The organism is uncultured Ferrimonas sp. (assembly GCF_947489035.1).
Classification (GTDB): domain Bacteria; phylum Pseudomonadota; class Gammaproteobacteria; order Enterobacterales; family Shewanellaceae; genus Ferrimonas.
The window spans coordinates 1-57,671 of record NZ_CANLCI010000015.1 but is presented as its reverse complement, the minus strand read 5'-3'; the positions used below and the strand labels follow the sequence as shown (position 1 = coordinate 57,671).

At 53.5% G+C, this 57,671-nt stretch carries 42 protein-coding genes, 1 tRNA gene, 1 pseudogene and 1 riboswitch (1 of these 45 running past the window's edge); of the genes and pseudogenes, 20 read left to right on the top strand and 24 right to left on the bottom strand.

Annotated elements, in window-relative coordinates:
• Positions 1 to 606, bottom strand: partial view of a tail fiber protein gene (locus tag Q0796_RS10695; protein WP_298442925.1) — the 5' portion only. The gene continues 18 nt to the left of window position 1, outside the view; only the first 606 of its 624 coding nucleotides appear in the window; it begins with the start codon at positions 604 to 606; its stop codon lies off the left edge, out of view.
• A gap of 301 nt (positions 607 to 907) precedes the next feature.
• On the opposite strand from Q0796_RS10695, the gene Q0796_RS10690 reads away from it, so the two are divergent.
• From Q0796_RS10690 to Q0796_RS10680, 4 genes and pseudogenes are all read left to right on the top strand, one after another.
• A complete protein-coding gene (locus Q0796_RS10690) occupies positions 908 to 2,182 on the top strand; it encodes a hypothetical protein (RefSeq protein WP_298442809.1) in 1,275 nt (424 codons plus the stop codon).
• Positions 2,182 to 3,153: a formyltransferase family protein gene (locus Q0796_RS10685; protein ID WP_298442807.1), complete on the top strand. Its 972-nt coding sequence runs from the start codon at positions 2,182 to 2,184 to the stop codon at positions 3,151 to 3,153. Before Q0796_RS10690 ends, Q0796_RS10685 begins: the two co-directional genes overlap by 1 nt.
• 30 nt (positions 3,154 to 3,183) lie before the next feature.
• Positions 3,184 to 3,738, top strand: a pseudogene (locus Q0796_RS18310) (LamG domain-containing protein); the annotation flags it as partial.
• Between the two features lie 483 nt (positions 3,739 to 4,221).
• Positions 4,222 to 10,617, top strand: a complete 6,396-nt coding sequence (locus Q0796_RS10680) for an Ig-like domain-containing protein (protein WP_298442805.1) — start codon at positions 4,222 to 4,224, stop codon at positions 10,615 to 10,617.
• Positions 10,618 to 10,760: 143 nt separating this feature from the next.
• Here Q0796_RS10680 and Q0796_RS10675 read toward each other — a convergent pair whose 3' ends face one another.
• Entirely contained in the window at positions 10,761 to 11,060 is a 300-nt protein-coding gene (locus tag Q0796_RS10675; RefSeq protein ID WP_298442803.1) for a hypothetical protein, read from the bottom strand.
• A 297-nt stretch (positions 11,061 to 11,357) separates the two neighbouring features.
• Positions 11,358 to 11,528: riboswitch (cobalamin riboswitch) on the top strand.
• A gap of 157 nt (positions 11,529 to 11,685) precedes the next feature.
• Here Q0796_RS10675 and Q0796_RS10670 point away from each other — a divergent pair.
• The 7 genes from Q0796_RS10670 (at position 11,686) to Q0796_RS10640 (ending at position 20,114) form a co-directional block, all read left to right on the top strand.
• Complete coding sequence (locus Q0796_RS10670) at positions 11,686 to 13,491, top strand: TonB-dependent receptor (protein ID WP_298442800.1); 1,806 nt, start codon at positions 11,686 to 11,688, stop codon at positions 13,489 to 13,491.
• Positions 13,492 to 13,500: 9 nt separating this feature from the next.
• Positions 13,501 to 14,340 carry an ABC transporter ATP-binding protein gene (locus Q0796_RS10665; RefSeq protein WP_298442798.1) on the top strand — a complete coding sequence of 280 codons (840 nt, stop codon included), beginning with the start codon at positions 13,501 to 13,503 and terminating at the stop codon, positions 14,338 to 14,340.
• Positions 14,337 to 15,329: an iron ABC transporter permease gene (locus Q0796_RS10660; protein WP_298442795.1), complete on the top strand. Its 993-nt coding sequence runs from the start codon at positions 14,337 to 14,339 to the stop codon at positions 15,327 to 15,329. Before Q0796_RS10665 ends, Q0796_RS10660 begins: the two co-directional genes overlap by 4 nt.
• Positions 15,330 to 15,360: 31 nt before the next feature.
• Positions 15,361 to 16,251 (top strand): cobalamin-binding protein, encoded by an 891-nt coding sequence (locus Q0796_RS10655; RefSeq protein ID WP_298442793.1) that lies wholly within the window; start codon positions 15,361 to 15,363, stop codon positions 16,249 to 16,251.
• A 17-nt stretch (positions 16,252 to 16,268) separates the two neighbouring features.
• On the top strand, positions 16,269 to 17,750 hold the full coding sequence (locus tag Q0796_RS10650) for a cobyric acid synthase (protein WP_298442791.1): 1,482 nt from the start codon (positions 16,269 to 16,271) through the stop codon (positions 17,748 to 17,750).
• Positions 17,751 to 17,856: 106 nt separating this feature from the next.
• Positions 17,857 to 18,129 carry a hypothetical protein gene (locus Q0796_RS10645; RefSeq protein ID WP_298442788.1) on the top strand — a complete coding sequence of 91 codons (273 nt, stop codon included), beginning with the start codon at positions 17,857 to 17,859 and terminating at the stop codon, positions 18,127 to 18,129.
• Positions 18,130 to 18,326: 197 nt separating this feature from the next.
• Complete coding sequence (locus tag Q0796_RS10640; protein ID WP_298442785.1) at positions 18,327 to 20,114, top strand: ABC transporter ATP-binding protein/permease; 1,788 nt, start codon at positions 18,327 to 18,329, stop codon at positions 20,112 to 20,114.
• Here the strand turns inward: Q0796_RS10640 and Q0796_RS10635 are convergent.
• Together Q0796_RS10635 and Q0796_RS10630 are read right to left on the bottom strand one after the other, a co-directional pair.
• Positions 20,097 to 20,987 carry a DNA replication terminus site-binding protein gene (locus Q0796_RS10635; RefSeq protein ID WP_298442783.1) on the bottom strand — a complete coding sequence of 297 codons (891 nt, stop codon included), beginning with the start codon at positions 20,985 to 20,987 and terminating at the stop codon, positions 20,097 to 20,099. The two genes, Q0796_RS10640 and Q0796_RS10635, sit on opposite strands and share 18 nt — an antisense overlap.
• A 147-nt stretch (positions 20,988 to 21,134) precedes the next feature.
• On the bottom strand, positions 21,135 to 22,040 hold the full coding sequence (locus tag Q0796_RS10630; RefSeq protein ID WP_298442782.1) for a manganese-dependent inorganic pyrophosphatase: 906 nt from the start codon (positions 22,038 to 22,040) through the stop codon (positions 21,135 to 21,137).
• Between the two features lie 258 nt (positions 22,041 to 22,298).
• Here Q0796_RS10630 and Q0796_RS10625 point away from each other — a divergent pair, with 258 nt between their 5' ends.
• The 5 genes from Q0796_RS10625 to Q0796_RS10605 all read left to right on the top strand — a co-directional run bounded on the left by Q0796_RS10625 (position 22,299) and on the right by Q0796_RS10605 (position 27,122).
• Entirely contained in the window at positions 22,299 to 22,838 is a 540-nt protein-coding gene (locus Q0796_RS10625) for an ECF-type sigma factor (protein WP_298442781.1), read from the top strand.
• Between the two features lie 23 nt (positions 22,839 to 22,861).
• The gene (locus Q0796_RS10620) at positions 22,862 to 25,513 is read left to right on the top strand and encodes a serine/threonine-protein kinase (RefSeq protein WP_298442778.1); all 2,652 of its coding nucleotides are present in this window, start codon (positions 22,862 to 22,864) and stop codon (positions 25,511 to 25,513) included.
• A 14-nt stretch (positions 25,514 to 25,527) separates the two neighbouring features.
• Complete coding sequence (locus tag Q0796_RS10615) at positions 25,528 to 26,046, top strand: hypothetical protein (RefSeq protein WP_298442775.1); 519 nt, start codon at positions 25,528 to 25,530, stop codon at positions 26,044 to 26,046.
• 150 nt (positions 26,047 to 26,196) lie between these two features.
• Positions 26,197 to 26,931, top strand: a complete 735-nt coding sequence (locus Q0796_RS10610; RefSeq protein ID WP_298442772.1) for a winged helix-turn-helix domain-containing protein — start codon at positions 26,197 to 26,199, stop codon at positions 26,929 to 26,931.
• Between the two features lie 100 nt (positions 26,932 to 27,031).
• Positions 27,032 to 27,122: transfer RNA gene (locus Q0796_RS10605), tRNA-Ser, on the top strand.
• Between the two features lie 258 nt (positions 27,123 to 27,380).
• On the opposite strand, the gene Q0796_RS10600 is transcribed toward Q0796_RS10605, so the two are convergent.
• Positions 27,381 to 28,331 carry a DUF1835 domain-containing protein gene (locus tag Q0796_RS10600; protein WP_298442768.1) on the bottom strand — a complete coding sequence of 317 codons (951 nt, stop codon included), beginning with the start codon at positions 28,329 to 28,331 and terminating at the stop codon, positions 27,381 to 27,383.
• A gap of 82 nt (positions 28,332 to 28,413) precedes the next feature.
• Complete coding sequence (locus tag Q0796_RS10595) at positions 28,414 to 28,767, bottom strand: DUF2750 domain-containing protein (protein ID WP_298442766.1); 354 nt, start codon at positions 28,765 to 28,767, stop codon at positions 28,414 to 28,416.
• Positions 28,768 to 28,914: 147 nt separating this feature from the next.
• Here Q0796_RS10595 and Q0796_RS10590 point away from each other — a divergent pair, with 147 nt between their 5' ends.
• Positions 28,915 to 30,189, top strand: coding sequence for an integrase arm-type DNA-binding domain-containing protein (locus tag Q0796_RS10590; protein ID WP_298442764.1), 1,275 nt, complete (start codon positions 28,915 to 28,917; stop codon positions 30,187 to 30,189).
• 636 nt (positions 30,190 to 30,825) lie between these two features.
• Here Q0796_RS10590 and Q0796_RS10585 read toward each other — a convergent pair.
• From Q0796_RS10585 to Q0796_RS10510, 16 genes are all read right to left on the bottom strand, one after another.
• A complete protein-coding gene (locus Q0796_RS10585; RefSeq protein ID WP_298442761.1) occupies positions 30,826 to 31,224 on the bottom strand; it encodes a DUF3069 domain-containing protein in 399 nt (132 codons plus the stop codon).
• A gap of 334 nt (positions 31,225 to 31,558) precedes the next feature.
• Positions 31,559 to 32,518 (bottom strand): AgmX/PglI C-terminal domain-containing protein, encoded by a 960-nt coding sequence (locus tag Q0796_RS10580; protein WP_298442759.1) that lies wholly within the window; start codon positions 32,516 to 32,518, stop codon positions 31,559 to 31,561.
• 1 nt (position 32,519) lies between these two features.
• Positions 32,520 to 33,035: a biopolymer transporter ExbD gene (locus tag Q0796_RS10575; protein ID WP_298442756.1), complete on the bottom strand. Its 516-nt coding sequence runs from the start codon at positions 33,033 to 33,035 to the stop codon at positions 32,520 to 32,522.
• Complete coding sequence (locus Q0796_RS10570; protein WP_298442753.1) at positions 33,032 to 33,577, bottom strand: biopolymer transporter ExbD; 546 nt, start codon at positions 33,575 to 33,577, stop codon at positions 33,032 to 33,034. Before Q0796_RS10570 ends, Q0796_RS10575 begins: the two co-directional genes overlap by 4 nt.
• 2 nt (positions 33,578 to 33,579) lie before the next feature.
• Entirely contained in the window at positions 33,580 to 34,227 is a 648-nt protein-coding gene (locus tag Q0796_RS10565) for a MotA/TolQ/ExbB proton channel family protein (protein WP_298442751.1), read from the bottom strand.
• A 109-nt stretch (positions 34,228 to 34,336) separates the two neighbouring features.
• Positions 34,337 to 34,735 (bottom strand): hypothetical protein, encoded by a 399-nt coding sequence (locus Q0796_RS10560; protein ID WP_298442749.1) that lies wholly within the window; start codon positions 34,733 to 34,735, stop codon positions 34,337 to 34,339.
• Positions 34,732 to 35,487, bottom strand: a complete 756-nt coding sequence (locus Q0796_RS10555; RefSeq protein ID WP_298442747.1) for a tetratricopeptide repeat protein — start codon at positions 35,485 to 35,487, stop codon at positions 34,732 to 34,734. The genes Q0796_RS10560 and Q0796_RS10555 overlap by 4 nt, the downstream gene beginning before the upstream one ends.
• Positions 35,474 to 38,620, bottom strand: a complete 3,147-nt coding sequence (locus tag Q0796_RS10550; RefSeq protein ID WP_298442744.1) for a tetratricopeptide repeat protein — start codon at positions 38,618 to 38,620, stop codon at positions 35,474 to 35,476. Before Q0796_RS10550 ends, Q0796_RS10555 begins: the two co-directional genes overlap by 14 nt.
• On the bottom strand, positions 38,617 to 40,560 hold the full coding sequence (locus Q0796_RS10545; protein WP_298442743.1) for a hypothetical protein: 1,944 nt from the start codon (positions 40,558 to 40,560) through the stop codon (positions 38,617 to 38,619). The genes Q0796_RS10550 and Q0796_RS10545 overlap by 4 nt, the downstream gene beginning before the upstream one ends.
• Positions 40,561 to 40,733: 173 nt before the next feature.
• Entirely contained in the window at positions 40,734 to 41,327 is a 594-nt protein-coding gene (locus Q0796_RS10540; protein WP_298442741.1) for an AraC family transcriptional regulator, read from the bottom strand.
• 14 nt (positions 41,328 to 41,341) lie between these two features.
• Positions 41,342 to 42,514: a DUF3570 domain-containing protein gene (locus Q0796_RS10535; RefSeq protein WP_298442739.1), complete on the bottom strand. Its 1,173-nt coding sequence runs from the start codon at positions 42,512 to 42,514 to the stop codon at positions 41,342 to 41,344.
• Complete coding sequence (locus tag Q0796_RS10530; RefSeq protein WP_298442736.1) at positions 42,501 to 42,749, bottom strand: DUF4266 domain-containing protein; 249 nt, start codon at positions 42,747 to 42,749, stop codon at positions 42,501 to 42,503. Before Q0796_RS10530 ends, Q0796_RS10535 begins: the two co-directional genes overlap by 14 nt.
• Positions 42,750 to 42,753: 4 nt before the next feature.
• On the bottom strand, positions 42,754 to 43,263 hold the full coding sequence (locus Q0796_RS10525) for a TlpA disulfide reductase family protein (protein ID WP_298442734.1): 510 nt from the start codon (positions 43,261 to 43,263) through the stop codon (positions 42,754 to 42,756).
• Positions 43,264 to 43,292: 29 nt separating this feature from the next.
• The gene (locus tag Q0796_RS10520; protein ID WP_298442732.1) at positions 43,293 to 43,943 is read right to left on the bottom strand and encodes an outer membrane beta-barrel domain-containing protein; all 651 of its coding nucleotides are present in this window, start codon (positions 43,941 to 43,943) and stop codon (positions 43,293 to 43,295) included.
• Positions 43,913 to 44,644, bottom strand: a complete 732-nt coding sequence (locus Q0796_RS10515) for an SH3 domain-containing protein (protein WP_298442729.1) — start codon at positions 44,642 to 44,644, stop codon at positions 43,913 to 43,915. Before Q0796_RS10515 ends, Q0796_RS10520 begins: the two co-directional genes overlap by 31 nt.
• A gap of 61 nt (positions 44,645 to 44,705) precedes the next feature.
• On the bottom strand, positions 44,706 to 47,384 hold the full coding sequence (locus Q0796_RS10510) for a hypothetical protein (RefSeq protein WP_298442726.1): 2,679 nt from the start codon (positions 47,382 to 47,384) through the stop codon (positions 44,706 to 44,708).
• A 349-nt stretch (positions 47,385 to 47,733) separates the two neighbouring features.
• On the opposite strand from Q0796_RS10510, the gene Q0796_RS10505 reads away from it, so the two are divergent.
• The 3 genes from Q0796_RS10505 to Q0796_RS10495 all read left to right on the top strand — a co-directional run bounded on the left by Q0796_RS10505 (position 47,734) and on the right by Q0796_RS10495 (position 52,997).
• Positions 47,734 to 48,894: a hypothetical protein gene (locus Q0796_RS10505; RefSeq protein ID WP_298442723.1), complete on the top strand. Its 1,161-nt coding sequence runs from the start codon at positions 47,734 to 47,736 to the stop codon at positions 48,892 to 48,894.
• 2 nt (positions 48,895 to 48,896) lie between these two features.
• Complete coding sequence (locus Q0796_RS10500; RefSeq protein WP_298442720.1) at positions 48,897 to 51,335, top strand: LamG domain-containing protein; 2,439 nt, start codon at positions 48,897 to 48,899, stop codon at positions 51,333 to 51,335.
• 84 nt (positions 51,336 to 51,419) lie between these two features.
• On the top strand, positions 51,420 to 52,997 hold the full coding sequence (locus Q0796_RS10495) for a general secretion pathway protein GspF (RefSeq protein WP_298442717.1): 1,578 nt from the start codon (positions 51,420 to 51,422) through the stop codon (positions 52,995 to 52,997).
• 63 nt (positions 52,998 to 53,060) lie between these two features.
• Here the strand turns inward: Q0796_RS10495 and Q0796_RS10490 are convergent, their stop codons facing one another.
• Together Q0796_RS10490 and Q0796_RS10485 are read right to left on the bottom strand one after the other, a co-directional pair.
• Positions 53,061 to 53,993, bottom strand: a complete 933-nt coding sequence (locus tag Q0796_RS10490; RefSeq protein ID WP_298442714.1) for an FAD:protein FMN transferase — start codon at positions 53,991 to 53,993, stop codon at positions 53,061 to 53,063.
• A gap of 202 nt (positions 53,994 to 54,195) precedes the next feature.
• Complete coding sequence (locus Q0796_RS10485) at positions 54,196 to 57,171, bottom strand: TonB-dependent receptor plug domain-containing protein (protein ID WP_298442712.1); 2,976 nt, start codon at positions 57,169 to 57,171, stop codon at positions 54,196 to 54,198.
• Positions 57,172 to 57,671 lie beyond the last annotated feature (500 nt).

The following is a 57,671-nucleotide window of genomic DNA, read 5'->3' as shown; positions in this document are numbered from 1 at the left end:
AACCCCGTTAGCGGACATGATGTATTGTACCCCCAGTGAGGGAGACATCGTTGGTACGGCAGTGCTAGAGCCCGCTGAGCTAACTTGCACCGTGCCGCCAATGATCCCACTTGGTTGGCCTGATAGCTGCACCTCTATTTCAACCGCATCCGCCGCCATGCGGGTATTTTTCTTGGCAGAATAGCCATTGCTGGTTGCTCGGTTACCTGCTTGAGCTGTAGCCCAGTAGGCACCTTCAGCGTCGTCTTGGCTGCCAGCACCATTCGCCGCATTAACCGTCGCCGTTGCGGTGGCTGTTAAGTCACTGCCGGGTGAAAGCTGCGGTTGAAAGCTGGCAGAGTGGCTGTGGGTAGGAAGCTGGCTAACGTTTAAGTTAACGGATTGGCTCCCGATATGCTGGCCAAGTTTAATCGGGAACATGCCTGGCCCTTGGCCCATGCCAATTGGGGCGCGACCTCTTAAATCTGGAATGCCAAAGTCAGTGCGGCCGTTGCCGCCGTAGTGGGTGCTTAATAAAGAATAAAGTGCCCCGTTATTCGAGATAGGCATGAGCTGCCCGTAGCAACCAATCCAATCTCTGGGAATAAAATTACCGGCAAAAATCATGCTGGTTCCTAGCATTATTTCCATATCAACGTCCCTGTTATCGGTTTAACTACGCACAATTAAAGTCAGTGCGTGAGTGATAGCTTTGCTGTTTGAAGATGTGACTCAGACTAGGTATAGGCAACTGTGGCCAAAGGAGTGCACAGTTGTTGCTGATTGGTTGATGTCGCTACCGCATGATCCAGATCGTGGCTCGTAGCCGACAGCAGATCCGGTTTGTTGTTGGTCGAGGCTGAGCTTTTGTTCAAAACTAAACTACACCTTAGTTAGCTACCGTTTTCGAACAGACTGGACTCGGATCATGGATGACCCATCAAACCAGAATTATCGTCAATGTCACTACCATGGCTCGCCGCCGATTGCTAATACGTCGCCTGCTGCCATTGCCGATCTCAATCGACTGTTGCGTGAGCAACTGCAGGTGCAACCGTCGAGCACTCTGTCGAGCACCGCCGCGACGACAACGATTGAGTCTGCTCCGACACCCAGCCCGAACCAAGCTGCGGTGGCGGCGGTAACAGCAATACTGGCTGCAGAAACCGCGGCTGCCAGCGTTGCCTTGGGCAACCTTTACCAAGGCTTGCTGGGTATTTATCAACGGATTGAGTTAGAGCCCAGTTTACGGACACGGCAGTATGTCTCTCGCCACGGGTTAGTGCTGTCGCCGGATCAATGCGTTACCACGCAAACAGACACCCACCGCATCAGTCGTTTTATTCGTGGCATTGATCAAGCATTGATCCAATTGCAGCAACAACCGCGAGAGCGGCCGCTCAATGTGGTCTACCCTGCGTGCGGGCCCTTTGCCCCATTATTGTTGCCCTTATTGTGTTTTTATCAAAACCGTTCAGGTGCGGATCCAATCAATATTAAGGTGACATTAATTGATATACAGCCAGGGGCGGTTGCCAGCCTGCAAGCTGTTACTCATGAATTGGGACTAGGAAAATATATAGAGTCCATTGTGTGTATGGACGGTTGTGATTATCGCAGTGAGCAGCCCATTGATCTGTTGATAATTGAAGCGATGCAGCATGGCTTTAGTCGTGAAGCGCATCTGCCTTTGGCGCAGGGGTTAGTGCCGCAGATGTCGGATCACGGCGTGCTTATACCAGAAAGAATCGAGCTGTCGGCACAGTTAGTGGTTGGCCAACACGAATACATTGAACGCTGGCAGAAAAGTAAGGGCAATGAGCAACCGTTACCAGCAGAGCGGATCAAGCTTGGTACGGTTTTGACACTGACTAAAGAGAGTGTAACGCAGTTATGTGTGCGCCAGCTCAGGGATAATAGCACCCTGATAGATTGCAATACGGTCTTGATCCCAGAAATACCTCCCCAGCTTGGAGAGCAATTACTTGTGATCTGTACTCAAATATATACTTTCAAGATGGAATGTTTAGATGAGTATCAGTCTGGTATTACCCACCCGTTACCGGATACGCAAGTTTGCATCAATTTTATTCCCTCCGATCCGAAACCAGGTGATCTGTTATTACGTAACGGTGACTGTATAAAATTTTATTATCGACTTAATGGGTTACCTGGTTTTCTTGCAACCCAAGGAGGCAGATAATGACTAATGTTGACACCGATTACCGCATTGTTGTCTTTTCATCTGGTTGTGTAAGCTTGCCATTGATTACTTATCTGCATGGATCGAAGCAGTTGGCTGGGGTGGTTGTTTCAGACCGAGCAGAGACGGATACAAATCAGTTACTTCTCAACCTAAAACATATGAATGTAGCCACGAAAAAATACATTGCTGACAATGATGAAAGCATGGCCATATTTTTTCAGCAGGTCAAAGCGAATATTGGTTTTGTTTTTTCTTTTCCTCATCGAATTTCATCTTCGATAATAAATCAGCTTGGTGTGGCTTTATTTAATCTTCACGCATCTGCTTTACCGCTGTACCGAGGAAAATCACCAATATTTTGGCAAATAAAGAACAGAGTTAAAAGCTCGGCGATTTGTTTGATTGCATTACATGGTGAGGATGAACAGCTGTGGGACAGTGGCCCGATTGTTTGGCAGCAGCCGCTGCCGATAAACGAACGCGATACTTTAATGAGTCTGACCACGGAAGTGGCGTTATTAGCACCACAATTGGTGCAGCAATTTTTACAGCAGTTGGCCGCTGGCAGGATCGAGGCCAAACCACAACAATCGCTGTCATTGCTTAATACGCAGGTGACCGCGCCAGCCCCCAGCGCTGCCGATCTGGCTGTGGATTGGTTGAGCATGACGGCTTCAGAGATCTGCGCTTTAGCTCGGGCAGCAAATCCAAGCTTGGGTGGGGCAGGGCTACGTTGGCGTAACACCGCAATTGGGTTGCTACAGGGAACCGTGGTATGCCATGAGTCCTACGGGGTTCAGCCCAGCACCGTTTTGTGTGTGGGTGAACCGGAAGGGCTGATTGTGACTACCATCGATGGAGCGATACGCATTGATGTGGTTAACCTCAGTGAAGGGGTATTTAGCGGTTTAGCCTTTGCTGAACGGTTTGGACTAGGTGCTGGTATGGCTTTCTGTGAGAGCCTTTGATTGCAGTTTTCGTTGTCAATGGAATGACCAATGAATCGTATTATATTTTTTGTGTTTGTTATTATATTTTCACCTGTGACTAACGCGGTATCTACAGCGATAAGTTTTGATGGTAACGATTATATTGAATTTTCTGCTGTTGGCGGAGAACTCAATGGTTTAAGCACAATGTCATTATCGTTGTGGGTTAAGTTTGATGATGTCTCAAGCTCAAGCTGTTTAATGCACTCGAGTGATGCCAATATCGATATCTGTATCGATTTTTCAGCTGTTGATGCTGATGCGGGGAGCATTATCGTCAGTGAAGGTGGTGCTGCTGCGATTTCTGCTAGCGTAGGACTGGCGTGGACAACAGACACTTGGTATCACGTCGTCATTAAGTTTGAGGCAGGGTACTTTCGGTTTTATCGAAATGGTAGCCAGATTGCTGACATAAATTTGCCTGCATATGGCAGTAATTTGTATTTTTCAAATGCCGAAACGATGTTGGTCGGTACAGCATCCAGTTTTATGACAAGTGAAAGTTACACTCATTTTGCTGGCGTTTTAGACGACATCCAGATTTACAACTCGGCGCTGTCTAATGCTGAAGTGTCGACCTTGTTTGCGAGCGGGTCACCACAAGAAATAACGGCTGATGCGAATGGGCTCATTGCCTATTGGAAGCTGAATGATCTTACGTCACCGGTCGTCGACAGTGATAATGATGCGAATAATCCGGGCAGTCTGCCTGGAGGTGCTTTTAATCCTAGTTTTGCTGCAAGCGGTATCGTTAGCGCGGTTTCTGCTAACACGGCTCCGAACCTTGCGTTAATTAATACAAAATTAAACTATCAAGAAAATGATGCCGCAGCGCTCATTGATGATTCTGCAATACTTAATGATGCCGATGGTGATGCCGATTGGGCAACAGCAACATTAGCTGTGCAGATCAGCGCAAATGCTGCTGCTGAAGATGAACTCAGCATCGATGATAGTGATGGCGATGGCACACTTATTACTCTCAGTGGCTCAAACCTACTCGCAAATGGCCTTGATGTGGCAGATGTTAGCCCTGCCGGTGCAGTCGTGAATTCATCCTCCGTGTTAACCGTCATCTTCGATGCCGACGCAACCAATGTGATTGCTCAAGAAGTCGTGCAATCGATCCGCTACCGTAACAGTTCTGAGGATCCAAGCAGCTTGGATCGCACCATTACCTTCACCGCAACAGACGCACAAGCTGCATCCAGTTCAGACTCCCGTGTGGTAGAGATTACCTCGGTTAACGATGCGCCAACCGCGATTGCATTAACAAGCAGCAGTATTCAGCAAAGTCTCGCCGTTAGCGGTGCTGCGATTGCAACCCTATCAACGAGCGACGTCGACAGCGGGAGCTTCACTTATCAATTAGTGAGCCGAAGCAGTTCGGATCATGGTGATTGCGGTTTAGCTAAGGACGCTGATAACGCACAGTTTCAGATAACCACAGCAACGTTAAGGAGCCAGGCAGCACTGGCAGCGGGTGTGTACGCGATCTGCATCGAGAGCCACGATGGTGAATACAGCGTTCAGCAGGCGCACAGCATCACTGTGAATGATGATATTGCCCCGGTATTTGATTCCACGCCTGCCGTTACCGCTATTACTTCATCGGCTGCGACGCTGTCGGTGGATCTGGATGAGCAAGGCCAGGTGTACTTTGTTGTGGTTGCTAACGGAGAATCAGCGCCATCGGTTGCGCAAGTGCGAAGTGGGACTGATGCCAGTGATGGCGCTGCAGTGGATTCTGGCAATGGCAGTACAGTGGGCACCACCGCCAGCTTAAGCCTTGCTGGGTTGCAACCGGGCACGGGTTACACCGTGTATGTGGTTGCGGAGGATGACGAAGGCACACCGAATATCCAAGCGTCCGCTCAGGCGATCAACTTCACCTCTGAATCCCTCGATATTACTGCACCAACGGTGGTGCTATCCAGCGCTAGTAGTACCGTTAATAGCGCATTCAGCATCAGCATCGAGTTCAGCGAAGCCGTCAGCGGCTTTACCCAAACCGATCTGCAGTTAAGCAACGCCACGGTATCCAGTTTCAGTGGCAGCAGTACTAGTTACAGCGCCACCATCGCGCCAACCGCTGATGGTGCGGTGACGGTGTTAGTGCCAGCGGCGGTGGCTGAAGATGCAGCAACCAATGGCAACAGCGCCTCCAATTCATTGGCGGTTAGCTTTGATGGCAGCGCACCAACGGTGGTGTTATCTACTGTCAGCGACACAGTGAACGGCGCATTCAATATCAGCATTGAGTTCAGCGAATCCGTCAGCGGCTTCATCCAAACCGATCTGCAGTTAACTAACGCCACGGTATCCAGTTTCAGTGGCAGCAGCGGCAGTTACAGCGCGGAGATCACGCCAACCGCTGATGGTGCGGTGACGGTGTTAGTGCCAGCGGCGGTGGCTGAAGATCTCGCCAGCAATGGCAACAGCGCCTCCAATTCATTGGCGGTTAGCTTTGATGGCAGCGCACCGACGGCGGTGTTATCTACTGTCAGCGACACAGTGAACGGCGCATTTAATATCAGCATTGAGTTCAGCGAATCCGTCAGCGGCTTTACCCAAACCGATCTGCAGTTAACTAACGGCACGGTATCCAGTTTCAGTGGCAGCGGCGGCAGTTACAGCGCGGAGATCACGCCAACCGCTGATGGTGCGGTAACGGTGTTAGTGCCAGCGGCGGTGGCTCAGGACGCAGCAACCAATGGCAACAGCGCTTCCAATTCATTGGCGGTTAGCTTTGATGGCAGCGCACCGACGGTGGTGCTCGCTGCTGCCAACAGTACAGTGAACGGCGCTTTCAGCATCAGCATTGAGTTCAGCGAGTCCGTCAGCGGCTTCACCCAAACCGATCTGCAGCTAACCAACGCCACGGTATCCAGTTTCAGTGGCAGCGGTACTAGTTACAGCGCAGAGATCACGCCAACCGCTGATGGTGCGGTAACGGTGTTAGTGCCCGCGGCAGTGGCTCAGGATGCAGCAACTAATAGCAATACGGCTTCAAATTCATTGGCGGTCAGCTTCGATGGCAGCGCACCGACGGTGGTGCTATCCAGTGCCAGCAGTACAGTGAACGGCGCATTCAGCATCAGCATTGAGTTCAGCGAAGCCGTCAGCGGCTTTACTCAAACCGATCTGCAGTTAAGCAACGCCACGGTATCCAGTTTCAGTGGCAGCGGTACTAGTTACAGCGCAGAGATCACGCCAACCGCTGACGGTGCGGTGACGGTATCAGTGCCAGCGGCGGTGGCTCAGGACGCAGCAACCAATGGCAACAGCGCCTCCAATTCATTGGCGGTTAGCTTTGATGGCAGCGCACCAACGGTGGTGTTATCCGGTGCCAGCAGTACGGTGAACGGCGCATTCAATATCAGCATTGAGTTCAGCGAGCCCGTCAGCGGCTTTACCCAAACCGATCTGCAGCTAACCAACGCCACGGTATCCAGTTTCAGTGGCAGCGGTACTAGTTACAGCGCGGAGATCACACCAACCGCTGACGGCGCGGTGACGGTGTTAGTACCAGCGGCGGTGGCTCAGGACGCAGCAACCAATGGCAACAGCGCCTCTAATTCATTGGCGGTTAGCTTTGATGGCAGCGCACCAACGGTGGTGCTGGCTGGTGCCAACGGTACAGTGAACGGCGCATTCAGCATCAGCATTGAGTTCAGTGAAGCCGTCAGCGGCTTTACCCAAACGGATCTGCAGTTAACCAACGCCACGGTATCCAGTTTCAGTGGCAGCGGCGGCAGTTACAACGCGGAGATCACACCAACCGCTGACGGTGCGGTAACGGTGTTAGTACCAGCGGCGGTGGCTGAAGATCTCGCCACCAATGGCAACAGCGCCTCTAATTCATTGGCGGTTAGCTTTGATGGCAGTGCACCGACGGTAGTGCTATCTACAGTCAGCGACACAGTGAACGGTGCATTCAGCATCAGCATTGAGTTCAGCGAGTCCGTCAGCGGCTTCACCCAAACCGATCTGCAATTAACCAACGCCACGGTCTCTGCATTTAGTGGCAGCGGCAGCAGTTACAGCGCAGAGATCACCCCTACCGCTGATGGTGCGGTGACGGTGTTAGTGCCAGCGGCGGTGGTTGAAGATCTGGCCAGCAATGGCAACACGGTCTCCAATTCATTGACGGTTAGCTTTGATGGCAGCGCACCGACGGTGGTGCTCGCTGCTGCCAACAGTACAGTGAACGGCGCATTTAATATCAGCATTGAGTTCAGTGAAGCCGTCAGCGGTTTTGCCCAAACCGATCTGCAGTTAAGCAACGCCACGGTATCCAGTTTCAGTGGCAGCGGTACTAGTTACAGCGCAGAGATCACACCAACCGCTAATGGTGCGGTAACGGTATCAGTGCCAGCGGCGGTGGCTCAGGACGCAGCAACCAATGGCAACAGCGCCTCTAATTCATTGGCGGTTAGCTTTGATGGCAGCGCACCAACGGTGGTGCTGGCTGGTGCCAACGGTACAGTGAACGGCGCATTCAATGTCAGCATTGAGTTCAGCGAGTCCGTCAGCGGCTTTACCCAAACCGATCTGCAATTAACCAACGGCACGGTATCCAGTTTCAGTGGCAGCGGCGGCAGTTACAGCGCCACCATAGTGCCAACCGCTGATGGTACGGTGACGGTGTTAGTGCCAGCGGCGGTGGCTCAGGACGCAGCAACCAATGGCAACAGCGCTTCCAATTCATTGGCTGTTAGCTTTGATGGCAGCGCACCAACGGTGGTGCTATCCGGCACTAGTAGTACCGTTAATGGCGCATTTAATATCAGCATTGAGTTCAGCGAACCCGTCAGCGGCTTCACCCAAACCGATCTGCAGTTAACCAACGCCACGGTATCCAGTTTCAGTGGCAGCGGTACTAGTTACAGCGCGGAGATCACACCAACCGCTGACGGCGCGGTGACGGTGTTAGTACCAGCGGCGGTGGCTGAAGATCTCGCCACCAATGGCAACAGCGCCTCTAATTCATTGGCGGTTAGCTTTGATGGCAGTGCACCGACGGTAGTGCTATCTACAGTCAGCGACACAGTGAACGGTGCATTCAGCATCAGCATTGAGTTCAGCGAAGCCGTCAGCGGCTTTACCCAAACCGATCTGCAATTAACTAACGGCACGGTATCCAGTTTCAGTGGCAGCGGTACTAGTTACAGCGCGGAGATCACGCCAACCGCTGATGGTGCGGTAACGGTGTTAGTGCCAGCGGCGGTGGCTGAAGATGCAGCAAGTAATGGCAACAGCGCCTCAAATCCTTTGGAACTGCTGTTTGATGATTCTGCCCCAGTGGTGCAGCTGTTAAGCAGTGTGGAAGTGACGAACAAGCCTTTTGTTGTCAGCGTAACATTCAATGAAGTTGTCGCTGGCTTTGGCATGGATGGAGTGCAATTACTGAATGGCGAACCATCCAACTGGCAGGTGATGGAGGGCGGTTTTCAATTTACGGTAACGCCGCAAGCCGAGGGTGAAGTGTCGATATCGGTTGTGGCCGCAGCAGCACAAGATCTTGCGGGCAATCCGAACGCGGCATCGGCGCCGATGCTGGTGATCTACGACCGCACTGCACCGGAGGCAACCTACACGCACGATTGGAATGAACAGGGCGATCAGTTTGTTATCGACCTTACTTTTTCTGAAGCTGTGTCCGAGCTAGAAGTGACGGACTTTACGCTGAACAATGCGGTGCTCACAGAGATCAGCGGTGGCTCAAGCCAGTTCCAGCTTGTCGGCGCGGTGGTCTCTCAGGGCGAATCGATTAACCTGTCACTGTTGGCTGACGCCGTTACCGATCTAGCAGGCAACAGCAATGCCGTGGCCGATTATGAGTTCTCGAGTAATCGCGTTGGCAGAGTTCGAATTGATGGCCTCGCTGTGGCAGAGCAGACGTTAACGGCCGTGGTGACGGATCCCGATGGCGTTGCAGCAGAGTCGATAAGTTATCAGTGGTATCGAGGCTCAGAGCCAGAACAAAGCGTCGCGCTTGAGGTAACGGCAGCCAGTGTAACCTTGCAGGCAGAACACATCGGTTTGCAGCTGTGGGTTATGGCCAGTTATCGCGATCAGTTAGGCTTTACTGAGCAGATCCGATCATCCGTTGGCGAGCCCATTTTAACCGTAGCTGAACACGCGTTGCGGGCTATCCACCACTTTGCAGATCAGCAGGGGCCAGAGCCAAGCGTAGAAACCTATGTGAATGCTGGGGTTAGCAGCATTGATCCAGAGCAGCTGCAGCAGATCCTCAGCATCATCAATTATGCGGTGCAGCAGTTAGGCAGCGGTCAGTTGGATTCAATTATCGAGCTTGAGGCAGTGATTGCCGAGATCATGCTGGGGCAAGATGCCGATAAAGATGGCCTTCCTAATCGCTTAGAAACGGCGGTAGATACTGATTTTGATGGCACGTTAGATGCTGAGGATCGTGACTCGGATAACGATGGCATTGCCGACCAATTAGAGTTTTTTTTGAGTCTTAACATTAATCTGGATCCAATGGCCGCAGCGGCGGGCAAAGGTGGCTTCGTTGGCAGCCAAGAGAGTTCCAGAGTTGCCCATGAAGATCAGGATCAGGACGGCATTTGGAATCTGTTTGATGCCGACGTGGATGGCAACGGTGAGCTAGAACCGGAACGCCGTGACGACAACCTCGATGGCGTTGATGATGCTTATCACAACCTGGATGCCATCGCACAACGCTACCGCGACTTCGACCATGATGGCGACGGCATTATGAATCACCTCGATTTGGATTCTGATAATGACGGCATCACCGACATTACCGAATCAGGGCAAGTTGATGACGATTCAAACGGCCTGATGGACGAGGGTTCCGAGTTGCTGTGGCAGCAAGATGAGATGGTCGACAGCAACGGCGATGGCATTCCAAATACGCTGCAACTACGCAGTGATGGCAGCAATTACGACATCGAACAGTACGGTTCGTCAGACATATTGGACGCCAATGGCGATGGTCGCTTAGATGGCACCATCGATATGGATAACGACGGCTTGATTGATGTGGTTGATGGGGCCGTGGGTGCCTTTGGCAGCTTGGCAGACATTGATGGCGATGGGATCGCCAATCACAGCGATGACGACGCCGATGGTGATGGCATTCCGGATATTGAAGAAAACCCGCAATTGATCTACTTCACCGGCTTTGATGCTGATGCTGATGGCATTGATGATGGGGTGGATCACCAAATTAATGGGGTGCTGTTTGGGGTTGATGCCGATGGCAATGGCATTCGTGATGATCGCGAACTGCCTGATCAAGACAATGACGGCATTGCCGATCACCTTGATGCGTACAATGGGCTTTCTTATCAACGCCGCAGCAGCGGTGCACTGTCGCCGCAATTACTGCTGTTCTCTGGCGTCGCTCTTCTGTTGCTGGCTTGGCGTAAAAGAAACCATAAAGGGGTTTAACGAAAGGCTGGATCCCGTGAAGGCTTAGTCTGGAACGATAGGGGCTGCTGCCACTAGGCAATTCCAGTCATCGCGCCAAGCCCCAAATAACAAAACCCGCCAAGTTGGCGGGTTTTGTTGATGCAGTGCGATGGAATATCGCTTTACTGACGTAAAGACCACAGCTGCAACATGGTGCCAATGGCAACAAAAATCACGTCGCCCAGTTCGCGGCGGTTGCTGTCGCTTTGAAACTGACCGAGCCACGCAGGGAAGTCGGCGCTGGCCACTTGCTGATCACTGATTGGGCAGATCAACTGTTCGCCTTCAGGCTGAAAGATCAGGTTGAACTGCTCAGAGATATCTTGGCGATACAGGGTCTGAGCGTTGATCAGGTGCTGGGCGTGAAGGATCAGACAAACGAGTTCGTCATTGGCTTTGGGTTCGAAAGTTTGCTCAGTCATGATTTGGTAACACTGTGAAATACGTGTGACCATGCTAGCAATCACCACCGCGAAAATCCCTGTTCAGTACCGCAAAAATGCCGTTTTTGTCAGCCAGAGCCGCTTTCGCGGTAACTTTGGCCGATCTTAGCCCGTTTTCCGCGCAATCGTTGTCAGCCAGAGGCCGCGTTAGCCACTTATCTCTGGCTGATCAGATCGACATCAACATAACTCATAGCAAATGGCTATCTAGCCATCTAAACGTTTGGCTTGTGTTCTGGATTAACTCTGGCACAATTCCGCCTGATCTCGCCTTGGTGGCGAGCTCCAGTTTAAGGTGCCGCAAGGCATAACAGGGAACGCGGTGCGAATCCGCGGCTGTACTCGCAACTGTATTCAGAGCGACACGTCATCACCACTGGCAGAGCCGGGAAGGGGCGAGTTGAGATGCTGAAAGCCAGGAGACCTACCTTACTCTGCAAATTTGACTCAAGCGGGTTACTTGAGCAGGTGGTTGATTTTTGATGTTGGCGTTGCAAGGAATCTGACGCCAGATAACAAATGAAAGCTATTCTGTTGGCAGCGGCGTTAGTGCTGTTGTCCCTCATACTGTTCCCGCGCTTTTAACTCAACAATAGGATCCCCCATGAGTTTAAAAACGCGCTTGTCTTTGGTTGCCATCGCTTTGGCCGCCGCTTCTTCCGCCTATGCGGATGACATTGAAACCATTACCGTTACCGGCTCTCGCTTTGATACCGCCCCAGAGATGCAACTGGCGGTGGTGAACACCGTTGAACGCAGCGAAATCGAAGCGATCAACCCCAAATCCGTCGTGGATCTGTTGGAACGCCTGCCGGGGATCAGTGTTACCCGCAGTGGCGGTGTGGCGCAGCTCTCATCGGTTCGTATTCGAGGCGCCAACTCTAACCAAGTACTGGTCTTGGTGGATGGAGTGCGGATCGCATCAGCCACCAATGGCGGTGCGGCATTTTCAACCATTGCGCCGGACCAAATTGAACGCATTGAAGTGGTGAAAGGCCCACGTGCAGCGGTATGGGGCAGCGATGCCATTGGCGGCGTGATCCAAATTTTTACCCGCCAACTGGAGAGCAAGCAGTTTATTGCCTCGATGGAGTTTGGCAGCGACGACTACCGCCGCTTTGCGGGCGGTGCTGGCTTAAGCCACGGCGATGGCCAAACCAGCATCTCCATCAGCCAAGAGCGCAGCGATGGGTTTGATGTACTGTCTGATGGCGAAACCGACGATGACGGTTACGATCGTACCGCCGTCGGGATCAATGGTCAGCAGCAATTAAATCAACAGTTCCAGCTAACTTGGGTTGGCCAATACAACCGCGGTAACCGTGAATTTGATAGCAGCTACGGTGGTAACCAAAGCGATTTTGAAAACTACCTGTGGGATCTCGGCGCGGTGTACCAAACGGATGCGGTCACCACCAAGGTGAACTTAGGTCAATCGCAAGATCGCGCCGATGATTTTAAAGAGGGTGTGCCCGGCATCACTCGTTTTGAAACCCAGCGGGATCAAGCCAGCATTGCCAGTCAGTATCAACTGAGCTCACAGCTGGTGTTGTCCGGTGGTGTCGATTACTTCGACGAGCAAGTGTATGGCGATACTTTTGGGGGTAACTACCCCGTTGATGAGCGTGCAACCGTAGCGGTTTACACCTTAGCCCGTGCCGACATCGGCCAATGGTTGCTGGAAGGGGCAGTGCGCTACGACGACATTGAAAACGTCGATTACGCCACTACTTACAACTTGGGCGCAGCGTATGAAGTGAACAGCGAGTGGCGTGTATCAGCCAGCGCGGGTACCGGCTTCCATGCGCCAACCTTTAATGATCTCTATTACCCGTTTTCCAGCAACCCGGATCTCGCCCCTGAAGAATCGAAAAACACGGAGCTTGCGCTGGATTACAGCGGTGCTGTGGCGTCGGCTTATTTGTCGCTGTTTAATAACGACATTGATGAACTGATCATTTGGGATAGCACTGCGGGCAAGCCAATCAATATTGGTAAGGCGCGCTTACGTGGGATCGAGTTAGGGGCCCAGTTCGATCTGGCGGGCGTATCCCATGAATTGGCGTACACCTATCTGGATGCTGAAGATAAGGGCCACAATACTGAATTGAAAGGCCGTTCAGAGCACGAACTGGATTACGCCATCAGCTACGATTGGCAGCAGTTTGATGCCCGTGCGGATTACCACTACCAAGGTAAGCGTTTTGTGTCTGGCAACGAGTATCTCGATGCCTACCACAGTGTCAACTTCGCTTTAGGCTACCAGCTTAGTGCCGCTTGGAGCGTACAAGCCAAGCTCAACAACGCCTTTGATGCCGACACCACCAGTAACTTGGGCTTTAATCCGGGCGAGATTTACAACACCCCCGGTCGCCAGTGGTTCCTTGGCGTAAGCTACAACAACCTATAAGGCGATGTGATGCTGCAACTTGTGCCCCCCATAACGGCGGACGACAGCCCTGCGATTTCGGTGGCGGAGTTAAGCTGGGCCTGCCCAGAAAAACTGGTGCTGGCACAGATAAGCTTTGCGGTACAGCGGGGCGAATTTGTCGGCTTATTGGGGCCAAATGGGGCGGGCAAGTCAACCTTATTGCGTTGCTTATACCGCTACCTGAAACCCAGCAGTGGCAGCATCTACATCGGCAGCCAAGCGTTATCCGTGTTGAGCCAGCGGCAGTTGGCGCAACGCATTGCGGTGGTTACGCAGCACTCGCCGGTGGGGTTTGCCATGACCGTGCGCCAATTTATGGCAACGGGCTTGTTGGCACACCAGCGCTTTTGGCAACGCAGTAATGACCGTGGTGAACAACAGCAGATTGATGCGCTGTTAGCGCGGGTGGAACTGTCCCATCTGGCCGAGCAGCGTTACGATCACCTGTCTGGTGGCGAGCAACAGCGGTTGCTGATCGCGCGCGCGATGCTGCAGCGCCCGCAGATCCTGATCTTGGATGAACCCACTAACCACCTTGATGTGCACTATCAAATCGAGGTGTTAGAGCTGGTTCGTTCATTGGGGATCACCGTCATTGCCTCTATCCACGATCTCAATTTAGCGGCAGCCTATTGCGATAGGCTGCTGTTACTGCAACAGGGGCAGCTTATTGCGAATGGCAGCCCTGCCGAGGTACTCACCCCCGAGATGATCAAAACGGTGTTTCAGGTTAATGCCTTGGTTGATTGCCCATCCAACAGTCACCGGCCGCAGATCCGCTATCAATATCAACCGTGGCAAACTGCCTTAGAGCAGGAGCAACCATGAGTTTGGTCTCCTCTCGCACTCTATTGCTGCTGTTGTGCATTGCTGGTGTCTTCTCGCCGCTGATCGCCATCGCCTATGGCAGTGCTGATCTGTCGTTAACTCAGGTAGCAGCGGCGTTATGGCACAAAGCGGTTGGCGCGGCCCCAGCCAATGTGGCGGAACGGATTGTGGTTGAGCTGCGCTTGCCGCGGGTGCTGTTGGCGTTGTTGTGTGGTGCCGGGCTGGCGTTATCGGGCTCGGTGCTGCAAAGCGTTACGCGTAACCCATTAGCGGATCCGTTTTTGTTTGGGATCTCCGCTGGTGCATCGCTGGGGGCGGTGTTGGCGCTGAGCGGCGGCATTACTGGCATTGGCTTGCCGTTGGCTGCCTTTTTAGGTTCGCTGATCGCGGTGGCCGTGGTGATGGTGATGGCGCGGGATGGCCAAGTAGAAGGGCTGATTTTAGCTGGGGTGGCAATATCGTTCTTGTTGTCGTCACTGGCCAGTTTGGTGCTTTATTTTGGCGACGCCCAAGCGATGCAGGCGGTGTTGTTTTGGAGCCTTGGCAGCTTTGCTCGCGCCAGTTGGGATACCTTAATCTACCCCGCAGTGGTGGTGTTGTTGGCGCTGGTGGCAGTACAGCTGTGGCAGCGGCACCTGCAAGCGTTGATGGCGGGGGATGAAAGCGCCCACACCCAAGGCGTTGCGGTGGTGCCATTGCGGCTGGGCATGCTGCTGCTGACCGCATTGGTGACCGCGTCGTTGGTGGCTTATTGCGGTGGCATTGGCTTTGTTGGCTTGATGGTGCCGCACATGGTGCGCTTATTAATTGGCGCGGCCAGTCGCGCCACCATTATCACTACCGCGCTGTTTGGCGGGATCATGATGGTATGGGTGGATCTGCTGGCGCGACAACTGCTGCCCCAACAAGAACTGCCCGTTGGGGTGGTTACCGCCATTCTTGGCAGCGTATTTTTTCTCGTGCTGTTGCTTAAACGGCGCGCGGGCTAAAGGCATTGGCCTTTATCGATAGGGATAACAGATGACGAAGCAACTTGTGCTGTTGTGGGCGCTGCTGAGCGCGGTAACCGTGGCGGTTGCTGCCCCAGCATCAGCAGCAACAACTAAAACGACAGCGACAACAACGACAACATCAACGCCGATGCGGATTGCGGCGATGTCGCCCAGCTCGGTTGAACTGTTGTTTGCTGTGGGGGCTGGCGAACAGATTGTGGCAACGGTGGAGTACGCCGATTATCCCCCTGCCGCGACACAGATCCCCAGAGTGGGGCGGTATAACCACATCGACATGGAAGCGTTGTTACTGAGTCAGCCCGATCTGGTGGTGGTGGCCAAAGCCGATACCAATGCCGAGTTGTTGCAACGGTTAGCACTGGTGGGCGTGCCGGTGATCGATTCCAGCGTGAGCCAACTTGAGCAGATCCCCGTGGTGTTGCGCCAGCTGGCGGCGATCAGCGGCCATAAGGCTCAAGGTGAGCAAGTGGCTGAGCAGTTTCAATTGCGGCTGCAACAGTTACTGCAACGCTACCAACAACGGCAGCCCGTAACGGTGTTTTATCAGGTGTGGCCCGAGCCACTGACCACGGTGGCTGGAGGCTGGATTGAGCAGATGCTGAGCAGCTGCGGTGGCAGTAATGTGTTTGCCAGCGCGTTGGCGGATTATCCGCAAGTGAGCGTAGAGCAAGTGTTAGTGGCCGCGCCGCAGTTGATCTTAAAGCCCACCCACCAAGGCTTTAGCAACAGCGAAAGCCAACCTTGGCAACAATGGCCAGAGATCCCTGCGATCAAACAGCAGTTGCAGCTCACCATTGATGGCGATCTTGTCCATCGTAATGGCCCCCGCGCGCTGGATGGATTAGCGCAAATTTGCCAGCGCATCGATCAGGCTCGCCAAGTGTATTACCGCGAGTAACAGCGAGTACCCAAACCATGTTTAAACTGATGGTGCAAGGCACCACATCCGATGCGGGTAAAAGCGTTATCGTGGCTGGGCTGTGCCGAGTATTGGCGCGGCGCGGCATCAAAGTCGCCCCTTTTAAATCGCAAAACATGGCGCTGAATAGCGCCGTAACAGCTGATGGCGGTGAGATTGGTCGTGCCCAAGCGGTGCAAGCGCTGGCCGCAGGCATCGAGCCCTCGGTAGAGATGAATCCGGTGTTGCTGAAGCCCAACACCGATGTGGGCGCCCAAGTGATTGTTTCCGGCAAGGTGTGGCGCAACATGGACGCGCAGGCGTATCACCAATGTAAGCCGCAGTTGCTGCAATTGGTGCTGAACGCGTTTGAGCGCCTGGGCGCCGATAAACAAGCACTGATAGTAGAAGGGGCAGGCAGCCCAGCGGAGATCAACTTGCGCGAAGGCGACATCGCCAATATGGGGTTTGCTGAGCCCGCGCAGTGTCCGGTGGTGATAGTGGCTGACATCGACCGTGGTGGCGTGTTTGCGCACCTGTATGGCACCTATGAGCTGCTTTCGCCTTCGGAACAGCAATTGGTGCAAGGCTTTATCATTAACCGCTTTCGCGGCGATGTGGCGTTGTTGCAGTCGGGACTGGATTGGCTAGAAGCGAAAACCGGGGTGCCAGTGCTTGGGGTGATCCCCTATTTGCATGGTTTGTATCTGGAAGCCGAAGACGCCATTAACGTTAGCCAAACCGACGCGCAGGCGCAGTTTACTGTAGTGATCACCGGGCTTACTCGCTTAAGCAACCACACCGATTTTGATGCCCTGCGGCTGCATCCTAATGTTGTACTGCATTATGTGCCGCCGGGGCAGCCGTTGCCAGCGGCGGATCTGATCATCATTCCGGGCACCAAATCGGTGCGTGCTGACTTGGCGTTGCTAAGGCAGCATGGCTGGGATCAACAGATCGCCCGTCATTTGCGTTTTGGTGGCAAGCTGATTGGGATCTGTGGCGGTTTTCAGATGCTGGGACAAACCATTGCCGATCCGTCCGGCATTGAAGGCGAGGCAGGGCAAAGCAGCGGCTTAGGGTATTTAGAGTGTCATACGCAATTAGCGGCAGAGAAAACCCTAACCCAAGCCAAAGGCACCGTGACGCTATTAGGCCAGCAGCAAGCCGTTAGCGGTTACGAGATCCACGCCGGTCAAACTCGCGTCGATGGCCAGCAACCGTTGCAACTTAATGGCGTAGCGGAAGGGGCGCTCAGTGGCGATGGCAATGTGCTTGGTACGTACTTGCATGGTGTGTTTGATCAGCCCGAGGCCTGTGATCTGCTGTTACGCTGGGCGGGCATGACGCAAGGCGGCGCCATTGATCCCAAACAGTTACAGCAACAGGGGATAGACCGACTGGCCGATGCATTGGAATCATCGCTGCAGCTGGATCGGCTGTTTATGCCGCTGCCAAGCTGGCCAGGTGTTGGTGACAGCCCAAGCGATCGATGCTGAGAACGGGATGCCGGTCAATATATGGCACAGCAATACAAATAATAGTTGTTCTCATTTGCGTTTGTGGCTAAGGTAGGCTTATTCAAGATTGATTGAGAGCAAGCCAATGACGTTGCTACTTTTACCTGCCTTATTGGCCTTTTGGAGTGGCTGCCGCAGCGCTTTTTGCATGGGGCGGTTTGAACAACAGTTAGAACTGCGCCAAGTGGGGCTGTTGCAACTTCTGTTGGCGGTGGTGCTCACTGTTATGGCGACTGGTCTGTTGTTGGGTGGGATCGCCAGTTTTTCCCTCATTGCGTTAATCGCAGTGCTGCAAAGCCGACTGTCATTGTCGACTTCAATTACGCTGGATCGCGATTCCGAGCTGTCTTTGCACTAAGCTCGCTGCTGTTTAGGCTGCACCGGTACTTTCCTGATCGTTGTGCTGGTGCGGCCACCCCCCTCATTTCCCTTGCTCTTACGCTGTATTGCGGTACTGAATCCCTTCCTTTGTTTTTTAGCTCAATCAGTAACTCCCCATTTCCATTAGATGAAACATGCTAAATTGGCCGCATTCTTCGTGTCAGGAGCAGTAGCATGCGCGGTAGCCGCACCCACGTTCATTTTTCCGAAGTGAATTGGCGTACTTTGGGCAGTTTGTTGCCCTATCTTATGGAATTTCGTGGTCGAGTTGGCTTGGCGTTGTTGTGCTTGGTGGCCGCAAAAGTCGCCAGCGTGGGGTTGCCCTTCCTATTGAAAGGGGTGATCGACAACCTTGATGGTCAACGGCAGCTGGAAATTGTGGCCTTGCCGTTGGCGCTGTTGGTGGCTTATGGCGCGGTGCGCTTTGCTAACGTGTTATTTGGCGAACTGCGGGACACCCTGTTTGGCCGAGTGACCGAACGGGCGATGCGCCGTATTGGCCTGAAAGTGTTTAGCCATCTGCATCAGCTGGATCTGGCGTTTCACCTGAATCGACAAACGGGCGGGCTCTCCCGTGAAATTGAGCGCGGAGTCAAAGGCATCAGTTTTTTGATGCGTTTTATGGTGTTCAATATCGGCCCAACGTTACTGGAAGTGGGGCTGGTTATTGGCTTGCTGTGGCATAACTACCAGGCGGGTTACGCCATGATTGTGGCGCTGGCGGTGTTTGCCTATGTTGGATTTTCGGTGGTGGCGACCGAGTGGCGCACAGGCTTTGTGCGACAAATGAATGAAGCCGAGTCGGCGTCAAGCACCCGAGCGGTAGACAGCCTGATTAACTTCGAAACCGTTAAGTATTTCGCCAATGAACACGATGAAGCCAACGCTTATGATCAAGGCTTGGCTCAGTGGGAGTTGGCCCGCCGTAAGAACCGCCTTAGTTTGTTTGCGCTAAATGGTGGCCAGTCGTTAATTATTGCCGCAGCCATGACCAGTGCGATGGTACTGGCCGCCATCGATGTGCTTGCCGGAGAGATGACCCTTGGGGATTTTGCCTTGATCAACGCCTTTATGATGCAGGTGTTTATGCCGCTGGGGTTTCTGGGCTTTGTCTATCGTGAGATGAAAGGCAGCATGGCCAACATCGAAAAGATGTTCGAGCTACTGGCGATCACCCCTGCCATCGCCGATAAAGTGGATGCCCCAGAGTTGAACAGTGAGCAAGGCAAGGTGGAATTTAAGCAGGTGGCGTTTCGTTATCAACCGCAGCGCCCCGTGCTGAAATCCTTAAGTTTTTGTGCCGAACCAAAACAGAAAATCGCTCTGGTGGGTGCCAGTGGTGCGGGTAAGTCCACCATCTCAAAACTGCTGCTGCGTTTTTATGAGGTTGATCAGGGGCAGGTATTGATTGATGGCCAAGACGTGCGCGACGTCAGCCAGCATTCGTTGCGTAAAGCGATAGGGGTGGTGCCCCAAGATACGGTGTTGTTTAATCAGTCAATCTTAGAAAACGTGCGTTATGGCCGCTTGCAAGCCAGTGATGATGAAGTGATGCAAGCGCTGCAAGTCGCCCATCTGGATGAGTTTATTAGCAGCTTACCCGATGGGGTGCACACCCAAGTGGGCGAACGTGGGCTGAAACTCTCTGGGGGCGAAAAACAGCGGGTGGCCATTGCTCGGGCGGTACTAAAAAATCCGCAAATCATGATTTTTGATGAGGCCACGTCGTCGCTCGACAGTCATTCCGAACAAAGCATATTAACGGCACTGGCAGAGGTCTCTCGCCGTCAAACCACCTTAGTGATCGCCCATCGGCTCTCAACCATTGTGGATGCCGATATTATTTTGGTGGTTGATAACGGCGAAATTGTTGAGCAAGGGCAGCATCCTCAGCTGTTAGCCGCGAACGGTGCCTATGCGCGCTTGTGGCATTTTCAGCAGCAATCAGTTGAGGCGGTATAGATGCAGGCGTGGGATCAGCAATTCCCCTTTGGCGCTGGGGTAACTGCTTTGTTGCCAGTTGGGCAGCGGGGCAACCTCCAGCGGCTGTGCTTGCTGTAATAACAGCGGTAAGTTGGCCGGGCATTGGCTGCGGCCGCCGTGGCTATATTGAATAAAGGCGGTGGGGCGCAGGCCGCCTTCGCGATCGATGCGCAGCTGCACCGATGCTGGCAAGCTGTCGATGGCGCGGTATTCCTGTTCAACGCTTTGACGCCAAGCGGGCATGTCGGCGATCACTTTCCCCGGGGTGGTTAGGCTGTTGTTCAGGCGCGCTAAAATGTCGGCCTTGTTAATTTTCGCCACGATGCGTTTGGCAACCCAACCGAAGCGGATCCGCCTAACGGGTTGGCTGAGTACCATTGGCGCTCGATAGTAGTGCATGGTGATCAAATTAGGGGCGATCTCGTGCAGTAATTTGAAGCGCAGATCTTGCTTGTTGCTAAAGCGTTCGGTGTCTTGGTGCAGCTGGGCTTTAAAGGCATCAATGCTGTGTTGCAGTTGTTGCTGTGCCTGCATCAGGCCGATGTCATTGTGATAGCGAACAATGCCGGGGTAACGGCGAACTCGTTGGCTTTGGAGATCGTCGCCGTGACGATGGAGATCGTGCAGTGCATTGAGGGTGGGCTGCTGAGCCACGCTGCCAGACAGAGGAGTGACTTCAATCTGGTCAAACCGATGCAAAGGCCGAGTTTGCAGGGCTTTGGGTAACTGAAACAGCTGCACCTGTGCTGGCGCATGCTGCTGCAAACGTTGCAGCAGATCTTCTCGGGCTTGGGCGCTGTGTTGATACAGCCGCTGCAGTTGCAGCTTTTGTTGTTCGTCGATAGGGCTCATGGCGAAAAGATGCCTACATACATATTTGGGGTCAGTATTACAGGGAAATTCGGTGAGTGCCAGTTGCGCTTGTGGTTGGGCAGGTTCGCGCGATAAAAAAATCCCCACCAATTGGCGGGGATCGTTATCTGGCGGTTACCGGGCCATTTAGGCGGTAAATACACCATTAAGCCAAGGCAGCATCTGCTTCTTACGGCTGAGGCAGTTCTCAAAGACCATGTCGCCATCTTTGGCATCACGCAACATGGCTGCAGCAGAGCCAGCCACCAGCAGACGAGTTTGCTCGCTGCGGATGTTGGTCAGCATCAGCACTGCTACGTCTTTGCCGTTATCAGCAACAACTTGCTCTAAGCCCGCTTGCAGTTCGTCAACCAGATCGTCGGTTTGGCTAAAATCAGCCAGCTCAAGTTGGCCAACGGTCAGGGCTTTACCGCCAAACTCAAAACTTTTCACGTCTTTGTTCAGCAGTTCAGTCACATTTAGGCCGTTCAGATCGGTTTTAGCAACCAGCAGATCGGCAGTGAACTGCTCTACATCTACGGCAGCAATAGGAGCAATCAGGCTCACCAGCTCCACATCCCGTGGGGTTGTGGTTGGGGATTTCAGGCCAACGGTGTCCGACAGCAGTGCCGCTAACATCAGTACCGCCAACGGCTGGGTGAGCTCGGCACCGTGGATCTGGTAAAGCTCGTGCAAAACGGACGCGGTAGAGCCCAGCGGCATCATCCAGGCTTCCAGTGGGCCGGTGCTTTGTAAGGTGCCTAGGCGATGATGATCAACCAAGCCAACGATTTTTGCTTCTGGCAGATCCTCAGGGCCTTGCTCCTGCTCGCAGTAATCCACCAAGTACACCTTTTCACCCTTTAAAGGCTTATCCAGCAATGGCGGCAGCTCAAGCCCAGCAGCGTCGAAAATAAACTGGGTTTCACGGCTGGCTTCACCAGGACGGAAGGCGTGGGCATCAAAGCCGCGATGGTTTAGCCAGTGGGCGGCAATGACGGCGCTGCAGATGCTATCGCTGTCTGGGCTTTGGTGACCAAAAACGTGGATCATGGGGACTACCTCAAAATGGGAATGTTGTCGTTCGTACTCACATTCCGATGAATGGAATAACTGCCGAAATGTATGAGCTAGTTCTCATAAAGTCTACCCCGGTGTTTTCAGAATGTTATTCTGATCTCACCTAGGCAAAACGGGTGATTGTATTTTCGCCGCCAAATAGACAGTTAAAATAATCCTTTAACTCCGCTTGGGTTGTTGTCAGAATGTTATCGCGTTAGTAAACAAGGATCGTTAGGGCTTGGTATAACAATGAGTGACTTAAGCAAAGTAACCGGTTCGAAACCGGCTGCATCGGGTTATAACGGCGAGAAGATGGCGGTGTTGCTCTATCAGCAACTGCGGCAGCGTGCGCGCTCAGTAAAAAGCCGTTTGCCATATTGTGCGACGTTAGATTCTCGGGCGTTGATCCATGAAGCTTATGCTAAGTTTGCCGCCGGTAAGTACCAGTACAATGATGAAGGTCACTTTCTTGCCGCAGCCAGTAAGGCGATGCGGCATGTGCTGATTGATTACTTGCGTCAGAAACAAGCGGGTAAACGCGACAGTGAAGGGGTGGATCTTAGCCAGTTTATTGGTGAGTCGCAGCTGGATCAGATCGCGGAAATCGACGATGCCCTAAAACGGTTTGAGCAGCACTACCAGCGCGAACACGACGTGGCGGTGTACCGTATTTTTGGTGGCTTAACTTTGGCTGAAACCGCCGATGCGATTGGTGTCTCGGTTGCTACGGTTAAGCGCGACTGGGCCTTTGCACAAGCGTGGCTATATAAAAATATCACCCGCAATTGAAGCAAAAGGATGTGATTGACGGGATGGACAAATCTCAACAGCTTAAAAGCTTGTACGAACAAGCGCTGAGCTTAGCGCCGTCGCACCGCGATCAATGGTTGCAACGCTTGCCGAGTGAGCAAGCCGATGAGTTGCGGCAGCTGCTGGATACGACGGTCTCGGGCCAAGATTATTTTTCTTCATTTACGGCTGATCTGTTTGGTCTGGATGAAGAAGAACAGCAAGACGCCTTTAACCTTGTGGGCTCCACCATAGATAACTATCGCGTTGATGATGTTATTGGTCGTGGTGGCATGGGGGTGGTGTACCGCGCTTTTGATCAAAACCTGCACCGCGACGTTGCCCTTAAATTGGTGGCGCCGGCCAATTCATTATCAGAATCTGGCCGTGAGCAACTGCTGTCTGAGGCACGTTTAGCCAGTAAGTTAGAACACCCTGCCATCGGCACCATCTATGAGATCACGAAAACCGAGTTAGGCCAAGATGTGATTGTCATGGCCTATTACCGTGGCAAAACCCTGCAACAGCTACTTGATGACAACGAGATCAAGTCGGAGTTGATCCTACCGTGGTTGCACCAGCTGTTAAGCGGGTTACGCTGCGCCCACAAGCATCAAGTGATCCACCGTGATATCAAGCCGAGTAACATCATGGTGTTGGAAGATAACAGCCTGCGGATCTTAGATTTTGGTGCGGCTGTGGTGGCGGACGTTGATGAGCAAGGAAGCAACATCGGCACCACCAGCTACATGAGCCCAGAGCAGATCCGCCATGAAGAGTTGACGGCGGCCACCGATTATTGGTCGGCGGGTGTGGTGTTAATGAACCTTGCCCAGCATCTGGGCTGGATGGATAAAGTGAACGCCTTTGTGTGGGCGCAAAACCCCGCAGTAAGTAAGCAACGTGGCCAGCAGTGGCTGTTTGAATCGTTGCGAGCACTGTTGTGCATCGAACCCAAGCAGCGACTGACGTTATCGCAGAAAATCACGCCGAAAAAATTTAACGAGCGCATGGGTCAACCGCAGCTGAATTGGCGTTACATTGCTGCGGCATCTGTGGTGGTGATGGCGACCGCTGCCGTCGGTGTGTGGCAATCGATCCCCGCGCCGATGCCGACTCATAAGAAGGTGGTGATCAGCGCGGTTCAGTCGGACAACCCAATGCAATACAGCGTTGAGTCTGAGCTGAGTAATTGGATGAAAGGGGTCGATGCCAGCTCGGCTCGGATCAGTTATTTAGGGATTGAAACCGAGCAGCAACCCATTGCGGGCGATAACGTTGATATACGTATCGAGATTGGTCAGTCCGATCACGGCTATCAAGCCCAACTCAGGCTCACGAACAACAATAAAACCTTGGCGACGTGGGATGAACATTACCCCACAGAGCAAGTCAACATGATGGCCCGTGATGTACAGAGCCAATTGGGGTTAATGCTTGGGGTTGAGCAAGTTTCCAAGGCGGTGATCTCAAATCAATCGGCGTTTGCCAGCGTGGAAGCGTATCAACTGCACTTGATGGCCAAGGCGGAACTGCGCCAATTCAATGCCACGCTAGAGCATAAACGAGAACGGCTTGATAAAGCCGAGCAACTTTATCAGCAATCGCTGCAGGTGGAAGCCAATCCACTGAGTGAACTTGGGTTAGCAACGGTAAGCCGCATGCGCTATCAGCTTAGTGAACAGCCCAAAGATTTGGATAACGCCATTCGGTTGATTAACCGAGTGTTAGCTAAGAACAGCAAACTGTTGGAAGCCTATCTCGAGATGGGCAACATCTACAGTGAGAAAGGGGAGTTTGGCTCCGCCATTGCTGCCTTCTTGATGGCAAGAGAGTTGTACCCAAATCACACCGACATCTACTACGGCTTGGTGAAGATTAACCTGCGGGTGAAAAACCTGTCTGAAGTGATGCGTTTGTTGAATGAATACGAACAAGTTGCCCCTTACGATTGGCGGGTGTACAACCTCAAAGGCGTGGCCTCGGACATGATGCAAGATTATGTCGGTGCCTTGAACAACTTCGAATTAGCAGCACGGCTGCTGCCAAACGACGTAAAGCTGAAATCGAATATGGTGGCGATCTATCAAAGCCAAGGGCGTTACGACGAGGCAGAGCAAACGTTACTGCAGATCTTAGCGATCAAACCAAGTTATGAAGCCAACTACAACTTAGCCGCCTTGCACATGGCCAACAGCAACTACCTTGAAGCGATTGAATATTTTACCGCCGCTCAAGCACTGTCTGCTGATCACATGGCTTGTCTTGGTGGCTTAGCGTTGGCCAACTACTTTCATACCCCAACCGAGCCGGACAACTATCGGCCTTGGTTTCAGCGAGCGATCAGCAAAAGCTTGATGCTGTATCAAAGCGCCCCGTCAAACAGCGCGAACATCGAAGCAATGGCACTCTATTACGCCTATTTAGGTGATGAAGGCAATGCATTGCGTTTTCGTGATGAGATGCTTGTTTCGTTGGGAGCAGAACAGCTTAATTATTTTTTATTGGTGGAGCTGCACGAGTTGTTGGGGCAGCGCCAACAAGCGATGGATTGGCTCGAGCAAGGGCTAAAGTACAACCTCAATTTGCAGCAAATTGAGCAATATCCGGTATTTTCAGAGCTGGTGCGAGACAGCCAATATTCACAGTTAAAGCAACATAAAGCACAACTATAAGGAAGTAGTTCAGTATGAATCGTTATTACGCAATCCCGATGACCCTGCTCAATAACAACGGCGAGATCATTGTTAACTCGTTCCCAATGGCGCTCGATCCAGAGATGGCGTTGGAAGTGCAGGCCCCGTCGCAATCAGCCAATGGCCAAGTGTTCAGTCAGATGCAATTTCAGATCCGCTTAGTGGGGTTTGAACGGCTTGATCAACTGCAATGGACCTTGAGTTTTGATCAAGAGCAGATGGCTCAGGCAGGGATCAAGTTAGCGAAGATCGAAACCAATGGTGATTTTGTTGAGTTGCCTGATTTCCAGCAAACCGGCATTGAGAACATCGCCAATGTGGAATCGTTCTACCTGAACTTTGCCATGTTCAGCAGCAATGCCGAACCACTGAAAGAGCAGTTAGAGCTGAGCAACAGCGGCATCTCCTTTATGTTGCCGAACAGCTCGGCCAAGTTGAAGTCATTTGGCGGTGACAACAACAACGTACAAGGCGGTTTTGTTCACCCGCCTCGGGTGATCATTACGTATTAATGAGTTACCGAAAACGCCCCGATATCGGGGCGTTTTTTTTAGAAAAACCTAGGTTCATAGTGGTTATTTATGAGCCTACCCCCTGGGTGGCTGCGTTTGCTTGTGTATCAGTCATGGAGCAAACAAACGCTTTGCTTGGAGGGAGCCAACATGAACCAACCACAACCCCAAAGCGCACGCACAACATCGTACGCCATTCCCCTAATTGCTTTAGTGCCCAATCATCGTCAGCAAGGGCTTAATAGCTTAATCAGCAACACCGAATTCGAAGTGATGACGGTGAACTCATCGGCTGAGGTCTCAACCATTGTTGAGCAACACCCGTTTAGTGTGGTGTTGATCGAAGCTTCTGAAGCGGGGTTGCCGGCCTCGGATCTGTGCAATCGCATTGATAACGCGGGCAATGCGGTGGTGGTGGTGATCTCCTCATCAGACTTTGCAACTGGTCGCATCACCTGCTGGCGGGCGGGGGCCGATCTGGTACTTGCACCAAACAGTTCAACGGAAGAGGTGTTGTGGGGCTGTCGAAACCTTAGCCAAAGGATGATGATGCGGCTGCAAGCGAAAGGCTTGGCCGAGTATTCAGCTGAAAGCGAGTGGTTCTTTGAACAGCAAAGCTTTCGGTTGATCCGCAAAGATGGTGCCTGGGTACGCTTGTCTCGTAATGAAGCTCAGATCATGGCGGCGTTGTGTAACTCCTGCAATAAAGTGGTTAAGCGTAATGTGTTGTGGCAATTGTTAGACAAAGCCGATTGGCGCTATAACGATCGCACCTTGGATGTGTTGATCGCTCGGATCCGCGCCAAAATGCGCCAAGTCGACATCGATCCTGGGGTGATCCTGACCCATTACGGTGCTGGCTACGAGCTGCGGATCAATACCTAAGCAAGAATTGTTGCCTTAGTCATCAACTTGAATAAAGTTGCGGCAAACAGAATTAAAGCCCTTTACAGCACCACAGCGAAACTCTATTATTCGCGGCGTCGGAGGGATGGCAGAGTGGTCGAATGCACCGGTCTTGAAAACCGGCAGGGGTTAATAGCTCCTCTAGGGTTCAAATCCCTATCCCTCCGCCATATTTCGAAAAGGCTTCCCAAACGGGAAGCCTTTTTCGTATCTGCGCCAAAATGTGTTGTAGAGATAGGGTGCATGGCCCTAGTTCCGGGGTTGCAAGAAGCGCAGCGAGTGACGACCATACTGTTGATGCCACAACAGCGAGTGGCCTTGTTACGTTCCAAACCGGCCTCTTTGCCATTTCTTTAGGAAGGCTCACCAAAACGGTGAGCCTTTTGCGTATCTGTAGCAAGTCGCGACAGGGAGAGGAGACTCTGCGCTTAGTATCGACTCAGTCGTTTTGCTGCGTGATCCCAGACCCAATAATTTCCGGGCTGAAGTGTTACCCCTCCTAAAGAGTAGGGGGGCGGCGGCGCGTCGAGCAAGTGCCGGCGGCCGTGGATCAAGGCGCGGCCATAAGCGGTTAAGGCCAGTTTCTGTTGCGGTGAACTGCCACACACTTGGCCATCAAACGAGATCAAAGCCGGTTGGTTGCATTGGCGCAAACGCTCTAGCTGCAGCCAAAAAATGCTATCCCCCATGAACGCCGCACTTTCGCTGTGGTGGTAACGCCTAAAAAGGGTTGCACACTGATCGACGCCAGCATCAATGCAGCTTAATGCCTGCTGCATGGTGCGACTGAGGCCATTGCTGGCGCTGGGCAGCTCTTGCAGTAAGCGTTCAAAGGCAGCGTCTAAATGGGGCAGCAACGGCGAGGGTTGTCGGCAAAAGCGAAGCCACGGTTGTGGTGTGCTCTGACCAAAGGCTTGCCAAGCCGCATTGGCCAGTTGCAATTGCTCAGTGGTTACCACGGTGGCACTTTGCTGCAACGGTTTTACCTGGGCTGGCGCGTGATGGCAAAGGTGATCATCGGTCTGCACTAGCAATAATTGCTGGTGTGGATATTGGTAAAACCAAGCCAGCAGCTGCAACAGCTGTAACTGATCGTATAGATCATGCTCAAACCACAGGGTAATTGTTGCATAGTCATTGGCATTGAATAGGTGTTGATCCCGTTGGCCAAAATCCAGTTCTAGGGTTTTCGCATCGGCAAAGCCTAATTGCGCTAAGAAGTGCGCCCGTTGATGCGATAGCTGTGGCAACGATAAGGCGGTATGTACCGGACCTTCGTGCAACACATCTCGCCACGGCAGGAGCTGGCCACGGATCCCACCAGCCTGCAAGAGGCTAACCGCGGAATCGCCATTGGTGATATGCAGTTGACGATCCATCTGCCCTCCTAGGCATTCTGTGTGCTTTAACACCGGTATAAAAAAAGCCGCATCAAAGCGGCTTTTTAGGTCGGCGATTTAATTACTCGCTTTCGCTGTCGGCTAACGCCTTGGCTAAGGTAAAGGGATCCATCTCTCCGCCGGTCAGATCGGAGTTCCAATCCAGACCAACGCGGACACCGTCTTCATCTAGGCTAGGCAGCCACTCTTCAAAGAAGTCATCAATGCTGATAGAGGCAACGGAGTAATCGGCCCAGTCGTCAATGCACAGGGCTTTTGCTGCGGCTTCGGTGGAGAACAACGGCATTACGTCAGTTGCTTCAAATTCGATGGAATCAACAACAACGTATTCGCTGTCGGCGCTCAACACCCAAATGTGGCCAGACTCAGTTACCGCTTTGATAAAGTCTGCCAGGTTAGTTTCAACGTCGGACATGTTTCGCTCCACTAGTGATTTGTGCGGATCGTTACCGATCCGTGGCAGCGACGCAAGCCATTCCTGCAGTTATTTGTGTGATTTGCGCTTTGCTTTGTCAACTTGATCTGAAAGGATCGGAATAGGTCAGAGTATAGAGCGGTAAACATGGAAAAGTTGCCACCAAAACAGCAGGTTTTATTCTTACTTGAGCAGTGCTTAGCAACCGGAGTAAGAGGGCGCATTGCCGAGATCATTAAGCACGCTCGCGCTGAAATTGAGCCAAGGGATGAGTTTAACGATCAGCTTTATAGCAAAGCGAGTGCCGATCTGTCGGATCCCAACTTTCCTGGGCTAGTGTTTAAAGTGGGTAAGCAGTCGCGGCGTTGGATCTATCGTTATACCCCCACAGGCAGCCGCTCAACCAAACAGCGAACGCTTGGTTACTACCCACAGATGACGGTGCAGCAAGCGCGTGCCGCCTGGGCGCAGCAGCGGCAGCCTCACGCAGAGCCCAGCGATGCTGTGGTGAGCTATTCCGTCGGTCAATTGGTGGCTGATTACCTTAACTACGCCCGTCATCATCGCAATGAATGGCAACGAGAACAGCGGCTGCTGGAACGGCAGTTGGATGATCGCTTTGGTGGCCTCGATGCGGCGGCGCTAAATTCTGATCATATCGAGCAGATCTTGAGCCACGTTGAGCAAGTGGCCATTGCAAAAGGCGGCCACGGCCAGCGAGCCAAAGAGAAGGCGTTATCGATACTGCGCCACCTTTATGACGTGGCACGGGGCAAAACCGATTATCACGACAGCAGTTTACCGTGGCTGGCACCAAGCTTGGCTAACCCAACGGAAGGGATCAGCATCAGTCGCGTTGCGGTAATGCAAACGCCACTCTTTGCCGCGGATGTGGGGCGCTACCTCAAAGCTCTGGTTGGCTTGCCGATAAATGAAGACGTAAAAGCGCTGTTGATGTTACAGCTGGGAACGATGGCGCCGTTCTCTATTTTGTGTCGATTGCAGTGGCAGCATATTGATTGGCAACGGCAGAGCATCCGTTTTGTTGGCAGTAAAAAGCAGGTGCAGTGGTTGCCGTTATCGACAGCCGCATTGGCCTTACTTGAGCAGCGTCGCCGCCAGAGTCGAGCGGATCAGCCTTGGGTTTTTTGTGCCACTAAGCAGCGCCACAAACCCATGCCGATCCATTATCCTAGCCAATTGTTGGCCGCCTTACGCACCCACCTTCAGTTGCCTAATCAGTTCACAGCTGGAAAAATCATTCGCTTTGGGCTGCAATGGCACCAACAGCAGGGAAGCGTAATTGGGCAAGTTGGGCATCCCATCCAAGACAGCCACTTTAGCTTGTTACCACAGGCTCAGTTCACCGTAGCCGCAGAGCAGTGGCAACAGTACCTCACCAATCTGCGCCAATCGAGCTAATTTCATGCTGTAACCAATGGTGTAACATTGGTATTTTTATGGGGTTTCTGCTCAATATTATGGGGCTTATGGTTTTCTCATTTTTGTTGGCTGTCGATTGCAAGCCTTTCCCTCTTCATTTGGCACCGTGTGGGTGACTGGAACCGATTTTGACGTAGTTCGCTCGATGCGCTTGCCGTGCCAGTTTGCCTGTGGCGAGTGAATCGTCTGGATGCTTACTTTTGTGATAGAAATAGGCAAGGGTTGTTGAGGGCAAAGACCGACGCGAGGCAAGCAAAACAAGGCTGCCTAAGGAAATGCGCGTCGGCTTACGCGTGCTCAATGGCAGCGAAGCAAGCGCCTGTTCCGCCTTGCCGATAGCGGCGTGCGACATGGCATTTTTAATCGATAGTTGGATGAGTTAAGAGGCTTGCCTTGGTTGCACTTGGCTGAGTGGCTGACGCAAAAACTGAACTTATTGAGCGCGGCCGAGTTGAGATGGGCCGCGATGGCGGCACGAAGCCTGACCGTGATTAACGGTAACGAATGGTGCCGATCAGTGCTGACGCATGTGGAAAAGCAGCCATAAAAAAAGGAGCTTACTTAGGCTTCTGTTCGCCCAGTTAAGCTCCTTCAACTGATGTGGGTAATTAACCCTTAGCCGCGAAACGGCGCAATCAGTTCGTTACGCAGTGGCATGTCGCGACGTGCGGCTTTCAGATCTTTAATCATCATCTTGATGCCTTGGGCAAACAGTTGCTGCATCAATGCGTCAGCTTGTTGCTCGTCGGCCTTGTCGTCGCCTTCGTTGGTTTTCTCGATCATCTGCAGCAGCTCTGCACATGGGCCAACCAAGGTGTAAGACACAACGGCTTGGAACTGCTGGAACGACTCAACCACCTTGTGGGCACTGGTAGGCAGTTTGTCCCACTCTGCACGCAAAGGCGCTTCAACGGCGTTGTAGATGGTTAATACACCTTCGTGCTGCTCTGGAGCAGCTTTCATAAAGCTCAGAACCTGTTGCAGCTCTGCTGGGATTTGAATCGCGTCAGTCATGGTAAAACTCAAGTCTTGTGGAAAGGCCCGTATGATAGCGGATCCAATGAAAATGTCAGCGACTTCGTCGGCTTTGTCGGCGCTTTTTATACCGAGCTGGGGTGAAGCGCTGCATCCGCCAACTCGTTATTGATACAGTTAGGCATATTATTGGAAATGTTGCCTACATACATTTGTGGTGTGATGGCCTGAATCCAACCATGCCACTACGGTAAATACTAACGGACATCACACCCGCAGTAGCCGTGCTAGAACGGGCTATACAGTGATCTGCGAAAAAGAAAAACGCCTCCGAAAGGAGGCGTTTTGATGTAAAGCGCAGATCCGGTAATGGTTAGCTTGGCAGGAAGTCGATGGCCCAGATGGTGGTCATCGCATCGACCGACTCAGCCGGGAAACGGATAGAGCGCAGCACCAACAGCAGTTGTCGCTCGAGCTTCGGGTTAGCCAGTTCGCTCGATTGGATCTTCACCTGACTGACTTGGCCATCGGCTTGGATCTCAATTTCAAACATCACCTTGCCTTGCAGCAGCGGATCTTTGCGTAAGGCGCGGTTGTACATGGCGTACAGCCGAGACTTGTTGGCTTCCAGCGTGCGCCGTAATGCCATTTCAGAACGTTGACCACCGCTGCTTTGTAAGTTGCGCTGCTCTGACTCTCCACCGCTGGCAGCCAATACCTCCTCTTCGGCTAAGCGCACCTGCTGGGTGGCGTTGCGGCTGATCTCGGCTGAAGCGACAGTTGGGGCGATGTTTGCTTTGGCGAGCTGGGCACTTTGGGCGCTGGCTTTGGCTCCCAACAGGTTGCGCTGTACTTTGGCCTCCACGTTTTCCCCTTGCTGTAACGGGGCGCTACTGGCAGACAGATCTAAGGCTTCGCGCATCGAGAACAACTCGTCCTTCATCGCCGCTAAGCCGGCGTTTTGGGCTGTTTCTTTGGCGTTTTGCCTTGGGGTTACCACGGGCTCTGGTTTGGGCTCAGGTTTCGGCTCGGATTTCTCAAGCTCTGGTTCAGGCTCCGGTTTGGGCTGCGGTTTTTTCTGCTCCGGTGGCGGCAACTGTTTTTTCTCCAGCATGATTTTGGCTAACTGTGGCGGCAGTTGTTCTTTTACTTCCCGTGGCAGTTCAACCTGTTCCAAGCTGGGCACAATTATCGCAATCACTAAGTACGCTGCCAGTAACGCCGATAGCACCAGTTTAAACAGCCGATCTTGGCCGCTGGGCTGGAACGGATCGCGCTCGCCAGCAAAGGCGCTCGCCAGAGCATGAGGATGGAGTAGGGCACTGCTGCTCATGTTAGCCCTCTCCTGCGGCGCGGCTGCGCTGCTCTACGGCCAGGCTCATGTCGCGGTAACCGCTTTGGGCACAAGCGGCCATTATCTGCTTCAGCACCACGTAAGGGGTGGATGCATCGCCAATAATGGTGATGCCGCGCCCCTTTTGTTGTTCCGTCTCGGTAAGTTCGGGTCGTTTGTTGGCGTGGTAGTTCAGCTCGTTTTGCAACGCGGTAACAAAGTCGTCGTTGTGTTGCAGCGATTGCTGATCCCCTTGCCAAACGGCGCGTTCCTGCACCAGCACGGTTTGCGGCAACACCGTAACCACTAAGTTGTCGACGGGCAGCTTTTCAGCCACCGAGATCGGCAACGCCAGTTGGTCGATGTTTTGCAATACCCGCACTTCCGACTGGTTGACGATCAGAAAGAACACCAAGATGGTAAAGATGTCCATTAAGGCGACGAGGTTCAGTTTGCTGGCTTGTTTGAGGCGGGCATGATGCTTCCCCAAGCGCTTGGCTCTGGCTGACTGTTTCATAGCTGCGCTCCTGCGTTGCTATCCGATACCGCCGTTGGCGCGTCCTGTGGGGCTTGCCCCAAGGAGATCAGTGGAAACAGTTCGGCATCAACCAAATTGGCAGCAACCACCGCTTTAAAGGAACGCACCGTATCCATGGCGGAAACAATGGTTTGGTAGTCGACGTTATCGTCGAGCAGAATCACGATGTCGCTCTTGTCGATCTGCTGCTGTTGAAAGGTCAATTTGAGATCCTGCAGATAGAGCGACAATGCGGCGAAGTCATAGCCATCTTGGCCCACGGCAAACTGTTTTAAGGGCACGCCCGCGGGGTAGTTAAGGCTGAGCTGTTGTGGGGTGATCACCAGCTCCAGTACCTGGGGCTCGTCGATGTTGTCGGGATTGGCGGCATCCGCCAGCACCGGCAGCTGTAGATTTAAAATCCGTACCTGAGAAAACACCAAGCTCAGTAGCAACACTGGCACCAACACAATCATTAGGTTCATAAATGACGTGATGTCGAGCTCTGCGTCTCCGCGGTTTCGGAGGCGACGGCGTCTCATGATTAACCTCGGTTGGCATCGTGATTGAACGACAGCGAGTTCAGCAGCTTAATGCCTGCCATCTCGATTGAATCGACGATGGTCGCCGTTTTGCTTTGCAAGTTGGAATGGAACAAGATCAGTGGGATGGCAGTGATCAAGCCGAAGGCGGTGGTGTTCATCGCCACCGAGATGCTGGAAGACAGCAGATTGGCTTTCTCAGCCGGATCGGCACTGGCCACGGCGGAAAACGCGGCGATCAATCCCATGATGGTGCCCAACAGCCCCAGCAACGTGGCGATGTTGGCCAGCGTCGCGATAAACGGGGTGCGTTTTTCCAAGCGCAGCATGTATTCCATGATGGTTTCTTCCATGGCGTACTCCACATCTTCGCGGCGCTTGGCGTTATCTAAACGAACAATGCCCGATTGCAGCACATCAAATACTGGGGCTTTGTTGCTGGCGGCGTGTTTACTGATGGCGTTGACGTCACCACTTTTCAGGGCCTGCTGGATCAGCGCAAAGGCTTTGCGGTTGGTGCGCTGGGCCGAGGATAAATAGAGCCAGCGTTCGATGGTAATGGCTAAGCCGACCACCAGGACTAGGGCGATGGGGTAGATAAACGGGCCGCCGTTTTGCAAAAAGGCGATGATGTGATCGGTAAAGCTCATGGTCTGTTCCTTCAAAATGCTAAGTAAGCCAGTGATGGCGAACGGTCTCTTCCTAAATAGGCATTACTGCTTGGCGGCAAGGGCGTACGCCATTGCCAAAATGGGCTGTTCAGCGTTGGCCACCGCCTTGGGCATGTTGGCGGATCTGCTGTTGAAACCGGCTGGGGTGGATGGGTTGCAGCTGTGGCAGCGAGATCAACAGCGGCGTTGGCGTAATCGCAACGGCGTTGTCGATCCCTTGCCACGGCATCACGTAGATAACATTGGGCTGCTGCTGCGAACCGGTCACGCGGCTTTCAATCAACAGCGGCTGGTTGCGGCGTTGAGCGGGCTGACTGACCGCTTGCTGTTTGATTGTGGCCTGTTGAACTGGCGCGGGCTCAGCCTCGTTTGCGCTGCTGTAACCACTGCAAAGGAGTGTTACGGCCAGCACCGCGCTAGCTCGGGCTTGTCGCCGTGGCATTGCTGCTAATGATGCGATTTTCTGGGCGGCGGTGATGCAATTCATCGGGACTCCTTGGCCGCGCTGGCGGTTGCATCGCGAGGCGGTAACGTTAATCCGGCGCGCTTAATTTTAATCTCCACACTGGCCAGCCAGCGCTGGGCCTGACTGTTGCTGGGCTCCAACGCCAGATAGGCCAGGTAGTGTTGGTGTGCCTGCAACAACTCGCCACGGTACAGCTCATACAAAATCGCCAAGTTCAGATGGGCTGTGGGGTAGTGTGGCCAGAGGCTTAACGCCTGTTGATAATGCTGCTCTGCCGCCACAAAGTGCCCCTGCTTACTGGCAATAAAACCGCGGGTTTGATGGGCATAAGGGTTGCCACTGTTCGCCCGGATGGCGCTATCGGCAAAGCTGGCCGCCAGATCCCACTGCTGTTGTTCAATGGCGATTAAGGCCAAGTTTAAGTGGGCACCGGACAGCTGCGGGGCCACGTCGATCACCTGATTCAGTAAACTGCGTGCCTGTGACCATTGCTGGGCGCGCATCGCACTGAGCGCCTGTTGGTAATTGGCGATAACCGCGGCGGGGATCTGCGGCAAATAATCGGCTTGGGCCAGCAGGTACGGGTTGGCTTCCGGTGCTGCAGTTGCTGCGCGTGCGTCGGTCGCCGTTGTGATCGCATCATTCGCGCTTGGCTTGTTTTGTTCCGCATCGCCCGATATCGCCTGGCCGCTGAGGCTGCTGCACCCTTGCAGCAAGGCGGCGCCCAATAGCACCGTTAGGCTGTCGCGTAAGCGCGCGTTAATAGATGGCATCAACCAGTTCATGGCGCTGCTCCTGTTTTTGGTACATCGCGGGAGACATCAGCGCCAGCTGTTTAAAGCTGGCTGCAACCCACTGATCGTAGATCTGCTGCCATGCCCGTTGGCTGTTGCTGATGTGGATCTCAATCGCTTTTTCTTCGAAGGGGTAAGCCAGCTCTTCCAGCAGAATTTCGTACTCTTCTAGGGCTAATTCATCGAGCTCCGCTGGGCGCTGCGAGCTCATGATGTCTGCCGCGAGCAAGCGGTACATCTCGGCCAGTTGGTAGGTGGCGTGGGGCACGTGGTTAGCTTGCTGCAGCTGTAACACCTGTTGATAGCGCTCGATCGCCTGCTGCATCGCTTGTTGCTTACGCTGCAAGCTGGCTTTGAGCGGGATCTTCAGTTTGGCCTGACTGAATTGGCGCTGGTGCGCTTGGCCCATGCCCATGGCCGCGATTGAGGCCAGCTCAATGGCGCGGGCGGGAACCGTGGCTTGGCGCTGGGTTTGTTGCTTATGGGCGCTGAGGATCTTGCCAAACCAAAACTGCTGCTTATTGGCTTCGCCGCTACTGCGATAAAATTCGCTCATTTTAAAGCGCACCTCTTGAGCCACATCAAAGGGTTCGGGGTAGCGATGGGCGTAACGGCGAAACGCATCCAGAGCGGCGCTGTTATTACCGGCCTGTAAGTACAGCTCGGCGGCACGGTATTGCGCTTGTCGCTGTAATTGCGGCTGCTGTTGCTCGTTCTTGGCCAGCAACAGCAGCTGCTGCGCGGCCAGCTCCCATTGACCAAGGGCTTGGTAGGACTCGGCTAATTTCGCGGGAATGGTGTCGCTGAAGGCGTGATCCGGGTAACGCTGGGCAAAGGGCAGCAAAACGGCAATCGCCTGTTGCCATTGCTGCTGTTGCAGCAATAAGTTGGCCGCTTCAAATTCTGCGTTTTGACGATAATCAGACTCCGGCACCACCTCTCCGATCCGCAGCAACTGCGCCACCGCTTGCTGCGGTTCATCGGGTTGCAGCTGCTGAGCCTGAAAATAGATGCTGGATGCCAACAATTGCCGCATCTCGGCTCGGCTTTGCGCGGCGCGGTCGGCCGCTGCCGGCTTGCGGTCGGTGCCGTGCGCTAAATTGGGGGCCACAAACTGCAGCGCCAATTGGTAGGCGGCTTCAGCCTGTTGGTACTGCTCTTGTTGATACCAGCTGTGGGCCACCAATTGAGTCACCCGTTGCAACTGTTGCAGCGCGGTGCCCGACAGCGAATTGATGCTGCCAAGGGATATGCGCTGACCCTCTAAGGCGGCCAGCTGCTGCGATTGCATGAAATTATGGCGCTGCAATACAAAGTCGCGATAACGGAGCAAGCTGGGGTGGTCGTTATCATCAAAGGCCAGTTGCGCCCCTTGATTGGCCAGCTCCAGTGCCCGCGGATCGTGGGGGTAGTGTTCGATAAACTGCCAATCCAGTGCTTGTCGCTGCTGGGTTAACGTGGCCACGTTGTCGGAGCTGACGTCTGCCTTCGCTTGCGCTTGGCTGAGTAACTGGCGGGCGGTCACGGTGGTGGCATAGGCCGCCTGTTGTTGGCGCTGTGCCGCCTCGGGATCGGTGGCTGGGCGGGCAGGGTAGGCGAGCTGTTGGTATTGCCGCAACGCGGGGGCATATTGCTGCGCTTCAAAGTGGGCATCGGCCATCAGGTAACGATCGGCCTCAATCGGTCTGCTTAGCAGGGCTTGCGCCTGTGGCAGCTGTGCCAACTGCAGGTACACCGCGAATGCGCTGGCGGCGTTGGCGAAGCCGCGTGCCCGCGCAGTGCCATCGGTTAATTGCTGGCTGCTGGCGTATAAGCGACGGCTGTGTTGATCGGCAAATTTAAGCAAGTGTGGCAGTAACTCTTGCTGTTGTTGCGAGCTGGCCTGCTGCCAAAAATCACTGGATAAACCGTATTGCTGCAGGTAATGCCGCTGCAACTGCCGCATCGCCGCAAACTTGCCTTGGCGTTGGTACAACTGCAGCAACGGTTGGCTGTAGCGCGCCGCCCAAATGCTGTTTGGAGCCAAGGTTATGTAGGCGTTGTAGCTGCGCTGAGCGTCGTGGATCAGCTCTTTTTGCAGTAAAAATTCAGCCAAATTGGCAAACAACAGATGCTGATAACGGGGCAGCTGGGTTGAGTCAGGCTGCTGCTTAATCAGTTGCAGCAATGAGTTGGCTTGCTGTTGCTGGCTGAGGGAGATGCTGAGTACCCGCTGGCTGTCGTTGGCTAGGTTCTGGTGGCGACTGTTGAGCTGAGCAAAATCAAACTCAGCCGTGGCTGCCGCGTCTTGGTTGGCGTCGGCGGCATCAATGACCGCATCCAATACTTGGATAAAGTTGCTGTTGGCGGCGGCAAACCGGTTCAGCTTAAATTGCGACCAGCCTTTCATATACAAGCTGTTGATGCGGTAGTTGCTGTTGTTGTCGCTGTGCAACACCGCGGTGTAGGCGCCAATGGCGTTGGGGTAGTCGGCTCGGTTGTAGTAGATCTCGCCGCGACGAAAGTGCAGCTCTGCTCGGTACTGGCTGGTCGGAAATCGCTGCAGTAACAACTCCATTTCGTGCAGGCTTTGATCGGTTTTCCCTTGCAGCGCCAACGCCTTCGCCAGCTGGTAACGGATCTGTTCATTTTCCGGCCGCTGGGGAAACTGCTGCAATAGCTGTCGGTAGTCGCCTATCAGTTGTTGCAATTGTTGCTGCTGGTTCGCCATCTGTTGAGCCAGCGTCTGCTGCGTCAGCGTGGGTTCGGCATCGAACGTTTGCTGTTCAAACCGATTGGTATTGATTTGGGTAAGACGATAAGCGATATCAACTCGCACCGTTGGGCTTGGCTCTAACTGCAGCAATTGCTGGTAGATGGTTGCCAGCTTGGCACTGCGTTGGCTGGCACTGAGCTGCAGCGGCGCTGGCATGCTGGGTTGCTGCGCTGCCACATCGGCCAAGGTGGATCGCGCTATGCGTTGTTCTGGTTCGCTCCATAATGAACAACCGCTCAGGCTGAACGACAGCCACAGCGCCACGGCGCTGGGCACCGTGCGGTTTGTTCGTGGCCGTGGCATTGGTTTTTTTCGCTGCCCTAAGCTGACGTTAACGGGCTTCTCCAGTTGCGTCATTGCCGCGTTCCTTGGCTGGTGGCGCTTGATTGTTGGTTGGGGGCAGCGGCGGCCATCTGTTCCAGTGTACGGGCTAACCCGTGGCGAGCTTGCAGTGTGTATTGGGTTAACAGCTGCTGTTGTTGGGCAATGAATTGCTGCAATTGATGACGGATGGCAACCGTTAACTGCTGTTGCTGTTGGCGGATGTTTACGTTCAGGCCAGCAATTTGGTTGGCGTTGACACGATGGCGCTGTTGCAGCTTGGCCAGTTGCGGTTGCTTTTGCATTAAGCCGCTGAGCGTCTGCTGTTGCGATTGGGCTTGCGCCAACTGCTGGTGTACCCCTTGCAGCAGACGCCGGTGTTGCCACAAACGCTGGGGTAACTGACTTTGCAGTTGCCAGTGCAACACGCCTTTGAGCCGCTGCAACCGCTGTTGATACTCGTGGGTGTTGCGCTGGTTGCTGATCATATCGATGTTCTGCTGGCTGCGATTCAGTCGCTGCAGCCACTGTTGTTGCTGTTGATTGGCAAAGCGCTGACCATCTTGATGTTGCGCTGCTGTGGCGATCAGCTGTTCAATTTCGCTGATTTGCTGCTGCAGTTGCGCTAACTGTGGCGCCGTTGGATTCGCCTGTTGTTGCTGGGTCAAGGTGTGGCGTCGTTGCTGGTTTAACGTCAGCCCTTGGCCCAACCAATCACTTTGCTGCTGTTGTTGCTGCACCATGGTGTGCAGCTGCTTTAGCTCGGTTAAGCCAGCAAACTTGGCCGCAAGATTCGGGTGTTGCAGGGCTTGCTGCAGCCACTGACTGTGTTGGTCGTTGTTCAGGCTTGGTGCTAACTGCAGCAGATCGGCACTGGCGTCGATCGCTTGGCTAAACTGCTGCAGTTGCTGTTGCTGTTGCCGGTAATGCTGCTGTGCTTGCTGGTAGCCACCGGCGGCGGCATCCAGTTGCTGCTGTTGTGCCAACGAGTCCGCTTGCAGCAGCGCCGCTTGCCACCCTAATTGCGATTGAGGATAACGGCTGGCCGTAGCGCCAAAGAGCGACTGTGCTAACTGAGCATCCCCATTTTGGGCGGTGGCATGGGCCAGCATAAACAAGCCTTGCTGGGCAAAGGGGCTGTGCTCTGGAAATTGCTGCAGCTGCTGTTGGGCTTGTGCAAATTGCTGCTGGTGTAGATACAGTTGGCCAAGCAGTAAACGGGCTTGATCGCTGGCGGCTTGTTGCTGTTGTTGCTGATCGTCGCTGTGGGCTGCAGGGGGTTGCCAAGGTAAAAACAGTTGTTGCCAAAAGGGGCGCTGTTGTTGGGGCCAGCGGTTGTTCTTGACCGCCAATAACAGCGGCTCGGCTTGTTGATACTGCTGCTGTTGCAGGTGGCGTAATGCCCGATTCAGCAATAGATAGGCACGCTCTAGCGAAATTTGGCTCAGGCTCTGTGGTTGCAACGGCACCAACGCCTGCGGCGGCGCGGGCTGAGGCCAATAGGCTAACTGATTTAAGATCAGGTATTGATTGCGATAAGCCGGTGTCACGGCGGTGATCTGCGCTAACGCTTGCTGCGCCAGCGGCGCTTGGCCTTGCTGCAGTTGTTGTTCTGCCAGTTGCAGTAGGGCTATCAGCGTTAACTGCGCCGATGCCGGGTTAGTCCTGACGTTGGCTTGACTGTCCGTTGGGCGGGCGTGGCTGAGCGCAATCAGGGTGTCGCTGGCTTGCTGGTGTAAGCCAAGATTCACCTGTAACCCTGCGGCAAACAGCTGGGTTTTACTGTTGCCTGCCCCGTAACGTTGTTGGTTCAGGCTCAGCTGGCGCAAGGCGCCGTTAAAATCCCCGGCAAAGTAGTAATAGAGCGCCTGGCGATAGAGCTTGTCTTGCAAGGCGGTTGATAACTGCGGCGCTGCGATTGGTGGCACGGCCGCTTGCTGTTGCGGCAGCAACGGCTGGGGTTGAGCCGCTGCCAAGACGGGCGCGGATAATGGCCAAAGCAGCGATCCCAGCGTTAGCAGCGCATGGCGCCGCCAGCATGAACGACGGGCCGTGGTTTGTGGCGAGCGATCTAGGCGCGACGAGCTTAAACGCCGTGGCCTTGGAGTTAATGCTTTTGGTTGCGCTGGCGTTAGCCACGATGTGGGGATCACAGCTGCCATTGCTCTACTTGCACCTTGGCCCGCAGGTTGCTTTCTACATCGGTGATTTTTAATTCCAGCATCACCGCATCGTCTTCTTTATTGAATTGATGGCTGATGGCCCGCTCGACTGGCCGACCTTCGCGATCGGTGCCGCTGAAGATGGCCGTGAGTTGGTGTTGGCCGGTTTTGATGTTGCCCAGATAGAGGCGTTGGATCCCCCCTTGCTCAAGGGCGTGGCGTTGCCGTTCGGTATAGAGAAAGCCAACCCGATCTTGGCCATCAATTTTCAGTTCGGCGCCATCAAGCCGGAAGAACCGGCCGACATCCACCGACACAAACACCGCTAACTGGGTACTGGCCGGAAACAACAGATCCTCTTCCAAGATAAACAGATCGCGATTGAGTTTAAGCACCTGACTTTTAAGCTGTTCAAGTTGCAGAGCCAGTTCACTGTCGTTGAGAACGGGGGCTTGGGGCGGCGGGCTGTCGTTCGCGTTGGCGGCATTGGCACCGAGCAGCAACACCGCAATGGCGATGGCGCGTAACAACGCCAACAGATTAAGTTGCTGAGCAAATTTGGACAGTAAAGCTGAGATCATTGCACGCCACTCCATTAGAAATACAGACTATAAAAGGCCCGCACCACATTGGCGGAAAATTGGTAAAAGGGTTCATTGCCGACACCGCCACTGGCGGTGGGATCGCGAAAATTGTCGTAATCGAAACGGATGTGATCCCATTGCAGCGAGATCTCCGAGGGCAGATCGGCGATGGTTAACGTTGCTGGCAGTTGGTAGGTCAGCCCAAGGCCAAGGGTGTAATTGTTAAATTCGCTGAGCTCTTTATCGCGAGCCAAATAGTTTTGCGCATCACGAAAGGCAAACAGATCGCTGTAGAACTCCGCTTGGCTTTGCTGGTAGTAGCGCAGTTTCAGCTCCAGTTCGAGCTGCTGCAGCAGCGGCTGGCGATAACCTAACTCGATGTCGTTGGCGCTGATCTCCCAGCTGTCACGGTAGTAGCGGTAATGGCCGAGTAGGGCAGCCCGATAAGGCAGGAAGTAGCTGGCGGACACTTTAGCCGCGAACGAGTTGCGGGTCTCGGGGTAGACTTCCGCTTGGTAACCCACCCCTGCTGGAATGGTGCTGTCGAGGTAGCGCACGGTGCGATAGGGGTTATTCAGAAAACCCTGATCGGCGATCGCTTCGATATTGAGTTGGGTTGTCAGATTACGACTCACAATTTGGCTTAATCCGGCGCTGACTCGGTATTGTTCGCTGCGGGCGCTGAAGTTGTCGTCGCCGTTCCGGCCGATGTCGTTGTCGCCGTAGCCCAAGCCCAAACTGAGGGTGGTGAGATCGCCAAAGGTGTCTTGCGACACGCTCAAGCCGATGGAACGAGACAGGTAATCGTCTTCGTCGCTTTGGCGTAGGCTTAGCGCAATTAAGGTTTTATCGCGCAGGTATTCCAACCCCAGTTGACCTTCATGGCGCTCTTCGGTGTAGGGACTGGCGGTACTGATGACATCCACCGACGCCGATGAGATGCTGTCTAAGTAGTAATAGGCGCTAACGGCCACGGATTCGCTGGCTTTCTTGCGGATCAATAAGGCGGGGCCGTCGATGCTCATGCCGCCGCCGTGGTAGCTGTGGTAAAGCACATCGGCACGATCCGGCGGCAAAATGGCGCCATAAGCACCGCCGCTGGTGAGCGTAAGCAGTAAAACGCCTAGAAGCGTGGTGCTAAGGTTTGCGGCGGCGCCACCCCAAGTGCAGTTAGTTACAGCCACAGCCACCGCCTCCGGTACCTTCCGCGCCACGGGCGGCTTCTCGGCCTTCTAACACGTGCGCCACATGCATATTAGCGATGGGATGACGGTTAAAGCTCATGATCGGATCCGACAGATTTTGGCGTTCATAGGGCTTTACCCAAGGTTCGATCCCAAGGCTTGAACAACCGCTTAGCCCCAGCAGGGCGGTAAGCAGGGCGAGCTTGGCGCAGCGACGACAGTTAAACGCAGTCATGTGATTATTCTCGGATCAGCTTTTTGATGGTTTTCTCGTATTTCTTTTCATAGCCATCTTTGTAGCCGTGGTACACCTGCCGCACCTTGCCATCGCGATCAACGATAACGGTGGTGGGCATGGCGATCACGTTGTAGGACTCAGACAAATCGTTGTTGGCATCGAATAGGATCGGGAAGCGTAATTCGGTGTTTAAATTGGCGAGGAACTGCCGTCCGGCTTGGTTATCTTGCTCGACATTGACGCCCCAGATCTGCACCCCTAAGTCCTGATACTTCTGCTGCATCTCATCCAAAATGGGCATCTCTTTGCGGCAAGGGCCGCACCACGAGGCCCAAAAGTTGATCACCATAATGTCGCCACGCTGTTCCGCGAGATTGAGGTTGCTGCCGCTTAAGCTTTTAAGGGTGAAATCTGGCGCCAATTCGCCCAGTTCCACCGACTGCACTTGAGTACAGAGCAGCAAGCTGGCGGCGGCCAGCAGCTGTCGTCCATGACCGATTAACTTCAACATCTGCAAATCCTTTTGTACGGGTGTTGCGGTTAAAAATAGACCGCAACACCGGTGGCGAATGTAAGGTTGTGAGTGGTTTTAGAGGCACCAGTGACTTCGGTGTTGAACACGTAGTCACTCATGCTGATGTCCCATGCGATCCAATCGGTTAAAAACACTCGGAAATTGGTGGTCAGATCGACGGTGAACTGTTCATCCCCCGCAAATTCGGTGCTGCCACCGCCCAGTTCAATGGAAAACACGCTGTTAAAGCCCCAATCCGGGCTGACAAAAATCTCGCCGGGAAAGAGGTTGTAACCAATATTCAGGCCGTAGTAGCGCAGCTCGCGTTCGGCATCGGTCAGCAACGGTGCGGTGTTACTGAGCTTTTCAAAGCTGGTTTCGCCGGCGTCGGCTAAGGCGTAACGTGCCTTAACGTAAAAATACTCGCTGAGGTGGTAGCCCAGATGGGCGCTGAACCAAGGGTTACTCTCAAAGTCTTCTACGCTGATGATCCCGCCTTGCAGGCCGAACTCGAAATTTTCGCTGTCGAGCAGATCGTCAACCACGTCGCGCCGATCCACATCCGCGGGCACGGGAACGGGATCTTGGGGGGCGGTTTGCGCGGACAACGGCGTGGCCACCATGCTGGCCAGCACTAAGGTCGGCGTTAAAAGAAGACGCCGATGCCAATTTTCCATGTTTCTATCTCTTCGTTTTGGTCACGATCGGTCAGTGCCAGCGATAAACGGTACTCGGCTCGCACGATGAAATTACGGCTAATGTGGTATTTGATGCCGCTGGTGGCGCTCATTAAGGCGTGATCTCGTTTGATGCCATCGGCAATCACGCCGTGGGGCGAGGTGCTGATGTAGCCGCCACCGATGCCGACGTAGGGCACCACTGGCCATTCCGGCACCAGGTGGCTCATTAGCATCAGTTCAAATAGGCTGCTGTCGGATATTTTGCCAAGGGCTTTGCCGGCCGAGAGTTCGGCACTGAACACATCCGACAAGGCGATGTCGGCGTAGATGTTGTAGAAGTTGGCGCCTTCCAGATCGCCATATAGCACGCCGCTTTCCCAGTGACGCAGGGCAAAACTGGGGTTGGCTTGAGCGTTCAGTAACGGTTGCGATTGGTACAACAAGCCGGTGAGTGCTTGGCTAGGCACCCAGCCTTGCTGGCCACGTTTATCCTGTACCTTGATCCAACTGGTGCGCGTTAACAGCAAGGTGACGTCTTCACCTTGCTCAAGCACCTGCACGACCGGATAACCGATGCCGGGGCCGGAATGCAGCTCAACCAACGGCACTGCGATGGTGGTGAGCAGCGGGTTGTTGCCGCCATTGGCAAACCACGAACAGAAGACAAGGCAGAGCGCCAGCGATGGGAGGTGTTTCACTTGGCGTTCCTTCGGTGAGCGCCACAGCGGCACAGACAATAAGACAAACAGGGCATGATGATCACGGCAGTGGGTAGAAAGGGGTGTTGTAGTATTGGGCGCCAATATCCAGCCATTCGCTGAGCAGCCGTAATTCATCAGCCGACATCATATTTTGGTGGGTAGGGTTGTTGAGCACCTCAAAGAAGCGAGCACTGGAACGGGCGCCATTGGGGCTTAGGATCGGCCGAACCGTCACCGTGGTCAGCAACGGGATCGGGTTGCCTTCGTCATCCAAAATCAGTTCGCCGTCGTTGTCGGTTTGGAACACCACGTTGCCCTCGTCATCCAGCACTTCAATCAGCCGATCAACCAAGATGCCATCCATGGTTTCCTGCTCTAGATCGTTAAAAAGCAGTTCGCGATAACTGCTGAGGTGAGCGGGCTGATCGGGGGAGGGGGCAGCCAGCAGTGCTAATTGTCCGGCCGGCACCTGCGCGAGGTTGTCGCTATCAACAAGGTTGTGGCAGCGGGTGCAGGTGTTATCCGCCAGCAACATTTGGCTGTCTGGATCCACGGTCTGCCTTGGGGTGTCCCACAGGGGTTGAATGTGTTCGGCGTAATTGATCTGCAAGCGGCAATAGGGAGTCCAATTATCAAAACAGGCACTGCCCGCTGGGGCGGCGGTACTAAGGGCTTGATAGCTAAGCTGTTCATCGGCATTGGCTTGGCCGCTGGCGCGGTTGGTCCAGATGTCGCGATAACTTAAATTAGCGCTCAGCTGCGTTAAGCCATTCACCATCGCATCGGCTTCTGCCATGGTTTGCCCCTGTACGGGGATGATCTGCTCGGAAGCGTTGGGGAAGGGGAAGCCGCCTGCGGCACCGTTGTTGATGCTGGCCAGTTGGGCATCAAGCCTGCCGTGGGGTTGGCTGCTAGTGCGACTGTGGCAACCATTGCAGCTGAGGGTTTCCCCAGGGCGCAGGCTGATCCACTGTTGATGGCGATCACTGATGCGTTGACCGTCACCGTCTAATACGCTGATCGCCAGCGGCACATTGGCAGGCACCTGCACCTTGACCGAACCATCGGGCTGGATCGGGGCGTACCCTAGGATCTCGCGCATTAACTGGTTACGGCTGCGGCCAAAATCGGTGTTGGCGATGTCGCGCACCTCGTCCGGCGGCATTGGCACGCCACGTAAAACCCGCAGATAACGCGCAGGGCGTTCGTTGGCACGGGTTTGCGCCGGATCGCTTAAAGCAGCGATGCCGTTGGGGTTGTTGGCCGAAACGCTCAGATCGTTGCCGTCAAAGTCGTAAACGCTGCGGATGTGCAGCGCGCCAGAGAGCTGCTCGACCAACTGGGGATCCAGCTCATTGCCCGCCACTTTATCGGCGATGTAGGCTTTGGGTTGCAAACTCGGCTGCATCACTACCGCTTCAGTGATCCCCATCCCTTCGCTGCTGGTCGCGATCCGTTGCTGGGTGCCTTCGGCGTTGTTGAGCAGCCACAGTTCGTACAAGGCTGGAGCGGGTTGCACGTTATCCGCGGCCAGTTGTTCGGCGCTTAATTGGCCACAGCCGCGCAGTACGTCATCGACTAATACCCGACACAGATCCCAGCTCAGCAGATAGCGTTCACTGTGATCCGGTAACGGGTAGAGTGCATTCAAGCGGCCGTTTTGATTGAGCTGTTCAGAGAAACTGAACGGCAAGTTGGCTAAAACGAAATCGGCCATGGCGGTGTCGGTGCTGGTGCTGCCATCAATGGGTTGTTGATTATCGCTGAATTGGTCGAGATTGATGGTGACGGGGCGTTTCTGCAGTTGGCTTTCATCGCGGCCATTGAGCAACAGTAAAATGTGGCCGTTTGCTAACTGTTGTGGCTTTACAAATTCAATCGATTCAAGTTGTTGTTCAAATTGCTGTTGATGCGAGTGCCAACCAAACATTATCTGGTTTTCACTGCCATCGGGATCCATCTGGTAGAGGTTTATTCCGTGCTCGCCGCCCATTGCATCCCAGCGGCTATATAGAATTTTACCGTTTTGCTGCACTAACGGATAAAAATCGTGGCTTAAATTAAAGCTGAGTTGTTTGATGGCACTGCCATCGGCTTCCATAACGTGAATATTAAACACGTCATTATTACGGCGTTCGTCAATAAAGGTATATTGGGGTTTGCCTTCGTCTAATAATATTGCCCGCGATAAACGTTGCCGGGTTGAGGCAAAAATAATGCGCCCATCCGGCAAAAGCGATGGCATCAAGTCGTCCCCTTGCTCTGCCAGATTATCGTTGCTGATCAGCCGTTGCAGTTGCTGGCTGGAATGCTGGTAACGCCATAGGTTCCAGCTGGGTTGCAGCGCTTCATCCACCCCTTCTAATTCTGGGGCTCGCAGGGAAAACAGTAAGCTGTCGCCATCGTCTGAAACCGACAGATCACGAATGTCGATGGGGCCAGCATCAGCAAATAATTCGGCGGTTAAATTAATCGCAACGGTATCAGCTAATGCATTGTTTTTTATATATAGGTTTGCGCCGGGGTTAAATTTGGCGGGATCTCGCAAGTCGAAACTGGGGGCACGAATCAGGCTATTGTCAGGATCGTCAATCAGCGCACGTTGCAGATAAACCAGTGGGTATTCCACCAAAACGGGATCCGGTTGTTCACTGCGGATTGCGGTTTCGGTGTCGCACCCTGATAAGACTGCAAGGCTTAACAGAAACCCTGCCTTGCATCCATGCGACGGCGCCATTGAAATTTCCTACTAAAAGAGAATACCGCGAGATAATGCTATCGACGCTGCAATTAACCTTGACATTATTGCCAGTGGATATCAGGATTTCAACAATTTTTTAACAAGACTATTTTGCACTGGCCGGATGGATGCCGGTAAATGAAAATTGAATTACGAGTTTATTCTCCCCAGCAAATGTGAGTTTAATTGCCATTATTCAATGTTTTATTTTGCAATGTAGTGACAGGGAGTCGCTATGACGAGGGATCTTGGTCGATTAAGCTGCCGGCGTGGGCGTCAATATAAGAGACAAAGGTCAAAAAGCGGGCGGTTAATTTCATTAGCCAGCAGCGCCATTTTTTCATTATTGTTCGCCACTGCCAGCCTGGCCGGCACGCTTGAGCAAGCGAAGCGACTGCACGATCGCCTTGCCGGAGTGCCCGCCAATGAGGCGCAGTTAACTGCCATCGCGGCCTTGCTGGATCAAAATCGGCCAATCGAAGCGGCTTATTTAGCGATGGAGACTCCGGCGTTCTACTCCACCACGTTAAAACTGTTTGCCGCGCCTTGGACCAACATCGATCAAGACAAATTCGAACCCCTTAACGATTACAGCGCCACGGTGATAGGCGCGATACGTGATGACGTAGACTTTCGCCAGATCCTGCAAGGGGATCTGCTTTATGTCGGCCGAGAATCGTTAGGGTTACCCCCTTATAACCGCAGTAATAACGATCATTATCTGGCGCTAGAACAAGGCTTTGTTGATTTAAAACAGGGGCTGGAAGCGGTGTCTCAGGCCAGTGTCACGGGGTTGCCAATAACGGCGACCGCTGGGGTGCTAACCAGCCGTGCCGCCGCCAAATCGTTTTTCTACTTAGGCACCAACCGAGCAATGCTGCGCTTTACCCTAATGAATCACCTTTGCACCGATCTGGAACCGCTGAAGGACAACACCCGCTCGCCGGATCGCATTCGCCAAGACGTAAGCCGCAGCCCCGGTGGCGATAGCCGTTTGTTTTTGAACAACTGCTTAGCTTGCCATAGTGGCATGGATCCGTTGGCGCAGGCGTTTGCTTATTACGATTATCAGTTTGATCGCGATGGCGATCCTAATGGTGATTCTGGCCGGTTAAGTTACAACCAAAGTGGCATGACCGATCCGCAAACCGGCCGTCGGGTGCAGGCCAAATACCACCTTAATGCCACCACCTTTCCCTACGGCTATGTGACCGAAGATGACCAATGGCGTAACTACTGGCGCCAAGGGGTCAATCAGCATTTGGGCTGGGATCCGAGTTTGAGTGGCCAAGGCAGTGGCGCCAAATCATTGGGGCAAGAGCTGGCCAACAGCGCCGCGTTTGCCCAGTGCCAAGTGAAAAAGGTTTTTAATACCGTCTGTTTGCGCGACGCTGAATCGGAAGCGGATCTGGCTCAGATCAGCGCAACGACCGCTTCATTTAAACAGCACGACTATCAGCTAAAGCGCGCGTTTGCTGAAGTCGGCGCCTACTGCATGGGAGAGTAACCATGAGCCATTTTGCATCTCAGTGGGCGCTGTCCTTATCGGTACTGGCACTGTTGGCCGGTTGTGGTGGCGGTGACGTAGAACCCAACCCACCGCCGCCGCAGGAACAACCTTCAAACGAGTACCTTGGCCCAGCGCCATCGACCCCTGACATTCAAAAGTACAAAGTGTCGCTGTGGGACAACATCGCCAGCCAAGATAAGTGCGGCTCCTGCCATACCGAAGGCGCTCAAGCGCCGTACTTTGCCAGCAATGAAGACGTGAATGACGCCTATGCCGCCACCTTGCCGCTGGTGGATTTAACCAATCCGGCCGCCTCGCGTTTGGTGGATAAAGTGGCCGGTGGCCATAACTGCTGGCTAAGCAGCGACAGCGCCTGTGGTGAAACCATGGCGCAATGGATCAAGCTGTGGTCTGATGAACGAGTCAGTGCGGTGACCACCATTGAACTGACGGCACCGATCCTGCGTGAACCCGGTGCCAGTAAAAATTATCCGGCAGATACCACGCTATTTAGTCAGCAACTGTACCCCTTATTGAATCAATATTGTGCCCAGTGCCACAACGAAGGGGCGGATACGCCGCAGTCGCCGTTTTTCGCCAGTAACGACATCGATCTTGCTTATGACGCGGCCACAAAGGTGTTTAACATTGATGAGCCGTCGCAGTCGCGCTTGGTCGTACGCCTTGGCAGTGAATTCCATAACTGTTGGAGCAACTGCCAAGACAACAGCGCCGAAATGCTGGCGGCGATCCAAGCGTTCAGTGATGCCATTGACGTGGATGCGATCTCGCCCGAGATGGTGGTATCCAAAGGGCTGCGTTTAACCGACGGCATCACCGCCTCAAGCGGCGGCCGTTATGAATCCGATCTGATCGCGCTGTACCAATTTAAAGCGGGCGAGGGCAGTGTTGCTTTCGATACCTCTGGGATCAGCCCTGCGGCCAACTTAAACCTGTCTGGAGAGGTGAAGTGGCTGGGCAGCTGGGGCCTAGCCTTTAACAACGGCAAAGCGCAGGCCAGCACCGCCAGCAGCAAAAAGCTGCATGACTTGATCCGTGCCACCAACGAGTTCACCGTCGAAGCGTGGGTAACGCCAAGCAACGTGACCCAGGAAGGGCCCGCCCGCATTGTGACTTACTCTGCGGGCGACAACGATCGCAACTTTACCCTTGGCCAAACCCAATACAACTACGATTTCTTGCTGCGAACGGAAGCCACTAACGGCAACGGCGATCCGGCTTTAAGCACGCCAGATGCGGATGAAGTGTTGCAGGCCACCTTGCAACACGTGGTGCTGAGCTACAACGCTGTGGAAGGGCGCAAAATCTACGTTAATGGCCAATTGATTGAGGTGGCGGATGACGACATCGCCCCGCTGGCCGGTTGGGACGACAGCTTTGCGCTGATCTTAGGCCGGGAAGCCTCGAACCAGCATGTGTGGCAGGGGGACATTCGCCTTTTAGCCATCTACAACCGCCAGTTAACAGCCGAGCAGATCCAGCAAAACTACGAGGTGGGCGTTGGGGAAAAATTCTATCTGTTGTTCTCCATCAGCCACCTAATGGATCTGCCCAACACCTATGTGATGTTCGAAGTCAGTCAGTTTGATAATTACAGTTACTTGTTTAGCCAGGCCTCGCTGGTGAACATTGATGGCAGCGCGGTTAGCGAGGGTTTTGAGATAAAGGGAATGCGCCTTGGCATTAATGGCAAAGAGAGCGCCCAAGGGCAGGCTTACGCCAATCTGGAGAGCCTGATCGGCACGGGGCAAGCGTTGGCTGAACCCCTGTCGCTGTCGACCCTTGGCACCATTATTGGGCTAGAGAAGGGCGCCAGTAACGACGAGTTTTTCCTTACCTTTGAGCAGCTCGGGGAGCACACCAATGTGCGAGTGCCAGGGGTGTTTATCACTCCCGAAGCAATGCCAGCCAACAGCGAAACCGCCCACATCGGCGTGCGTAATTTCGCAGAAATTAATCACAGCATGAGCGTACTGACCGGGGTTGCCCAAAGCGCGCCGAAACCGGCCGCCACCTACCAGTTAGTGCAACGCCAATTGCCCAGTATCGATAACATCGACACCTTTATCTCGGCGCAGCAGATGGGGATCACCCAGTTGGCTATCGCCTATTGCGATGCCGCCGTGGAGGATCCGCTGATCCGCAGCCGTTGGTTGCCGCAGGTTGATTTTAGCCAGGCGCCCGCGCAGGCATTGAGCCCCGCCAACCGACCGTTGCTGTTAGTGCCCCTGCTGGATCAGTTAATGCCATTGGCGTTAACCAGTCAGCCCCAGCGACAACTGATCAGTACCGAGCTTGACGGCTTGATTGAGCGGTTGTCGGTGTGTGGCAGCAACTGCAACGCCGAGCGCACGCGCACCATCGCCAAATCCAGCTGTGCGGCGGTGCTGGCCAGTGCCGTAATGCTGGTGCAATAGCCATGAACCATGACACTGATTGCGCCCCGTTGATGCCATTAGCCGTGGCCCGTTACGCCGACAACAACGTACAAGGACAGTCCCATGAGTAAGCCAAAGCATTTGCACCCCGACAGTCCTTTACTGTTTGCCGATCACCGTAAGCCGATGACACGGCGGGAGTTTATCTCTGCGGGTCTGTGCCGGGGTGGCCAAGCCATTGCGGGCTTGTCGTTGTTGAGCTTATTTGCCAACCCCAACGAAGCTCGGGCGGCGTTATCACCGGATCTTGAAGCGCTGCGGAACCGTTGCGGCATCAATGTGCAGGGGGCGGGTAAGATCCCGTTCATCAGCTTTGATTTGGCTGGCGGTGCCAACATTGCTGGCTCGAATGTGTTGGTGGGCGGGGCAGGCGGCCAACAAGATTTTCTGTCGACCGCAGGGTATAACAAGCTGGGTTTGCCCGGTGATATGGCGCCTAATATTGCGAACCCCGATGTGGGGATCAGTGATTTTATCAATACCGATCTGGGCTTAGCCTTTCATTCCGATTCGCAGTTTCTGCGCGGGATCTTAGAGCGGGTATCACCAGAAACCGCCTCGCGCATTAGCGGCGCGGTGATCCCTAACCGTTCAGATAACGACACCGGCAATAACCCTCACAACCCGATGTACGCCATTGCCGCAGCAGGGGCAGATGGATCGTTGATGCCGTTGATCGGCTCGCGCAACACCGATTCCGGCGGCAATTCCATGGCCGCCGCCAATTTCATTGATTTGGGTAAACGCCCCACCAAGGTGGATCGACCGTCTGACGTTACCGGCTTGGTGGACGTTGGTGATCTGTTTGGGTTGTTGTCGCAGCAAGACGCGGTGGCGGTGATGGAGAGCATTCAGCGGATCAGCGCCCACAAGATGGCGGCGGTGAACAGTAACATCAGTCGCGATGCGGTGATCAAAGATCTCGTGAATTGCGGTTACGTTAAAAGTGCCGATCTGGCGGATCGTTTTGGCGATCCTTCCACCCTTAATCCGCTGCTGGATCCGGACATCGTTGGCCCCGGTGGGATCTTCTCGATGGCGGAATTTGACGCCGAACGTGAATTCCAGAAAACCGCTTCCATCATGAAGTTGGTGGTTAACGGCTATTCTGGTGCGGGCACCGTTACCATGGGCGGTTTTGACTATCATACCGGCGAGCGCGGCACCGGCGAACTGCGGGATCTGCGCGCGGGGCGCTGCATGGGCGCCTGTTTAGAGTACGCGGCGCGGCGTAATCAGCCGTTGATGATGTACGTTTTCAGCGATGGTTCGGTGGCCAGTAATGGCCGCATTGATGATTCCGTTGAAGGGCGCGGCAAGGGCGAATGGACCGGCGATAACTCTTCAACCGGTGCGTCATTCTTTTTGGTGTACAACCCCAGCGGCCGGCCACAATTGTTGGGCAGCAATGCCGAGCAGATGGCGCGGCATCAACAGCTTGGCTTTATGCGCGCCGATGCCTCGGTGGATACCGCTTCCGCGCCCTCGGCCAACAACGTGAACTTGCTGGTGGATACGGTGCTGCTGAACTACATGGCGTTGCATGGCGAACAGGGGCAGTTTAATGCCGTGGCACCTCGGCAGGGCTTGGGCAACGCCGCCATGCTTGACGCCCTGACGGCCTTTGCGCCGATCGTGTAAAGGCCGAAGCGATAAGCGGGTGTGCGTATGACAACGCCAGCTTATTGCTGCTATGGGCTTGGATTAGGGGGCACCCAGCCCCGCAGATAAGTGTAATTTTTGCCGATTGTCGATGATGATCGCTTCATAGCCCGCCAAGGTGTCGATAAGGGCCATGCCTTCGGTTAATCCCAGCACAAACACCGCCGTCGACAGGGCATCGACCTGAGTGGGATCCTTACCTATCACCGAAACACTCACCACTTCGCGAGCGCTGTCGCCGGTTTTTGGATTGATGATGTGGTGATAACGCACTCCATCTTCAATAAAGAAACGTTCGTAATCCCCCGAAGTTGAAATCGCTTCACTGGTTAATGGCAGGTGCACTGCGGTTTGAGCGGCCGCACGGGGGTGTTTTATCCCCACCATCCATGGTCGCCCGCGGCGATCCCCAAGTAATGCGGTGTCGCCTCCGGCGGCGATCAGTGCGTGTTCAACCCCTGCTTGTTGCAACAAAGCGAGGCTCTGTTTTACCGCGTAGCCCTTGGCAATGCCGCCCAAATCGATTTTAAGGTTGGGGTGGCTCAGGCTGACCGTGCTTGCTTGTGCATTTAGTTTGATGCCGCGGTAGTTGATGGCGGGCAGGGCTGCGCTGATCTGCTTGCTGTTTGGTCGTTGGCCTTGGCGGTAGTCGTATTGATAGCCCACCGAGGCATAGCTGATATCAAAGGCGCCGTTGGTCAGTGCGCTGATCTGGGCGGATTGAGATAACAAGGCGAACAGTTCGTCCGATAGCCGTAATGGCGTTTGGGCCGCGCTGCTGTTTATCTGGCTGAGTTCGCTGCTGGCTATGTATGGGCTCATTCTTTGCTCGATGCGTTGCATTTCATCCTGTACCGAGCGAATTAAGTGCTGCGCTTGCTGCTGGTCGACTAACCACAGCTCAACCCGTGCTTGGGTGCCCATTACCTGAAATTGCTGTTGATGCCACTGGGCTTGAGCCTCAGATGAAAGCATCAGAAGAGCGAGTAAATAAGCGAACGTTTTCAACATGAGATTTCAGGCGTAGATTGATTTTTAACTATTAAAAATCAATCTACTACGTTCGTCCATAAAGAATGGCTAACGGCGATTGATGCGGGGCCGGTGGGGGGCGCTTTGAAGCAAAAAAAACGCCCAGCAGGCTGCTGGGCGTTGCTTAGTTTAGCTTGGCTTTAAGTTAGAACACATAGCGTGCAGTTAAGCGCACAAAACGTGGGGTTTGAAACTCAGTCGGCGCCAAGAAGTTTGGATTTACTTCATTGTTGTCACGAGCCAAATCTTTCTGCTGGTTGAATTCAATGGCTTCGTCGAAGTTAAAGGCATTGAATACGTCAACTTTCAGCGTCAGAGCTTGGTCAGCCCAATTCGGCACGTAGCTTACGCCCAGATCCACATCGTAGGTCCAATCGGTGCGACCGTAATCACCGCGGCTGCTGAGTGTTGGTTGACCATTTTCATCTTTACAGTAGAAGCTGGACGCACTGTAGTTGCGGAAGTTGTTCTCATCAACCGGGCTTAAGTCGTCTAATGGGATATAACCGTTACAGCTTAATGGCGTGCCAGAAGCGATATTGACGTTGGCGGCGACCGACCACTCCTCGGTGATCTCGTAACGACCGTACACTTTAAACTGATGACGACGATCATTTGGCAAGTAACCATCACTGCCGTCTTGGAACAATTTGTGATCAAAATCCTGAGTCGCCCCAGCATCTTCTTGGCCCAAGGTGGAGTTTACGTAACCTTCTACATTGCCTTCACTTTTCGACCAAACGTACGACGCACTCATATTCCAGTTGTCAGACATCGCTTTTTCAAGGGTAAGTTCTAAGCCCTTGTAGCTGCGATCGTACTTGGGTAAGTCGAAGTAATCATTGGAGATGGTGACTGGAACCATGTTGCCATCGTTTTCTACGTCCATGTAAAGGCTTAAGTCTTTACCTGGGTTCACAATCAAACAGCCGGACAGGGTGGAATCGTCGAAATTATCGTAACCGTTGTCGGCTGCCCAGTTGATGAAACCATCGTGGGCACAAAAATCATCCATGCCGTCTTTGATTTCGCGGTACATCAACTTAACGCCAGCGGTCCAGTCTTCGCTTAACTCGCGCTGATAGCCGATGATCAATTCATCTTGATGCATTGGATCTAAATCGGAGACGGCGATATTGCGTGGATCCGGTCGTTGTTCATCGATCACTTCTGGGCCGAATTGAGCCCCCAAGTTAATGGGTGCACCCGTGGCAGGATCAAAGCCATCAACGAAATGGTATTTCTGGGTGAAATCTTCAGTTCGGGTTGCACGAATGTTGGTGTTGGCGGCAATCGGGATGTAGTAACGGCCTAAGCTACCGTACAACTTTTGGGTGGAGTCGCCATTGATGTCCCAAGAGAAACCTAAGCGCGGTGCCCATAAATCATCGGCCTCAACAAAGATGTCGCCATTGGCATCAAGGTTGCTGAAAGTTTCATTACGGATCCCGGCGTAGATTAACCAGTTGTCGCTGATCTGCCAGTTGTCTTCAATGTAGAAGGCTTCGTTTTCAACCCCAAAAGAGCCGGACTGGGTTTCGTAGGTACGAACGCGAACAGTCTGGGTACCAACGCCAACATCGGTACCGTTGACTACGCCACCGTTGCCTTCATTACCGTCAATGTAGCGGTAATAGATGTTGCCTGAATATTGCACGCCTGGAGAGTAAGAGGTGAACTCTTCTTTGTTGTAACCCGCACGGATGGTGTGATCACCCAGAGTGTATTCAAGATCCAGCTTGTAGCTGTCGCGCTCATCTTTTTCGTCGGTAAATTCAGGATCAATAACGGTGCTTTGCACCTGATTCCAACAGCCAATGTATTCGCGAGTGGTCCAAGTGCGATCGCCAGACGTATCCCAGGCATAAGCACAGTCACCACCGGGCAAACTGCGTGGATTACGGTTGTCATCTAATTGAGTCAGCGTGCCGTACATCAGGTTTACTGAAAGATCATCGGTAAGTTGGCCGCTGTAGGCGGCGATCAAGATATCACCGCCGTTTTCTTCAGTGTATTCAGTGTCTACTGCACCATGAGAGCCGGTGTAAGTTTGGCCATCAGGGTTGTTATACAGCACCTTATCCTGCTCACTTTCATTGTTGATGTAAGTCAGGCGGAATAAGTGATCATCGGTTAGGTAGTAATCGAGTTTCAGCAAGGCATTAGGTGAGCTGATCTCTTGATTGGTACTGGTGCTTTTGTAATACCAATCATTTTCATACTTTTGGCCTTCAATGTTGGCGTAGAAGAAGAGGGTATCTTCAATCAGTGGCCCACCGATGGAGACATTGTAAGAAAGAGAATCTTTTTTGTCCGCAGACACATAGCGTGCGTACGCTAAGTTGTCTTGTTCACTGCGGTCCAACACATCTTTGCCGCTTTCACGAAGGCTGTCTGGGGTGTAGTAAACCGCGCCGCCAAATTGCCATTCGTTGGTACCACTGCGAGTTACTACGTTGGTAACACCACCGAGTGCGCGACCATATTCTGCGCCGTAGCCACCGGTTTTAACCTGGGTTTGCGAAATCGCATCAAAAGGCAGGGCAGCGTAAGCCAAAAAGGTTTTGATGTTGGTTACGTCCATGCCATCAATGTAGAAGCCATTTTCTGCTACCGATGAGCCGCCAAACGACGCGATATTGCCAAACTCAGCAACCCCTTTTTGAGTACCGGGAGTCAGCAACGCCACCGAGGTTACATCGCGAGAAACCGGTAAGACTTCAATCTGATCTTGAGTAAAGACCATGGTTGATTCGGTTGATGTGGTATCGATTGCACTGATCCGCGAACCCGATACCGAGATAACTTCCATGTTATCACTACCAAAAATCACTGAGGAACCGGTACCAATGGTGACGATAATATCGCGACGTTCGCCGCTATCGGTTACCACGGTGTACTTTCCTGGTGGCACATCTTTAAAACGGAAGCGACCATCACTGTCTGCCGTAATGGTACGGCTTAGACCGGTGGCTTTACTTTCAAAGGTGACACTGGTGCCGGATTCGGCGTGACCATAAATGGAGCCGGTCACATTACTCGCTTGTGCCGGTACGCCTGCCAATGTGGCGGCCACAGCAAGAGCCGCAACCGTCATGCGGCAATGAAAAGTTCCCTTCATACAAAATCATCCCTAATTAGTTTTATATCAATGAGCTACATCATGTGTGTAACTTTTTCTAACCTAAAACCATGTAAAGAATTTGTAAAATGCTGTTGCTGCGGCATGGCTAATGCATGTCAGCAACAACCTCTGCATTGGATACAATATCCACTAGTGATGATTTAGGTTTTTCTCTCTGTCGAGGATAAACACTCATCAGCGCGGTTTATTTAGTGATTTACACCAATTTCATTTATTTTTTTGCTTGGTGATTCGGCTGCAATGGCTTTTGGTTTTTGAGCCTAACAAGTTGAAATTGAAGTTTTAAATGGAGGGAACGATGTTAGCGGATGGGGATGCTATTGAAGAATATGAAGCTTCTCATTGGTAAAGCGCAGGGCATTCGCCGCGGGGAACAATAATGAATAACCCACAAAAAAGGGCTGTGTACCAATTAGCTGTTGAACTTATTGTGCATGACCAGCTGCGGCATAAAGATCATTGCCGGAACCGCCCGG

Coding starts and splice junctions, on each gene's coding strand:
- Q0796_RS10615 (WP_298442775.1), top strand. CDS start 25,528: ATGAATCGTTATTACGCAATCCCGATGACCCTGCTCAATAACAACGGC.
- Q0796_RS10495 (WP_298442717.1), top strand. CDS start 51,420: ATGAGTAAGCCAAAGCATTTGCACCCCGACAGTCCTTTACTGTTTGCC.
- Q0796_RS10565 (WP_298442751.1), bottom strand. CDS start 34,227: ATGAGCTTTACCGATCACATCATCGCCTTTTTGCAAAACGGCGGCCCG.
- Q0796_RS10660 (WP_298442795.1), top strand. CDS start 14,337: ATGAGTTTGGTCTCCTCTCGCACTCTATTGCTGCTGTTGTGCATTGCT.
- Q0796_RS10610 (WP_298442772.1), top strand. CDS start 26,197: ATGAACCAACCACAACCCCAAAGCGCACGCACAACATCGTACGCCATT.
- Q0796_RS10655 (WP_298442793.1), top strand. CDS start 15,361: ATGACGAAGCAACTTGTGCTGTTGTGGGCGCTGCTGAGCGCGGTAACC.
- Q0796_RS10555 (WP_298442747.1), bottom strand. CDS start 35,487: ATGCCATCTATTAACGCGCGCTTACGCGACAGCCTAACGGTGCTATTG.
- Q0796_RS10490 (WP_298442714.1), bottom strand. CDS start 53,993: ATGCTTTCATCTGAGGCTCAAGCCCAGTGGCATCAACAGCAATTTCAG.
- Q0796_RS10645 (WP_298442788.1), top strand. CDS start 17,857: ATGACGTTGCTACTTTTACCTGCCTTATTGGCCTTTTGGAGTGGCTGC.
- Q0796_RS10665 (WP_298442798.1), top strand. CDS start 13,501: ATGCTGCAACTTGTGCCCCCCATAACGGCGGACGACAGCCCTGCGATT.
- Q0796_RS10625 (WP_298442781.1), top strand. CDS start 22,299: ATGAGTGACTTAAGCAAAGTAACCGGTTCGAAACCGGCTGCATCGGGT.
- Q0796_RS10650 (WP_298442791.1), top strand. CDS start 16,269: ATGTTTAAACTGATGGTGCAAGGCACCACATCCGATGCGGGTAAAAGC.
- Q0796_RS10570 (WP_298442753.1), bottom strand. CDS start 33,577: ATGAGACGCCGTCGCCTCCGAAACCGCGGAGACGCAGAGCTCGACATC.
- Q0796_RS10520 (WP_298442732.1), bottom strand. CDS start 43,943: ATGGAAAATTGGCATCGGCGTCTTCTTTTAACGCCGACCTTAGTGCTG.
- Q0796_RS10540 (WP_298442741.1), bottom strand. CDS start 41,327: ATGATCTCAGCTTTACTGTCCAAATTTGCTCAGCAACTTAATCTGTTG.
- Q0796_RS10630 (WP_298442782.1), bottom strand. CDS start 22,040: ATGATCCACGTTTTTGGTCACCAAAGCCCAGACAGCGATAGCATCTGC.
- Q0796_RS10635 (WP_298442783.1), bottom strand. CDS start 20,987: ATGAGCCCTATCGACGAACAACAAAAGCTGCAACTGCAGCGGCTGTAT.
- Q0796_RS10690 (WP_298442809.1), top strand. CDS start 908: ATGGATGACCCATCAAACCAGAATTATCGTCAATGTCACTACCATGGC.
- Q0796_RS10500 (WP_298442720.1), top strand. CDS start 48,897: ATGAGCCATTTTGCATCTCAGTGGGCGCTGTCCTTATCGGTACTGGCA.
- Q0796_RS10595 (WP_298442766.1), bottom strand. CDS start 28,767: ATGTCCGACGTTGAAACTAACCTGGCAGACTTTATCAAAGCGGTAACT.
- Q0796_RS10670 (WP_298442800.1), top strand. CDS start 11,686: ATGAGTTTAAAAACGCGCTTGTCTTTGGTTGCCATCGCTTTGGCCGCC.
- Q0796_RS10585 (WP_298442761.1), bottom strand. CDS start 31,224: ATGACTGACGCGATTCAAATCCCAGCAGAGCTGCAACAGGTTCTGAGC.
- Q0796_RS10530 (WP_298442736.1), bottom strand. CDS start 42,749: ATGACTGCGTTTAACTGTCGTCGCTGCGCCAAGCTCGCCCTGCTTACC.
- Q0796_RS10685 (WP_298442807.1), top strand. CDS start 2,182: ATGACTAATGTTGACACCGATTACCGCATTGTTGTCTTTTCATCTGGT.
- Q0796_RS10620 (WP_298442778.1), top strand. CDS start 22,862: ATGGACAAATCTCAACAGCTTAAAAGCTTGTACGAACAAGCGCTGAGC.
- Q0796_RS10675 (WP_298442803.1), bottom strand. CDS start 11,060: ATGACTGAGCAAACTTTCGAACCCAAAGCCAATGACGAACTCGTTTGT.
- Q0796_RS10550 (WP_298442744.1), bottom strand. CDS start 38,620: ATGACGCAACTGGAGAAGCCCGTTAACGTCAGCTTAGGGCAGCGAAAA.
- Q0796_RS10525 (WP_298442734.1), bottom strand. CDS start 43,263: ATGTTGAAGTTAATCGGTCATGGACGACAGCTGCTGGCCGCCGCCAGC.
- Q0796_RS10640 (WP_298442785.1), top strand. CDS start 18,327: ATGCGCGGTAGCCGCACCCACGTTCATTTTTCCGAAGTGAATTGGCGT.
- Q0796_RS10600 (WP_298442768.1), bottom strand. CDS start 28,331: ATGGATCGTCAACTGCATATCACCAATGGCGATTCCGCGGTTAGCCTC.
- Q0796_RS10510 (WP_298442726.1), bottom strand. CDS start 47,384: ATGGCGCCGTCGCATGGATGCAAGGCAGGGTTTCTGTTAAGCCTTGCA.
- Q0796_RS10575 (WP_298442756.1), bottom strand. CDS start 33,035: ATGAAACAGTCAGCCAGAGCCAAGCGCTTGGGGAAGCATCATGCCCGC.
- Q0796_RS10590 (WP_298442764.1), top strand. CDS start 28,915: ATGGAAAAGTTGCCACCAAAACAGCAGGTTTTATTCTTACTTGAGCAG.
- Q0796_RS10485 (WP_298442712.1), bottom strand. CDS start 57,171: ATGAAGGGAACTTTTCATTGCCGCATGACGGTTGCGGCTCTTGCTGTG.
- Q0796_RS10560 (WP_298442749.1), bottom strand. CDS start 34,735: ATGAATTGCATCACCGCCGCCCAGAAAATCGCATCATTAGCAGCAATG.
- Q0796_RS10580 (WP_298442759.1), bottom strand. CDS start 32,518: ATGAGCAGCAGTGCCCTACTCCATCCTCATGCTCTGGCGAGCGCCTTT.